General features: G+C 64.3%; 51 protein-coding genes and 1 tRNA gene (1 of these 52 only partly in view). 30 read left to right on the top strand and 22 right to left on the bottom strand.

Annotated features, from left to right (window positions below):
* From IPN92_00260 to IPN92_00235, 6 genes are all read left to right on the top strand, one after another.
* Positions 1 to 2,635 carry the 3' portion of a TIGR02099 family protein gene (locus IPN92_00260; GenBank protein MBK8636767.1) on the top strand. 1,046 nt of this gene lie to the left of the window's left edge, so 2,635 of the gene's 3,681 nt are visible here — the last part of the coding sequence; its start codon lies beyond the left edge, outside the window; it ends in the stop codon at positions 2,633 to 2,635.
* Between the two features lie 261 nt (positions 2,636 to 2,896).
* The gene (locus IPN92_00255) at positions 2,897 to 3,730 is read left to right on the top strand and encodes a carbon-nitrogen hydrolase family protein (protein ID MBK8636766.1); all 834 of its coding nucleotides are present in this window, start codon (positions 2,897 to 2,899) and stop codon (positions 3,728 to 3,730) included.
* A gap of 108 nt (positions 3,731 to 3,838) precedes the next feature.
* Positions 3,839 to 5,281 (top strand): metalloprotease TldD, encoded by a 1,443-nt coding sequence (tldD, locus tag IPN92_00250; protein MBK8636765.1) that lies wholly within the window; start codon positions 3,839 to 3,841, stop codon positions 5,279 to 5,281.
* Between the two features lie 19 nt (positions 5,282 to 5,300).
* Positions 5,301 to 6,650: a metalloprotease PmbA gene (pmbA, locus tag IPN92_00245; protein MBK8636764.1), complete on the top strand. Its 1,350-nt coding sequence runs from the start codon at positions 5,301 to 5,303 to the stop codon at positions 6,648 to 6,650.
* A 4-nt stretch (positions 6,651 to 6,654) separates the two neighbouring features.
* The gene (locus IPN92_00240) at positions 6,655 to 8,097 is read left to right on the top strand and encodes a TldD/PmbA family protein (GenBank protein ID MBK8636763.1); all 1,443 of its coding nucleotides are present in this window, start codon (positions 6,655 to 6,657) and stop codon (positions 8,095 to 8,097) included.
* Positions 8,094 to 9,428, top strand: a complete 1,335-nt coding sequence (locus IPN92_00235; protein MBK8636762.1) for a peptidase — start codon at positions 8,094 to 8,096, stop codon at positions 9,426 to 9,428. The genes IPN92_00240 and IPN92_00235 overlap by 4 nt, the downstream gene beginning before the upstream one ends.
* 32 nt (positions 9,429 to 9,460) lie before the next feature.
* Here the strand turns inward: IPN92_00235 and IPN92_00230 are convergent, their stop codons facing one another.
* The gene (locus tag IPN92_00230; protein MBK8636761.1) at positions 9,461 to 10,033 is read right to left on the bottom strand and encodes a L,D-transpeptidase family protein; all 573 of its coding nucleotides are present in this window, start codon (positions 10,031 to 10,033) and stop codon (positions 9,461 to 9,463) included.
* A 133-nt stretch (positions 10,034 to 10,166) separates the two neighbouring features.
* Positions 10,167 to 10,997 (bottom strand): prolipoprotein diacylglyceryl transferase, encoded by an 831-nt coding sequence (locus IPN92_00225; GenBank protein MBK8636760.1) that lies wholly within the window; start codon positions 10,995 to 10,997, stop codon positions 10,167 to 10,169.
* Positions 10,998 to 11,746: 749 nt separating this feature from the next.
* On the opposite strand from IPN92_00225, the gene IPN92_00220 reads away from it, so the two are divergent.
* A complete protein-coding gene (locus IPN92_00220) occupies positions 11,747 to 11,974 on the top strand; it encodes a heavy-metal-associated domain-containing protein (protein MBK8636759.1) in 228 nt (75 codons plus the stop codon).
* A 327-nt stretch (positions 11,975 to 12,301) separates the two neighbouring features.
* A complete protein-coding gene (locus IPN92_00215) occupies positions 12,302 to 12,616 on the top strand; it encodes a hypothetical protein (protein MBK8636758.1) in 315 nt (104 codons plus the stop codon).
* A gap of 97 nt (positions 12,617 to 12,713) precedes the next feature.
* On the opposite strand, the gene IPN92_00210 is transcribed toward IPN92_00215, so the two are convergent.
* Positions 12,714 to 13,262 carry an NAD(P)H-dependent oxidoreductase gene (locus IPN92_00210; protein ID MBK8636757.1) on the bottom strand — a complete coding sequence of 183 codons (549 nt, stop codon included), beginning with the start codon at positions 13,260 to 13,262 and terminating at the stop codon, positions 12,714 to 12,716.
* 245 nt (positions 13,263 to 13,507) lie between these two features.
* Between IPN92_00210 and IPN92_00205 the strand changes: the two genes are divergently transcribed.
* On the top strand, positions 13,508 to 14,122 hold the full coding sequence (locus tag IPN92_00205; protein ID MBK8636756.1) for a TRIC cation channel family protein: 615 nt from the start codon (positions 13,508 to 13,510) through the stop codon (positions 14,120 to 14,122).
* Positions 14,123 to 14,360: 238 nt separating this feature from the next.
* Here the strand turns inward: IPN92_00205 and IPN92_00200 are convergent, their stop codons facing one another.
* From IPN92_00200 to IPN92_00170, 7 genes are all read right to left on the bottom strand, one after another.
* Positions 14,361 to 15,251: a LysR family transcriptional regulator gene (locus IPN92_00200; GenBank protein ID MBK8636755.1), complete on the bottom strand. Its 891-nt coding sequence runs from the start codon at positions 15,249 to 15,251 to the stop codon at positions 14,361 to 14,363.
* Positions 15,252 to 15,476: 225 nt separating this feature from the next.
* Complete coding sequence (locus tag IPN92_00195) at positions 15,477 to 15,761, bottom strand: hypothetical protein (protein ID MBK8636754.1); 285 nt, start codon at positions 15,759 to 15,761, stop codon at positions 15,477 to 15,479.
* Between the two features lie 184 nt (positions 15,762 to 15,945).
* Positions 15,946 to 16,692, bottom strand: a complete 747-nt coding sequence (locus IPN92_00190) for an ATP-binding protein (protein MBK8636753.1) — start codon at positions 16,690 to 16,692, stop codon at positions 15,946 to 15,948.
* Positions 16,679 to 17,029, bottom strand: a complete 351-nt coding sequence (locus tag IPN92_00185; GenBank protein MBK8636752.1) for a hypothetical protein — start codon at positions 17,027 to 17,029, stop codon at positions 16,679 to 16,681. Before IPN92_00185 ends, IPN92_00190 begins: the two co-directional genes overlap by 14 nt.
* A 256-nt stretch (positions 17,030 to 17,285) precedes the next feature.
* Complete coding sequence (locus tag IPN92_00180; protein ID MBK8636751.1) at positions 17,286 to 17,558, bottom strand: hypothetical protein; 273 nt, start codon at positions 17,556 to 17,558, stop codon at positions 17,286 to 17,288.
* 769 nt (positions 17,559 to 18,327) lie between these two features.
* A complete protein-coding gene (locus tag IPN92_00175; GenBank protein MBK8636750.1) occupies positions 18,328 to 19,134 on the bottom strand; it encodes a class I SAM-dependent methyltransferase in 807 nt (268 codons plus the stop codon).
* Between the two features lie 84 nt (positions 19,135 to 19,218).
* Positions 19,219 to 20,187 (bottom strand): tripartite tricarboxylate transporter substrate binding protein, encoded by a 969-nt coding sequence (locus tag IPN92_00170; GenBank protein MBK8636749.1) that lies wholly within the window; start codon positions 20,185 to 20,187, stop codon positions 19,219 to 19,221.
* A gap of 102 nt (positions 20,188 to 20,289) precedes the next feature.
* Between IPN92_00170 and IPN92_00165 the strand changes: the two genes are divergently transcribed.
* The 3 genes from IPN92_00165 (at position 20,290) to IPN92_00155 (ending at position 23,284) form a co-directional block, all read left to right on the top strand.
* Positions 20,290 to 21,228, top strand: a complete 939-nt coding sequence (locus IPN92_00165; protein ID MBK8636748.1) for a LysR family transcriptional regulator — start codon at positions 20,290 to 20,292, stop codon at positions 21,226 to 21,228.
* 61 nt (positions 21,229 to 21,289) lie between these two features.
* Positions 21,290 to 21,751, top strand: coding sequence for a tripartite tricarboxylate transporter TctB family protein (locus tag IPN92_00160; protein ID MBK8636747.1), 462 nt, complete (start codon positions 21,290 to 21,292; stop codon positions 21,749 to 21,751).
* Positions 21,752 to 21,772: 21 nt separating this feature from the next.
* The gene (locus IPN92_00155; GenBank protein MBK8636746.1) at positions 21,773 to 23,284 is read left to right on the top strand and encodes a tripartite tricarboxylate transporter permease; all 1,512 of its coding nucleotides are present in this window, start codon (positions 21,773 to 21,775) and stop codon (positions 23,282 to 23,284) included.
* A 303-nt stretch (positions 23,285 to 23,587) separates the two neighbouring features.
* Here the strand turns inward: IPN92_00155 and IPN92_00150 are convergent, their stop codons facing one another.
* Entirely contained in the window at positions 23,588 to 23,698 is a 111-nt protein-coding gene (locus IPN92_00150; GenBank protein ID MBK8636745.1) for an IS1 family transposase, read from the bottom strand.
* Positions 23,699 to 23,927: 229 nt separating this feature from the next.
* Here IPN92_00150 and IPN92_00145 point away from each other — a divergent pair, with 229 nt between their 5' ends.
* The 5 genes from IPN92_00145 (at position 23,928) to IPN92_00125 (ending at position 27,389) form a co-directional block, all read left to right on the top strand.
* Positions 23,928 to 24,467 (top strand): cytochrome b, encoded by a 540-nt coding sequence (locus tag IPN92_00145; protein ID MBK8636744.1) that lies wholly within the window; start codon positions 23,928 to 23,930, stop codon positions 24,465 to 24,467.
* A gap of 29 nt (positions 24,468 to 24,496) precedes the next feature.
* Complete coding sequence (locus IPN92_00140) at positions 24,497 to 25,057, top strand: YceI family protein (protein MBK8636743.1); 561 nt, start codon at positions 24,497 to 24,499, stop codon at positions 25,055 to 25,057.
* Positions 25,058 to 25,106: 49 nt separating this feature from the next.
* The gene (locus IPN92_00135) at positions 25,107 to 25,682 is read left to right on the top strand and encodes a polyisoprenoid-binding protein (protein ID MBK8636742.1); all 576 of its coding nucleotides are present in this window, start codon (positions 25,107 to 25,109) and stop codon (positions 25,680 to 25,682) included.
* 74 nt (positions 25,683 to 25,756) lie between these two features.
* The gene (locus IPN92_00130; protein MBK8636741.1) at positions 25,757 to 26,476 is read left to right on the top strand and encodes a pirin family protein; all 720 of its coding nucleotides are present in this window, start codon (positions 25,757 to 25,759) and stop codon (positions 26,474 to 26,476) included.
* A gap of 49 nt (positions 26,477 to 26,525) precedes the next feature.
* Complete coding sequence (locus IPN92_00125) at positions 26,526 to 27,389, top strand: pirin family protein (protein ID MBK8636740.1); 864 nt, start codon at positions 26,526 to 26,528, stop codon at positions 27,387 to 27,389.
* A gap of 152 nt (positions 27,390 to 27,541) precedes the next feature.
* Here the strand turns inward: IPN92_00125 and uvrB are convergent, their stop codons facing one another.
* The gene (gene uvrB, locus IPN92_00120; protein MBK8636739.1) at positions 27,542 to 29,560 is read right to left on the bottom strand and encodes an excinuclease ABC subunit B; all 2,019 of its coding nucleotides are present in this window, start codon (positions 29,558 to 29,560) and stop codon (positions 27,542 to 27,544) included.
* A gap of 159 nt (positions 29,561 to 29,719) precedes the next feature.
* Here uvrB and IPN92_00115 point away from each other — a divergent pair, with 159 nt between their 5' ends.
* The 4 genes from IPN92_00115 to IPN92_00100 all read left to right on the top strand — a co-directional run bounded on the left by IPN92_00115 (position 29,720) and on the right by IPN92_00100 (position 32,422).
* The gene (locus tag IPN92_00115) at positions 29,720 to 30,904 is read left to right on the top strand and encodes a pyridoxal phosphate-dependent aminotransferase (protein MBK8636738.1); all 1,185 of its coding nucleotides are present in this window, start codon (positions 29,720 to 29,722) and stop codon (positions 30,902 to 30,904) included.
* A 114-nt stretch (positions 30,905 to 31,018) separates the two neighbouring features.
* A tRNA-Asn gene (locus IPN92_00110) sits at positions 31,019 to 31,094 on the top strand.
* Positions 31,095 to 31,253: 159 nt separating this feature from the next.
* Complete coding sequence (locus IPN92_00105) at positions 31,254 to 31,775, top strand: SCP-like extracellular (protein ID MBK8636737.1); 522 nt, start codon at positions 31,254 to 31,256, stop codon at positions 31,773 to 31,775.
* Positions 31,776 to 32,056: 281 nt separating this feature from the next.
* Positions 32,057 to 32,422 (top strand): hypothetical protein, encoded by a 366-nt coding sequence (locus IPN92_00100; protein MBK8636736.1) that lies wholly within the window; start codon positions 32,057 to 32,059, stop codon positions 32,420 to 32,422.
* A 15-nt stretch (positions 32,423 to 32,437) separates the two neighbouring features.
* On the opposite strand, the gene IPN92_00095 is transcribed toward IPN92_00100, so the two are convergent.
* Positions 32,438 to 32,695 carry a hypothetical protein gene (locus tag IPN92_00095; GenBank protein MBK8636735.1) on the bottom strand — a complete coding sequence of 86 codons (258 nt, stop codon included), beginning with the start codon at positions 32,693 to 32,695 and terminating at the stop codon, positions 32,438 to 32,440.
* 452 nt (positions 32,696 to 33,147) lie between these two features.
* Between IPN92_00095 and IPN92_00090 the strand changes: the two genes are divergently transcribed.
* Together IPN92_00090 and IPN92_00085 are read left to right on the top strand one after the other, a co-directional pair.
* Positions 33,148 to 33,444, top strand: a complete 297-nt coding sequence (locus tag IPN92_00090) for a putative addiction module antidote protein (GenBank protein ID MBK8636734.1) — start codon at positions 33,148 to 33,150, stop codon at positions 33,442 to 33,444.
* 244 nt (positions 33,445 to 33,688) lie between these two features.
* Positions 33,689 to 34,090, top strand: coding sequence for a hemerythrin family protein (locus tag IPN92_00085; GenBank protein ID MBK8636733.1), 402 nt, complete (start codon positions 33,689 to 33,691; stop codon positions 34,088 to 34,090).
* Between the two features lie 136 nt (positions 34,091 to 34,226).
* On the opposite strand, the gene IPN92_00080 is transcribed toward IPN92_00085, so the two are convergent.
* Entirely contained in the window at positions 34,227 to 35,222 is a 996-nt protein-coding gene (locus IPN92_00080; protein ID MBK8636732.1) for a 2-enoyl thioester reductase domain-containing protein, read from the bottom strand.
* A gap of 253 nt (positions 35,223 to 35,475) precedes the next feature.
* Between IPN92_00080 and gloA the strand changes: the two genes are divergently transcribed.
* Positions 35,476 to 35,862: a lactoylglutathione lyase gene (gene gloA / locus IPN92_00075; protein ID MBK8636731.1), complete on the top strand. Its 387-nt coding sequence runs from the start codon at positions 35,476 to 35,478 to the stop codon at positions 35,860 to 35,862.
* A 102-nt stretch (positions 35,863 to 35,964) separates the two neighbouring features.
* On the opposite strand, the gene IPN92_00070 is transcribed toward gloA, so the two are convergent.
* The 3 genes from IPN92_00070 to IPN92_00060 form a co-directional block, all read right to left on the bottom strand.
* Entirely contained in the window at positions 35,965 to 36,726 is a 762-nt protein-coding gene (locus tag IPN92_00070; protein ID MBK8636730.1) for a DUF2202 domain-containing protein, read from the bottom strand.
* A gap of 141 nt (positions 36,727 to 36,867) precedes the next feature.
* Positions 36,868 to 37,518, bottom strand: coding sequence for a response regulator transcription factor (locus IPN92_00065; protein ID MBK8636729.1), 651 nt, complete (start codon positions 37,516 to 37,518; stop codon positions 36,868 to 36,870).
* Positions 37,493 to 39,286 (bottom strand): hypothetical protein, encoded by a 1,794-nt coding sequence (locus tag IPN92_00060; GenBank protein ID MBK8636728.1) that lies wholly within the window; start codon positions 39,284 to 39,286, stop codon positions 37,493 to 37,495. The genes IPN92_00065 and IPN92_00060 overlap by 26 nt, the downstream gene beginning before the upstream one ends.
* Before the next feature lie 354 nt (positions 39,287 to 39,640).
* Between IPN92_00060 and IPN92_00055 the strand changes: the two genes are divergently transcribed.
* The 3 genes from IPN92_00055 to wecB all read left to right on the top strand — a co-directional run bounded on the left by IPN92_00055 (position 39,641) and on the right by wecB (position 43,757).
* Positions 39,641 to 40,867 (top strand): hypothetical protein, encoded by a 1,227-nt coding sequence (locus tag IPN92_00055; protein MBK8636727.1) that lies wholly within the window; start codon positions 39,641 to 39,643, stop codon positions 40,865 to 40,867.
* 316 nt (positions 40,868 to 41,183) lie between these two features.
* The gene (locus IPN92_00050) at positions 41,184 to 42,536 is read left to right on the top strand and encodes a sodium:alanine symporter family protein (GenBank protein MBK8636726.1); all 1,353 of its coding nucleotides are present in this window, start codon (positions 41,184 to 41,186) and stop codon (positions 42,534 to 42,536) included.
* Positions 42,537 to 42,653: 117 nt separating this feature from the next.
* Positions 42,654 to 43,757 carry a UDP-N-acetylglucosamine 2-epimerase (non-hydrolyzing) gene (gene wecB, locus IPN92_00045; GenBank protein ID MBK8636725.1) on the top strand — a complete coding sequence of 368 codons (1,104 nt, stop codon included), beginning with the start codon at positions 42,654 to 42,656 and terminating at the stop codon, positions 43,755 to 43,757.
* Between the two features lie 144 nt (positions 43,758 to 43,901).
* On the opposite strand, the gene IPN92_00040 is transcribed toward wecB, so the two are convergent.
* The 4 genes from IPN92_00040 to IPN92_00025 form a co-directional block, all read right to left on the bottom strand.
* Positions 43,902 to 44,663 carry an FKBP-type peptidyl-prolyl cis-trans isomerase gene (locus tag IPN92_00040; protein MBK8636724.1) on the bottom strand — a complete coding sequence of 254 codons (762 nt, stop codon included), beginning with the start codon at positions 44,661 to 44,663 and terminating at the stop codon, positions 43,902 to 43,904.
* Between the two features lie 237 nt (positions 44,664 to 44,900).
* A complete protein-coding gene (locus tag IPN92_00035) occupies positions 44,901 to 46,832 on the bottom strand; it encodes an S-layer homology domain-containing protein (protein MBK8636723.1) in 1,932 nt (643 codons plus the stop codon).
* A gap of 233 nt (positions 46,833 to 47,065) precedes the next feature.
* A complete protein-coding gene (locus tag IPN92_00030) occupies positions 47,066 to 48,121 on the bottom strand; it encodes a PKD domain-containing protein (protein MBK8636722.1) in 1,056 nt (351 codons plus the stop codon).
* A 156-nt stretch (positions 48,122 to 48,277) separates the two neighbouring features.
* Positions 48,278 to 51,745 (bottom strand): hypothetical protein, encoded by a 3,468-nt coding sequence (locus IPN92_00025; protein ID MBK8636721.1) that lies wholly within the window; start codon positions 51,743 to 51,745, stop codon positions 48,278 to 48,280.
* Between the two features lie 457 nt (positions 51,746 to 52,202).
* Here IPN92_00025 and IPN92_00020 point away from each other — a divergent pair, with 457 nt between their 5' ends.
* The gene (locus IPN92_00020; protein ID MBK8636720.1) at positions 52,203 to 52,874 is read left to right on the top strand and encodes a hypothetical protein; all 672 of its coding nucleotides are present in this window, start codon (positions 52,203 to 52,205) and stop codon (positions 52,872 to 52,874) included.
* 136 nt (positions 52,875 to 53,010) lie between these two features.
* Here IPN92_00020 and IPN92_00015 read toward each other — a convergent pair whose 3' ends face one another.
* Entirely contained in the window at positions 53,011 to 55,833 is a 2,823-nt protein-coding gene (locus IPN92_00015) for a hypothetical protein (GenBank protein ID MBK8636719.1), read from the bottom strand.
* A gap of 507 nt (positions 55,834 to 56,340) precedes the next feature.
* Here IPN92_00015 and IPN92_00010 point away from each other — a divergent pair.
* Both IPN92_00010 and IPN92_00005 read left to right on the top strand, forming a co-directional pair.
* On the top strand, positions 56,341 to 56,559 hold the full coding sequence (locus IPN92_00010; protein ID MBK8636718.1) for a hypothetical protein: 219 nt from the start codon (positions 56,341 to 56,343) through the stop codon (positions 56,557 to 56,559).
* Between the two features lie 293 nt (positions 56,560 to 56,852).
* Positions 56,853 to 57,294: PAS domain-containing protein (locus tag IPN92_00005; protein ID MBK8636717.1), on the top strand; the 442-nt coding region annotated here is incomplete at its 3' end.

Below are 57,294 nucleotides of genomic sequence, written 5' to 3'. Positions count from 1 at the left end.
GGTGCCCGCCGCCGATGGCGGGCTGCGACTGGCCAGCGACGGCCTGGAGGCCCTCAACCCGGACCTGGGCCTGAAGCTGCGTTTTACCCTCCAGGATCTGGGGACAGCCGCCCCCGGGGGTCCGGTGCTGGACCTTCAGGCCGAGATCCGCGACGCCCAGGCCGAGGTCATCCGCGACTATCTGCCGGACGCCAAGCTCAAGCCCCGGGCGCGCGCCTGGCTGGAGCGGGCCTTCCCCGCCGGCCGGGTACCCCGGGGGCAGGTCCTCTTCCGGGGCCGGCCCGCCGATTTCCCCTTCCGCCAGGATCAGGGCTATTGCCATGTCCTGCTCTGGGTCGAGGAGATGGCGCTGGATTTCCACCCCGACTGGCCGCCCCTGGAGGGGCTGGCGGGCCTGGTCCATTTTCACAACCAGGACATGAGCATCGCCACCACCGGCGGCGAGATCCTGGGCTTTCCGCTCGTCGATGCCCAGGCGGAAATTCTGGATCTGGCGGATGCCCAGCGGGTCAGGGTGCGGGGTTCCGCGCGCGGCGATTTTAATCAGGCCCTGGCCTTTCCCGAGGCGACGCCGCTGCGGGCCTCCCTGGGCGGCATTTCGGATCTCTTCACCGCCGATGGTCTGGTGGCTATCGAACTGAAGATGGACATTCCCCTCGGGCATGATCACCCCGAGGAGCGATTGGGCCTGACGGGGGCCCTGTCCTGGCCGGGCGCGGCCAGCCTGACCCTCGCGGGGGTGGACCTGGTCTTGGCGGATGTGCGGGGTGTCCTGGGTTTCAACCAGGATGGGGTGACGTCCTCCCGCCTCGAGGCCCAAGCCCTGGGCGCGCCCCTGAGCGTGACCCTGGACCGTATCCGGGCTGACAAGTCCCCGGCCAAGCTGACCGAGTTGCAGCTGACGGGCGCGACGGCCGCCAAGGCCCTGGCGGAGCGGCTGCCTCATCCCCTCTGGCGCCATCTGGAGGGCGAGATCCCTTGGGACCTGAATATCAGGATTCCCGATCCGCGATCGCCCGCGGGTATTCGCGCCCTCCAGGCCGATTTCACCCTGATCTCTGATCTTCAGGGTCTTGCGGTCAAGCTGCCCCAGCCATCAGGTAAGGCGCGGGCGGAGGCGCGGCCCTTGAGCCTGAACTGGCAATCCCAGGCGGGTCGGGATACCCAGGTGCGCGGTCGCTACGGCGATCTGGCCCTGAATCTGCTTTTCGCGCGCGATGGCAAGGGTGGGGCGGGGCTCAAACGCGGCGCCTTCGCCTTGGGGGAGGAGCAGGTGGAGCTGCCCGGCGGCGATGGTCTGCGCGTGACCGGCCAGCTGCCGGAACTGGATCTGAACGCCTGGCGGGACTGGGTGGCGGGCCTGACGGGCAATACGGGTGGCGGGGCGGGGCTGGGTAACCTCCGCTGGACGGTCGCCGATCTGGGCATCGACCGGCTGCAAGTCGGCCCCGTGCGACTCCAGGAGGTGCGCCTCGACCTGGAACAGGGCGCTCAGGCCTGGGATGTTCGCGTCAAGGCCCAGGAACTGGCGGGCCGCTTCTCCATCCCCCACAAGGCCCGAGCCCAGCCCCTGCGCGTCGAACTGGAGCGGCTGGACCTCAGGCCCCTGCTGGGCGCGGACCCGCCCAAGACTCCGGCCAGGCCGGCTGAATCCAAGGAGCCGCCCCGGTGGGCCGATCCGCGCCAGGCCTCGGCCCTGGACCTGGCGGTTGATCGGCTTCACTGGGCGGACAACGATCTGGGCCGCCTCACCCTGCGGGCCGCCGCGACGCCGCGGGGGCTCGCCATCGAGGAGCTACGCCTGACCGGCTCCTCCCGTATCAAGCTGACGGGGACGGGCACCTGGTCCCAGGAGGACGCCGAGCCGAGGACGCGCCTGGACCTGGATGCCAGCTCCGCAGATCTCGGGGAACTGCTGCGGCACCTGGATTACGCCAGCTACCTGGAACAGGCCCCCGGCGGGGTTCTGGCCCGGCTGTCCTGGCCCGGCGGTCCCGCCGACCTGAACCTGGCCGCCCTGGAGGGCGAGGTCGAAGTGCAGATCGGCAAGGGCAGCCTGCTGGAGGTGGACCCCGGGGTGGGCCGGGTGCTTGGGGTCCTCAATCTGGGGGCCTTGGGGCGCCGCCTCACCCTGGATTTCACCGACCTGTTTGACCGTGGCTTTGTCTTTGAGGGTATCACCGGTAAGTTGGGTATCCGCGCCGGCGGGGTGGAGTTACGCGAGCCCCTGGTCATCGAGGGGACGGCAGCGGAGGTCCGGATCACGGGGCGCGCCAATCTCATCGACGAGACCCTGGATCAGGTGGCCACCGTCACCCCGAGCCTGGGTGGGGGGGTGGCCCTGGCCAGCGCCATCGTCGCCGGTCCCCTGGTCGGCGCTGCCGTCCTGCTGGCCGACAAGGCCAGTGGGGGCGCCCTCGATGTGATCGGTCGGCATAGCTATGACATCCGGGGTCCCTGGGCCAACCCCGACATCGAACCCCGGGCCCGGCAGGAACCAGCCCCCGGGGACGAGGCCCTCAAGGGCGCGGTCGGCGCCCCGGATGCGCCCCCGAGGCCCAGGGCCAGCGATGGCCCGCCCCCCCAGGCCACCCGCCCGGAGCCGGAGGAGAACGCCTTTCTCCACCAACCCTGAGGGGCGACTCAGCAATCCATGACTCCGGCCCGGCTGGGGGCGCCCGGGGGGGCCGGGCTCCTACGGGTCGCTTGGATCCGTCGGCAGTGGGCAGAGGTGCTGGCCTTTTCCGGGACTCTTGGCCAAGGGTGCGAGTCCCATCGCCGACGCAGGTCAGGGCCGACGGGCCCCGCCAGCCTTTTGGTGTCGGGCCCCCAAGATGGTATCTTTCCTGAACCCGAACGCGGCCCGACCGCTTGAGTTGGAGACCTACCGCCTGCCATGTCGAGAAAACCCCGAGTAGCGGCCATTCAGATGGCCAGCAGTCCGCATGTGAGCGCCAATCTCCTGGAGGCGCGGCGTCTGATTCAGGAGGCCGTGGATGAGTCCGGTGCCAACCTGGTGGTCCTGCCGGAGAACTTTGCCTTCATGGGGGAACAGGATCGTGACCTGCTGGATTTGTGCGAGACCGAGGGCCGGGGGCCCCTGCAGGATTTTCTCGCCGAGATGGCGGTCCGGTACCGCATCTGGCTCGTCGGCGGAACCCTGCCGCTGACCGCTACCCAGCCGGACCGGGTGCGCGCCGCTTGCCTGGTGTTTAACGACCGGGGCGAGCGGGTGGCCCGTTACGATAAGATCCACCTCTTCGACGTCAAGCTGCCGGAAACGGGGGAGCACTACGAGGAATCCGCCACCATCGAGCCCGGCAACACCCCGGTGGTCCTGGATACGCCCTTCGGCCGGCTCGGGCTGTCGGTCTGCTACGACCTGCGGTTTCCCGAGCTGTACCGGGAGATGCTCGACGCGGGCATGGAGATCATGGCCCTGCCGGCCTGCTTCACCGCCATCACCGGCAAGGCCCATTGGGAGGTGCTGGTGCGGGCGCGGGCCATCGAGAATCTCTGCCATGTGGTCGCGGCGGCCCAGGGCGGCTATCACCGGAATGGGCGCGAGACCCACGGCCACAGCATGGTGGTGGACCCCTGGGGAAATGTCCTGGCCCAGGTGCCACGGGGTTCCGGCCATGTCTGCTGCCCCCTTGACGTGGAATTTCTGGGCTCGGTGCGGCGCAACTTCCCCGCCATCCAGCATCGCCGCCTGACCTGCCGCGTCTAGGCTTGAATTTCGCCGCCCCTCCCTCCAAGTCCGGTCTCGGACGACACCCGGCCCCCTTCACGATCAGCCGCCCCCGGGCGGCCTTGCCCAGGTCCTCACACTAAACCTATGACCGACGCCATCGCCATTGCCCGCGACCAGATCCTGAGTCCGGCGGGCCTCGATACGGGACACATCGAGCAGCTCCTCGGCCAGCTCAAGACCACCGCCATCGACGCCGCCGACATCTATTTCCAGTACAGCCGGCTGCAATCCTGGATGCTGGAGGACGGCATCATCAAGGATGGCAACTTCAATATCGAGCGGGGCGCCGGTCTGCGCGCCCAGAGCGGCGAGAAGACCGGCTTCGCCTATGCCGACGAGGTCCAGTTCGAGACCCTGCTGCAAGCCGCCAAGGCGGCGCGCGCCATCGCCCGTAGCGGCGGCGAGGGGCGGGTCAAGCTGGAGGGCATGGGGGCAGGCCGGCGCCTCTACGAGCCCATCGATCCCCTCGGCAGCCTCTCGGACGAGGACAAGGTGGCCTTGCTGCACCGGGTCGATGAAGAGGCGCGGCGCCTGGACCCCCGGGTGCGCCAGGTTATCGCCAGCCTGGTGGCGGTGCGCGACCTGGTCCTGATCGCCAGCGACGATGGCCGCCTGAGCGCCGACGTCCGGCCCCTGGTGCGGCTCAACGTCAGCGTCATCGTCGAGGACGGCGATCGCCGCGAGCAAGGGGCCAGCGGCGGTGGCGCCCGGGCTGATCTGGGCTACTTCCTGGCCGAGGACCGGGCCCTGGGCTATGCCCGGGAGGCCGTCCACCAGGCCCTGATCAATCTGGACGCCGATGCCGCCCCCGCCGGCAACATGACCGTGGTCCTGGGCCCGGGCTGGCCCGGGGTCCTTCTCCACGAGGCCATTGGGCATGGCCTGGAGGGTGACTTCAACCGCAAGGGCACCTCCGCCTTCGCCGGCCGCATCGGCGAGCGCGTTGCCGCCCCAGGCGTCACCGTGGTCGATGACGGCACCCTGGCTGGCCGGCGCGGCTCCCTCAACCTCGACGACGAGGGCACCCCGACCCAGAACACGGTCCTGATCGAGGACGGCATCCTGCGCGGCTATCTCCATGACCGGCTCAACGCCCGCCTCATGGGCGTCGCCAGCACGGGCAACGGCCGCCGCGAGTCCTACGCCCACCTGCCCATGCCGCGCATGACCAACACCTACATGCTGGCGGGGGATCGCGACCCGGCGGAGATCATCGCCTCGGTGGACAAGGGCCTCTACGCCGTCAACTTCGGTGGCGGCCAGGTCGATATCACCTCCGGCAAGTTCGTCTTCTCCGCCAGCGAGGCCTATCTGATCGAAAAGGGTCGCGTCGGCCGCCCCGTCAAGGGCGCCACCCTCATCGGTAACGGCCCGGACGTCCTCACCCGCGTCAGCATGATCGGCAACGACCTGGCCCTGGACCAGGGCGTCGGCACCTGCGGCAAGGAGGGCCAGTCCGTCCCCGTGGGCGTTGGCCAGCCCACCCTGCGCGTCGATGGCCTGACCGTGGGCGGAACTAACGGTTGATATGATGGAAATTCCCGACATGACCCAGACCGACCCCAACGACACCGCCGACCGCCTCGACCGGCTGGAGCGCATCGTGCGCGACCTGCTGGCGGAGGCCACCCGCCAGGGCGCCAGCGCCGCCGAGGCCGCCGCCAGTTCCGAGGCCGGCCTGGAGATCAGCGTCCGCCTGGGCGAGGTGGAGACGGTGGAGCATACCCGTGACAACGGTCTCGGCATAACCGTCTATTTCGGCCAGCGCAAGGGCTCCTCCAGTACCTCCGACCTCAGCCCCGAGGCCGTGCGTGATGCTGTCAGCGCGGCCTGCGCCATCGCCAGCCGGACTCAGGAGGATGCCTACGCCGGCCTCGCCGCCGCCGACCTCATGGCCCGCGACCTGCCGGAGCTGGACCTCTATCACCCCTGGCAGCTGGAACCGGACGTGGCCATCCAGCTCGCCGTCGCCTGCGAGGACGCTGCCCGCGGCTGCGACCCCCGCATCGTCAACTCCGAGGGCGCCAGCGTCTCCACCCAGGCCGGTCTCCATGTCTATGGCAACAGCCATGGCTTCGTCGCCGGCTATCCCAGCACCCGCCACGGCCTAAGCTGTGCCGTGGTGGCCCAGGAGGGGGAGAGCATGCAGCGGGACTACTGGTGGACCACGGCCCGCGCCGCCGCCGATCTGGAATCGCCCCAGGCGGTCGGTCGCCGGGCCGGCGAGCGCACCCTGGCCCGCCTTGGGGCGCGCCAGATTGCCACCCGCAAGGTGCCGGTCCTCTTCAGCCCCCTGACCGCCGCTGGCCTGCTGAGGTCCCTCACCGGGGCCATCAGCGGCTCCAGCCTCTACCGCCGGTCCAGCTTCCTCCTCGATCGTATCGACACCCGCATCTTCCCGGACTTCGTGCGCATCCACGAGCTGCCCCACCTGCGCCGGGGCCTCGGCAGCGCCCCCTTCGATGGCGATGGGGTCGCGACCCGCGCCAAGGATCTGGTCAGCGAAGGCATCCTGCGCACCTATCTGCTCGACGCCTACTCGGCCCGGCGCCTGGGCCTGGCCACCACCGCCAATGCCGGGGGCGTCCACAATCTCCACATCGAGCCCGGCCCCCTGGATCGCGCTGGCCTGCTGCGAGAGATGGGTACCGGTCTCTTTGTCACGGAACTCCTGGGCCATGGCACCAATCCCGTCACCGGCGACTATTCCCGGGGGGCCGCCGGCTTCTGGGTCGAGGGCGGCGAGATCCAGTTCCCGGTGGAGGAGATCACCATCGCAGGCAACCTCAAGGAGATGTTCCTGGGCCTGGTGGCGGTGGGTAACGACTGCGACTTTCCCGGCAGCACCCGCACCGGTTCCTGGCTGATCCGCGAGATGACCCTGGCGGGGGACTAGGGGCATGGAGCACCTGATCGTCCTCGCCGACCGTTGCCGCCGCTCCGCTCCGGCCGCGGACTACTGGTCCGCGCGGCTGGTGAGCGAGGAAACGGACGAACTGGCGGTGCGCCAGGGGGTCACCGAGCCCAGCGTCCTGGGCTCCAGCCTCGGCGTCTTCCTGACCCTGGCGCGGGGGGCTGGTATCGGCTATGGCGCCACCTCCGATCTCAGCGCCGCCGGCCTGGCCGCCGCCTGGGAACGGGCGGCCGGCTCGGCGGAGCTGCACGCCCGACTGGGGCTCTTTGATGGCGGGCTCTACCCCCGTTCCAGCCTGCGGGCGGAGTACGCCAGCCCCGTTGCCGAGCCCTGGGAGTCCATGAGCCTGGCGGACAAGCTCGATCTGTTGCGGGAGGCCTGCGCGGCCCTGGAGATCGACCCTCGCATCGTCGATAGCACCGCCTGGCTCGGCCGGCGGCGGGTCCAGCAGTTGCTGGTTACCAGCGCCGGCGGCGAGATTCGCCAGGTCTTCGACCAAGTCTCCTCCGGCCTGGTGGCGGTGGCCAACGCGGGGAGCCAGACCCAGAGCCGTCACGGCGGTGGTGCCGACTGGGGCGGTCAGGGCGGACTCGAACGCCTGGCCCGGGTAGGTTTCCGCGCGGGTGCCCAGCGGGTCGCCGAGGAGGCCATCGCCCTGCTGGCGGCCCCGGAGTGCCCCCTAGGCGTCCGCGACCTCATCCTGATGCCGAACCAGATGGTCCTGCAGATCCACGAGAGCATCGGCCACCCCCTGGAGTTGGACCGCATCCTGGGCGACGAGCGCAATTACGCCGGCACCAGTTTTGTCACCCTGGACATGTTCGGGTCCTACCGCTACGGCTCGGCGCTGCTCAATATCACCTTCGATCCCAGCGTTCCCGGCGAACTCGCCAGCGCCGTCGCCGATGACGAGGGCACCCTGGCGGAGCGCCAGGTTCTAATCCGCGCCGGTATCCTGGAACGGCCGCTGGGTAGCCGCCTGTCCCAGGCCCGCTCCGGCCTGCCCGGCGTCGCCAACGCCCGCGCCAGCGCCTGGGACCGGCCTCCCATCGATCGCATGGCCAATCTCAACCTGGAGCCCGGCCAGGACAGTCTGGCCAGCCTCATTGGCAAGGTCGAAAGGGGCGTCCTCATGGATACCAACCGCTCCTGGTCCATCGACGACAGCCGCAACAAGTTCCAGTTTGGCTGCGAGTTGGGGCGTCTGATCGAGGACGGGGAGCTCGGCGGCCTGGTGCGGAATCCGGGTTATCGCGGTATCTCCGCCAGCTTCTGGCGCTCCCTGGCCGGCGTCGGTGCTGCCGCCAGCCGGGAGGTCCGGGGCGTCTATACCTGCGGCAAGGGCGAGCCCAACCAGGCGGTCCAGGTAGGCCACGCCTCGCCGCCCGCCCTCTTTCGGGATGTCGCGGTCTTCGGAGGCGGGGAATGAGGGACACGGCCTTTTTCGAGCTCACCCACCGCCTGACTCAATCCTTGCGGGGCGACGAGGTCTTGCTGTGCAACCTGGACGGCGAGGATTCCGACTTCGTGCGCCTCAACGGCAACCGGGTGCGTCAGGCCGGCGGCCTGCGCGCCTGGCGTTTGAGCCTGGATCTGATCGAGGGTCGGCGCCAGGCCCAGGCAAGCTGCGATCTGAGCGGCGATCCGGAGGAGGACCTGGCCCGGGCCCGGGGCCTGATGGAGCGCCTGCGGGAACGCCTGCCCCATGTTCCCGAAGATCCCTATCTCAATTACGCGATCGAGCCCTCCACGAGCCACCAGGTCCTGAACGGGGGCGGCGCCGCTGGGGATGGGGATGGGGCCGCCGGGGCCATCGCCGATCTGCACTCTGCCGCGGAGGGGCTGGACCTGGTCGGCATCTGGGCCAGCGGGGAGCTGAGCGCGGGCTTTACCAGTTCCCTGGGCCACCGTCATTGGCACGCCAGCCGCAGCTTCAATCTGGACTTTAGCTGTTACCTGGAGGGCGATAAGGCGGTCAAGGCCAATCTGAGCGGTGTCGTCTGGGACCCCCAGGCCCTGGCCGCCAAACTGGCGGGGGTGCGCCGCGACCTGGAGATCCTGGCCCGCCCGGCCCGCGCCATCCCGCCGGGTCGCTATCGCGCCTATCTGGCCCCGGCGGCGGTGGCGGAGCTGTTAGACCTCCTGGCCTGGGGTGGTTTTGGCATCAAGGACCACAAGACCGCCCAGACGCCGCTGCTCCGCCTGGCCCGGGGCGAACGCCACCTGGACCCCCGCGTCACCCTGCGCGAGGAACATGCCCGGGGGCTGGCCCCGCGCTTCACCGGTGAAGGTTTCGTCAAGCCCGAGGCCGTCACCCTCATCGCCGGCGGTCGCTACCAGGATTGCCTGGTGGACAGCCGCAGCGCCAAGGAATATGGCCAGGCCGTCAATGCCGCCGGGGAGGGCCCGGAGTCCCTGGCCCTGGACCCAGGCGATATCCCCACCGCCGAAATATCCCGTCGCCTGGACACCGGGTTGGCGATCGGTAACCTCTGGTACCTCAACTACGCCGATCGCAACGACTGCCGCATCACGGGCATGACCCGCTTTGCGACCTTCTGGGTGGAAAACGGCGAAGCCGTCGCCCCCGTCCCGGCGATGCGTTTCGACGACTCCCTCTATCATCTGCTGGGTGATCGCCTCGCGGGCCTGACACGCGAGCGGGAACTCCTGGTCTCCCCCGAGACCTACGAGGGCCGCTCCTCGGCGAGCGCCCTGCTACCGGGTATCCTGGTCAGCGGCATCGATCTGGCCTTGTAAGGGGGTCGGCCGGGTGGCCCCGGCCAGGGGTCCTAGGGGACGATGCGGATCCTGGTACCGTCCCGGACGGCATGCCAGATCTCGTCCATCTCCTTGTTATTGACGGCGATGCAGCCATTGGTCCAGTCGAGACGGTCATATTCGGCGAGCACCGTCGAGGAGTGAATGTAGTTGGGCTTGCCGTGGATCATGATCATGCCCCCCGGCTTGTAACCGGCCTCCTCGGCGCGCAGACGATCATCGAAGTTCGGGTAGGAGACGTGCAGGGCCTTGTAGTAGTTGCTTCTATGGTTGCGCCAGTCGAGGACATACTCCCCTTCCGGTGTGCGCTGGTCACCCTCGCGGAATTTGGGGCCCACCGGGTCCTTGCCCAAGGCGACGCGGTATTCCTTCATCACCTGTCCGCCTTTCATCAACTTCAAGCGGCGATCCGACTTGTCCACCACTACCTCGTCGGCGGTCGTCAACTTGGCCGGCTCGGTATCCTTGGTTGTGGAACAGCCCGCCAGCCAGGTCGTCAGGCATAGGGCCGCGCCGACCAGGGCGCCCGCCCGGGCGAATCCTCTTGCGGAGGATGGTAGGCTAAACAAGGGATTATGGGTCATGCCGCTTCTCGACTCAGTCAGTTCATCACAATATTTAAAGTAAACGACGAGCGGTCTCCGGCGTCAAGAGGTTGGAGCTTTCTCGCTACCTCCCCCGTTCACGACAGAGACCAATAGGCGGTGCCAGGGCGAGTCAAGCCAGAGCCTGGCGCCGATAGGCCAGGACGAGCAGGAGGATACCCGCCAGGATCATGGGCAGACTCAGGAGCTGGCCCATGGTGAGCCAGTCGAAGGCCAGATAGCCAATGTGGTTGTCCGGCACCCGCACCAGCTCCACCAAGCCCCGGAAAAGGCCGTAGCCGAGGAGAAAAAGGCCCGACACGGCCATGGTCGGACGGGGGCGGCTGGAATAGATCCATAGGATGAGGAAGAGTACCAGACCCTCCAGGGCCGCCTCGTAGAGTTGGGAGGGGTGCAGGGCCAGACTCCATTCGGTCCCGAGGGGCAGGTCGCGGCACTGCTCCGGAAAGCGGGAGCAGGGCAGGCGCAGACCCCAGGCGGCCTCCGTGGCTCTGCCCCAGAGTTCGCCATTGATGAAGTTGCCGATGCGCCCGGCCAGCAGGCCCAGGGGCACCAGGGGGGCGATGAAGTCCGTGACCTGAAAGAAGCCGAGTCGGCGCCGGTTGCCGAAGAGCGTCATGGCGATCAGGACGCCGATGAGACCGCCATGAAAGGACATGCCGCCCTGCCAGACCTTCAACAGATTGAGGGGATTGGCGAGGATCTGGTCGAAGCCATAAAAGAGCATGTAGCCCAGGCGGCCACCGACGATGACGCCGATCACGCCATAAAAGAGCAGGTCGTCCACCATCGGCGCGGTCCAGCCCGAATTCGGCCGCCGGGCTCGGTACCGGCCCAGGGCCCAAAAGGCGCCAAAGCCGATCAGGTACATGAGGCCGTACCAGTGGATCTTGAGGGGGCCTAGGGCCAGGGCGACGGGGTCGATATCAGGATAAGTCAACATGGGGGCATTTTAGCGCAACCTGGCGTTCGGGGGGGTGGATTGACGCCTCGGGCCGCGACTTATTCATCAAGCCCGGCAGCGCCCTGTTCTGGGCCCTGCACGAGGGGAGGGTCGTTTATGGCGGCGGAGCGGACCTTGGCGGAGACCTTCCTGTTGGCCGCGGAGCGTGACGGGCAGGCGTTCCGGAAGCTTGAGCAGGTCGTCTATTGCGCCGTTCGCTGCCGTACCCGACGGGGACGCCCTGGCGGAACCGCCACCCGAGTACGTCCGTGACCAGCGCGTACCGTGGTAACCCCCGTCACCCGGTTCATCCCGGGGATCCACCCCCCGTGCGCACCCGCGCCCGCGACCCGCGGTCCCATGCCCGCCGCACGCCACTCCCCGCCCCTCGAACGCGGGGACAGCTGTTTCCTCCCGGCCGGTCCACCGGGTGGCTGGTCTCGAGCCGCTTGCCTGCGCCTCCCGTCGTTGGTAAAGCTACCCACCCACCCACCCACCCACCCACCCACCCACCCACCCACCCATCCGACCGTCGTGCGGTTGAAGTTCCTATCCCTTGAAGTTCCTATACCTTGGACTATATAGAAAGTGAGCGGTTGGTCGTTGCTGGACAATGTAATGCAAGCATCTGTCGTCAACATAAATAGCGGCCCCGGAAAATGGAGCATCCTGGTGCCTTGGGCAGAGATAACGCAGTCGGCCGTCCGCTACGCTAGTTCAGTCCATCACAGCCAGAGGAGCAGACAACCATGTATAACGGCGACATCGTGATCCATATCGATGAAGATCTGGACGACCACAACATCCACTATTTGGAGCGCGAACTTGCAGGCATCGACGGGATTTTGAGCGCCTGCGTACACGAACGGACGCGCCACCTCATGGTCGTGGACTTCGATGCGACGGCCATCAAACCGAGTACGATCGTTGACTCGTTCCGAGGGCGCGGACTCCATGCGGAAATGATCGGCTTATAGTCGCCGGGCAGCCCCGATTCCCGCCCACCGTCCGGGGAGGCTGCAGGGTTACAGCGATTGGCGGCGAGCACTGATTTTCTCCGAATTCTGCGGAGATCCCTGATTCGCGGGTACTTGCAGTACGGCTTTTTCGTTGCATGTGCTGACATCAAGACCCGATCACTGCCGATTTCACCATAAGCCCGAGCAAAAAACGCTGCCTCGGGACCGCGTCGACGCCCCACCCACCCCATCACCACCTCGTCCAAGCCGAGCCGGTGCTTGCGCCCTTGTTGCTTCCACTGGCGGCGATGTTGGTGTTATGGGCCGCCGGCCGCAGAAGCACTGTTGCTGGAGTTACATCGGAGCCAACCGACCGGGAAGCTGCTGGCCCGCTGGATCATCGCGATACACTATAGGCATGCGGCGGGCGCCGCGGACAAGGCCGCGAGCCAGCATCCGTCGTCCCACAAGCTGAACGCCAAAATGACCTGCGAGGAGTTTCTCGGTCTGGAAGTGAGCTTCCAGCCCGAAGCGGTGTCCTGGGCAGTCGCCTACGGAGAGAACGGGGAGCCAGAGGTCGAGGTCGTGGACGTCGAGGGTGTCGAGACGGTGGTCCCCTTCGTCGTCGAGGGATGCGCTGACCGAGGCGAAGGTGTTTGATTCCCTTCGCGGAACCTCATGTTCATCCGACGACGGATGCACCGATCGAGATCAGGCTCCAGCGCGGCCGAGCCTGACCTACCTCCGCCCATCCCGATCAGCGCCGCGCCGCGACGACCTCGGCGACCAGCATCTGCATCTGCTCACCGATCAGCTTGGTGAGTTTTTCGTCGATCAAGTTGCCATCGGCATCAAACCCACCCGCAAAGGCGTTGGCGAAAATTTCCGGCTTGTTCAGGGGACGCAGGTCAAGAAAGACGCAGACCTGACGCAGGTGGTATTGAGCCCGCGAGGTGCCCATGCCGCCACCGGCGCCCATGATAGCCACCGGCTTGCCGGCCAGAAGGGCGTTGCCGGGTTCGCGCGAGGCCCAGTCCAGGATATTCTTCAAAGCAGGTGCCAGTGAGTAGTTGTATTCGGTGCTAGCCAGCACCAAAGCATCGGCTGATCCGATCTGGGCCAGCACATGGCCGACGGCCGCGGGTTTTGCGGCGATGTCCTGGTTATAAAAAGGAATATCGGTCAGGTCGGCAATTTCCAGGATGGCCTCGGCCGGCAGATTCGCCTGTGCCGCACGCAGCAGACCCCGGTTGGTCGATGCCTGACGCAGGCTGCCAGCAATGCCGAGTAGTTTTATGGAAGCCATGAAATCTCCTCGCTGAAGCGGTTGATGGGATGTTGTGAAACACAAGGGCATAGTCACGGATGATACGTTGCCATGCGACTGAAGTTTCCCAGAATTATCCCTAAAAGATAGTCAGTTTTGTTCCGACGTCAACAGCCTGGCGTCACGCTACTATTGCTGGGGCCATCTGCAACTGCACGACCACGGCAAGCGGGGTTGGACGCCTTAAACAATTATATCTTACCCAATCACCTAGGCTTAAAACCGTGCTAGCCATCATCGAAATTGCCGCCATCTGTGCCTTTGCCGTCTCCGGCTTGATCGAGGCTGTTCGCAAGCGGATGGATGTTGTCGGGGTCTTCACGGTAGCCTTCGTGACTGCCTTCGGCGGCGGGACCCTGCGGGATCTGTTGCTGGATCGCCGCCCCCTCTCCTGGGTGCAGCATCAGGAATATGTCTGGCTGGTCTTGGGACTGACCCTGGCCGGGCCGCCCTTACTTGGTTTAATGCGTCATCGTTGGGCCGACCGCCTCATGCAGGCTACGGATGCTATAGGACTCGGTCTCTTTGCCGCCTCGGGCGCGGCATTTGCCCTGGCCGCCGAGATGCCTATTATTGTTGTGGTGTTGTTGGGCGTGGTGACGGGGGTGTTTGGCGGCGTGCTGCGCGATGTTCTGTGTAACGAAATCCCAGTGGTCTTTCACGATCACCGGCCTTATGCTCTCTGCGCTTTCCTCGGTTGCTGGGTACTGGTGGGTCTGGATTCCGCCGGCGCGGCATCCTGGTTCTCCCTCCTGGCAGGCGCGGGAACCTCGACCGGATTAAGGCTCTTGGCGCTGGCAATGGACTGGAAGATTCCATCCTGGCCTAAAGAGAATTAAGCATTTAACTTTATGGCGTTTTCCTTATATGAATACTGTTAAAGCATTTGGTGCGTAAAACGCTGACGTTCCCATGGCTCCCCTGGAGATTGAGCGTCGGCAACCGGGTCCAGACGATGTCAAATCGAGATCCTTTATGGCGGCGTTTGCCATTCCGACCTGTCAATTGTCAGGAAAATAATTGCCCGCCAAGCCGGCGGGCATTTTTTTGCGCTCGACTGACAGCCACCGCGCCGCATTAGCCAGGACACTTCATCCGCCCCGCAAGAAACTCGATCAAGGCCCGCACCCGGTGGGGCATGTAGCGATTGCTCGGGAGCAGGGCATAGATGCCCAGATCGGGCGGCGCGAAGTCTTCGAGCAGGGTCACCATGCCGCGGTCCCGGAGATAGTCCTCCGCGACGAAGTCCGGGACCATGGTGATCCCCAGGTCCCGCACCGCCGCCTCGGCCAGGGCCTCGCCGTTGTTAGCCTGGAGCTTGAACGGCAGGTAGAAGGTTTCCACCTCGCCCTCGACCCGGAAGGGCCAGGGCTGCACGACCCCGCGGTGGGTGTAGCCGATCAGGGCATGGCCAGCGAGTTCGGCGGGATGCCGTGGCTGGCCATGGCGGGCCAGATAGGCCGGGGTAGCGATGACCTGGAGCCGGGAAGCCCCCAGCTTGCGGGCGATGTCTCCCGGCTCCAGACGGGCGGTGATGCGCACCAGCAGGTCCTTGCCTTCCTCCACCAGATTCTGTTGGCTGTCGGTGAAATCCGTCGCCAGGGTAATGGCCGGATAGGTCTGGGAAAACTCCAGCAGTAACGGCACCAGCTTCTTCAGCCCAAAGCTCAGGGGCACGCCGATGTGCAAGTGGCCGCGCGGGGTCAGGCTGTCCGCCATCACGTCCGCCTCGGCCGATTCGACCAGGTCGAGGATCTCCCGGCACTTCTCCAGGTAGGCGGCCCCGCCCGCCGTCAGGGTCAGGCGCCGCGTCGTGCGCACCATCAGCTTGATGCCCAGATGCTCCTCCAGGGCGGCGATCTGGCGCGTGATCACGGAACGCGCCACCCCCAGCCGGCTGGCGGCGGCCGCGAAACTGCCCAATTCCGCGACTCGCACAAAGGTGGTCATGGCGTCGAGACGGTTCATTGTTGCCCTTTCTGCAATGGCGAAGGGCTGATTCTGAGCTATTAGGTGCTCAGTCGGAAGTCCGGAGTATTTCCAGGTCCGATTTAACCGATCCATGACCAGCCTCCAGTACCTGTTCGGGCCATAGGGAGAGCTGACGCAGACGAAAAAAAGGCGGCACAGGTGCCGCCTAAAGGTTGGTCCATCGGCTGCCGTCCCGGGCAGCTTGTTGCGTGGCTTAGACGCTCATTTCTGACGGTGATACATGCCGCAACCTACGGGGGTACCCTTCGGGATGACCGCCGTCGTCTGACCCGCCTTGCACTCGGGCAGACTGCCTTGGGTAGTCTTGCAGCGCACGGTACGGTCATCGGCGGTGCGCGACAGCACGGTGCCCGTCAGGTTGGTGCCATGGCAGGCCTCGCAGAAGAGGCCGCCGTGGCCAGTGCTGACCCGGTAGAGTTTCGGGTTGCCGTCGGCGGCGCCGCCCTCGGCCACCACGTTCTCCGCAAAGGCCTTATTGTTGGGCACGATGGGCGTGGCCTTGGCATCGCCTGTCGGCGCCGCCGCGAAAGTGGCGCAATACAGCCGAGAGAAAAGAGGACCGCGGGATAGCTTGTGGGTGTCAGTGTTTGTGGGCAAAGACTGAGATGGGCACCTTCGCTCACCTAGGGGACGGGCATTGCTTCAGGGTGAGGGCGGGCTCGGTTGCACCTCAGCTTCCGCTGTGGTCGCGCATACGATAGCTGCGCCCCTTGATGACCACTGACTCAGCATGGTGGAGCAAGCGGTCGAGCAAGGCGGAAGTCAGGGTGCTGTCGTTGTTGAAAATCTCCGGCCACTGTTTGAAGGCGCGATGGGTGGTGATGACCGTGGAGCCGCGCTCGTAGCGTTGGCTGATCACCTGGAACAGGGCGTCGGCGCGGAATTTGTCGATCGGCAGATAGCCGAGCTCGTCGACGACGAGCAAGGCGGGCTTGAGCAGCCGCGCCAGTTCGCGCTTGAGCCCGCCGGTGGCCTGGGCGGCAGCGAGCGTATTGACAATATCAACGGCGCTGGTAAAGAGCGCCATCTGACCGTGGAGGCGGGCGGTGTGCGCCAGGGCGATGGCCAGATGGGTCTTGGCCACGCCGACATCACCGAGCAGGACGACGTTGCCGTGCTGGGGGAGGAAGTCCAAGCGGAACAGTTGCTGGACTTGGGCACGGTTGATTTTCTTCGGCCAGCTCCAGTCGAAGTCGTCCAGGGTCTTGAGACTGGGCAAGCGGGCCGCCTTCACCCGCCGGCGCACCAGCGCCTCGTCGCGGCGTGCCACCTTCCCAGCGATCAGCGCTTCGAGAAAGCGCACAGCGGTCCAGGCCTCGCGAGCAGCCTGTTCCGCCAGGGCGGGATAGTGTTCGAGGATCCAATGCAACTGCAACCGTCGCAGCTCTTGCACCAGCACCTGCTCAGCCGCGGTCATAGTCGTCGCCCTCCGCCTCGGGGATCGCGTAAGGCGACCAATCCGCCGGTAGCAACTCCCGCTCCAGCACATCCTGATAGGGCATCAAGACCAGCGCACTGGGTTGCGGCCATTGCCGGGCGCGGGCCCGGATCAGGTGGGCGATGTACTCGTGGCTGTTGCGCCTCGAAAGCCAGGGCATCCGCCATTGCCCGGTTGACCGCCTCGGCCCCGTGGATATCGGCCAGGGCGAGGATCTTGCGCACGTGCGCGAGGGCATTGCCCCGTCGCTTTGGCGCGCGCCGAGGTGTTGGGCGAAGCCGTCGCGGATGGCACGCCAGGTGGCGTAGTCGATCATGGCCGTCTCTCCAGGGCCGAGCGCAGCCGCTGTAGCTGGACTGCACCCGGCACTGCGCCTGGCAGGCTCAGCACCTGATAGAGCGGTGGGTCATCAGCGATCAGATCCCGCGCGAGCAGGTCGCGGCGTGCCTGCGCCAGCCGCTCGGGTGTGATGCGCAGGCGTTGCGCGAGGGTGCGATAACGGTGCTCTCGCGCGTGCCGGTAACGACCCCGGCGGGGCCGAAGCGGTCGTTGGCAGGTCCGCCGGGAGCGGATCAGGGGAAACGGGGAGCACGGCGAGGGCGGCGATGGGTACCGCGGATGTAGCCGGGATGCGCCTGCCGCCAGGCCTGTACGCGTGCCACTGCCGCCGCTCCCCGGTGGTAGTCGCGATTCTCCACCTTAGCCAACCATTTGGCCTGGCTGGTGCGCTTACTCGCCGCCCGACAGGCGGGCTGGGTGCAGTAGCGCTGATGATGGGCATTGCGAGGGTCAGGGACGAAGCGCTCGCCGCAGTTCACACAGGTCCGCCGTTGTTCGTGTCCCATGTCGCGTCCCCCGCCAGATGGCCAATCTGGCTATAAGACACGGCAGGAAGAACACCGAAGAACACCGAAGAACACCTTAGAGGGAAGAAAACTCCAGGACAGCATCGTTCACACGAGGAAGAAGACGGGTAAGAAGAGCCAGGTTCACCCCGGCAGAATTAGACCCGTTTCAGATCGGCCGCGACAAGGGGGCGGCGGGCCAGCGGCGGGTGCCGGCGACGGAAGAGGACGGAAGGCGACCACCACTGCACTTTCTGGTCGAAGACATACTCGGGTGACGGTCGCGCCAAGGCCTCGCAGTCCGGTACGGCAGGGACCGGCGGGTCGTCCCAGGCGGTGGGCCCGCGCGCGCGGGCAGTCCGGGGCAGCTCGGCGGGCTCGCCGACGTGGGAGAGGATCCGCCGCACGGGGGGCGGTCTCGGTGCTGAAGGCGACGATGCGCAGACCGTCCTCTATCGGTTGGATTGCCGCCGTCTTGGTTCACAGGGCCAGCGTTCGTTCGGGGCCGCTGACCGCCCCTTCGTGCACTCCTTGGGCCGAGCGTCCAGTCGATGGTCGCTGACCGGCCAGGAGCCGTCGCCGAGCATGGTTCTGATCGCGGCGGCGAAGGGACGTTAAGCGGCCGCCCGACAGATCGAAAAACTTGAGCCTGGCCCCTTATCCCAGGGGCTTCTCCGAGGTCGGCGGCAGGTCGGCCCTGCCAACACTACGATGGGGATCTGACGCCGAACAGGTTCGGTGCCGGCCCAAGCCACAGGGGTTCCAGCAACTATGGCACTTTGCCTTTCACGACCCAGGCCGTTGCGGCGTAGGACCGTGGACCATCGACCTCTCCATCTAGATACGCCAGCTTGACCATGTCTCGAAGCTTTTCCCGCGCTTGCATGCCAAGGGTGCCGACGTAGTCCGCGATCGGTCCATCCTTGCCTTCTGTGGGTGCCCAGAAGTCGGCAAAAGATGCGAAATCCATGCGGATCGTCAGCATGCCGTCCACGACATCAACCAGACCGGCCTCACGCCACGCGCGCGCCAAGTCTCCGGGGCGACTCATGGGCTTGGTGTACGCTCTCGCTCTGCACTCATTTCCGTGCCCATCGAGCATGGCTGCCGCATCGAAGATCAGACGAACGCAGACGAGCCCTCCGCGTGTGTCCCACGTCGCGGCGGCGACAGTTCCGCCCGGACGCGTGACACGCCGCATCTCGCGCACTGCGAGATCGGCCTGCGGAATGAATTGCAGGACCAGCAGCGAGAGGGTGTGGTCAAACGAGGCGTCCGGAAATGGCAGAGTACAAGCGTCTCCCACTTCGAAGTCGACGCGCGCATCGCGATTCCGTCGCTTGGCGTGCTCGACGTAAGCGGCCGAAAAATCAATGCCACGCACGCTGCCGATGGCTGGGTTCTGGGCAATGCTGAAACTCAGATTGCCCGTGCCGCACCCGACATCCAGGACGCGCTCCGCTGCCGCAATCCCCGCGAAGTCAATGAACAGGGGCGCGAGACGACGGCTCCATCGGCCCATCTGTACCTCGTAACCGTCTCCGTCCGAGGCAACGAATGTTGATGAAATCGCCATGTGTTCTTCGTTATATGCATCGGGCGACAGCTCCCATCGGGTTTGGCCGCTAACCGAGCGGTCGGCCTCAGGCTTGGTCGTCTGTCACTGCGGCTTCAAGCCAATCGCATTGACAAGCGCTGCGTTGACGGCAATCTCCTTCTCGACATGCGCGTCGAACTCGGTCGGGGTCATGACCATCGGATCGATGCCTAGTGTCGCCAGCTTGTTCTTCACCTTGGGCTCTTGCAGCGCTTTGAGCGTCTCGCGGTGAAGCTTCTCGACGATATCGCGCGGCGTCTTCGCCGGCAGAAACACGCCCAACCAGAGCGGATACTCGGCATTGGCGAAGCCAGCCTCCAGTGTAGTCGGCACGTCCGGCAGCAAGGAAGAGCGTTGGGCGCCATTCACCACGAGCGCAGTGAGCTTGCCCTCCCGCACCCGAGGCGCCACGACGCCGACGGGCCCGAAGAAGAAGTCGACCCGTCCGGTCATCACCTCGGTGAGGACTTCCGACCCGCCCTTGAGTGGAATATGCACGGCCTCGATTCCCGCGCTCGACCGGAAACGTTCCGCGCTGAGATGAGTCGCAGTCCCGACACCGGCTGAGGCGTAATTCATCGCGCCAGGCGTCGCCTTGGCTGCGGCGATGAGGTCGCCCACTGTCTTCCACCCTTTGGCTGGCGGGACGACCAGGACATTGGGCAGGATGCCGAGTGGGATGACTGCAGCGAAGTCCCGCGCCGGGTGGTAGTTCAGGTTCAGATAAAGCGACGGCGCTATGGCGTGTGCGGACGAGTTGACCAGCAGGGTGTAGCCATCGGGTTCCGACTTGGCAACGACGCTTGCACCGATCGTTTGCCCTGCGCCGGGACGGTTCTCGACGATGACGGGCTGCCCGAGTTGCGTCGACACCTGTTCGAACACGACACGCGCGGCAATGTCGGCCATGCTGCCGGGCGCGATCGGCACGATCGCCCTCAGCGGTTTCGAGGGCCAGGTCTGTGCTTCGGCGGTGAATGTCGCGACGGTCAGGCCGAGTGTAAGTATGCGCATCAAGAGCATCGATTTCACGGCTTTCTCCTTATAAAGAAACGCAATTTGCACATCAACTATGGCACCCTGCTGTTTAGCAGTCCAATATAGAATTCCTCTCGTTACTTATGCCGATCAGGCATGATCACTGGTATGGACCTTCGACACGCGCGAACCTTCGTCACCGTTGCAGATCTGGGCACCGTCTCCAAGGCGGCGGTACGTCTGCACATTGCCCAGCCTGCCCTGTCCCGGCAGATCAGCGATCTTGAGCAGGAGCTCGGTCTCAAACTCTTCGATCGTTTAGGACGCCGTCTCGTGCTGACTGGCGAGGGCGAGCAGTTGCTTGGCGACTGTCGTGGTTTGTTGAACTGCGCCAGCTCGATCGGCGAGCGCGCGCAACAGCTTCGGCGCGGCGACGCGGGCATACTGAAGGTAGCGGCCTCCCCTCAGTTCATCGAAGGCACCCTTTCCGGGTTCCTGGACCGATTCACGCAGCGTTACCCCAACGTGCAGGTCAAGGTGATCGAGGCAATTGCGTGGTCCGACACCCTCGGAATGCTCGAGCGCGGCGAGATTCACCTTGGCCAGAATCTGCTTCGCGTGGTTCAGCCCGACGATCCGCGCTTTGCGAGCCACCCGCTAGAGGCGGTAGACCTGCTTGCCGCTTCGCATGCACCGTTGATGCTCGGAAAGAGCGGAGCGATCGAGATCGCCCACCTCGCCGCCCAGCCGCTCCTTGTTCTGGATACCAGCTTCGTAACCCGCCGCACCTTCGACGCCACCTGCCGTCTGGCAGGCATCGAGGCTAATATCGTTTTCGAGAGCCGAACACCGCATACGCTGCTGGCAATGGCTGAGAGAGGGCACGGTATAGCCATCGTTCCTTCTGCAGTACGCATCGATCGGTATCCCTTGCGCATCGTCCGGGTCACCTACGGGGGCAAACCGTTGCGCGAGTACTTGGCCGTCTTCTGGGACAAGCGGCGCTCCCTGCCGTCCTACGCAACGGCCTTTTGCGATATGCTGGCGGAGTACGCGCGCGAAGTGTTCCCCATTTCCAGGCCGTCCGAACCATAGACTGACCACGAAGACGTCCCAACAGGCTTGCCAAACGCGCAGCAACCGCGAGGAGATGAAAGTGAAAATCAGAAACGAAACCGACTTCTGGTCAGGCGTGATGTTCATCGCGTTCGGGCTGTTTTTCGGGGCGTTCGCGACCCGCTATGACTTTGGTACCGCAAGGGTCATGGGGCCGGCGTATTTCCCGACCGTTCTGGGCGGGCTGCTCGCGCTTGTCGGCGTGCTGGTGGCCTTGGCCGGACTCGGGCGCGCGGGAGAAGGCGGTAAGCTCGAGAGGTTCCATTTCGCCGAGCTGGCATGGGTGCTCGGTGCGGTGGTCATCTATGCAGCAATACTGCGCTGGGCAGGCCTGCTGGTGTCCATGCTCGCGCTGATCGTGATCTCCAGCTTCGCGAGCCACGAGTTCCGCTGGAAGGATGCGATCATCCTGTCAATCGTGATGGTCGTGATCACGTACCTCGTCTTCATCAGAGGGCTAAAGCTCACGATCCCGGTACTGCCTGCGTTCCTCAAGAATTAGACGGACTCAGCGGAGACGGCTATGGAACTATTGGGAAACCTCGCGATCGGCTTCGGCACTGCGCTGACGCTGCAGAACCTATTTTATTCCTTTGCTGGCTGCCTGATCGGCACGCTGATCGGCGTGCTGCCGGGCGTCGGCCCGGTCGCCACCCTGGCGATGCTGCTGCCGACGACCTACGCGCTGGAACCGACCTCGGCGCTGATCATGCTGGCTGGCATCTACTACGGTGCGCAGTACGGCGGCTCGACGACGGCGATTCTGGTCAATCTGCCCGGTGAATCGTCGTCCGTCGTGACCTGTCTCGACGGCTACCAGATGGCGCGCCAGGGTCGCGCGGGGGCGGCGCTCGGTATAGCGGCAATCGGCTCATTCATTGCCGGAACCTTCGCAACGGTTCTGGTCGCGGCGTTTGCCCCGCCGCTGACCGAACTCGCGTTCCAGTTCGGTCCTGCCGAATACTTCTCGCTGATGCTGCTGGGCCTGATCGGCGCCGTCGTACTCGCGTCGGGTTCGCTGGTCAAGGCGATCGGGATGATCATGCTCGGGCTGCTGCTCGGATTGGTCGGCACCGACGTGAACTCAGGCGTGGCACGTTTCAGCTTCGGGATTCCAGAACTGACCGACGGCATCGGCTTCGTCGCGGTGGCGATGGGCGTGTTCGGCTTTGCCGAGATCATCGCCAATGTGGAGAAGAAAGGCCAGCGCGAGGTGTTGACCAACAACGTCGGCTCGGTCATGCCGAACGTCAAGGAGATGAAGGAGGCGGCGCCGGCGATCGCGCGCGGCACGCTCCTGGGTTCGATTCTTGGCATACTGCCTGGCGGCGGCGCGCTGCTCGCGTCCTTTGCGGCGTACGCGGTCGAAAAGAAACTCGCGGGTCCGAATGCCGATCCGCCATTCGGCAAGGGCAACATCCGCGGCGTTGCCGGCCCGGAGTCGGCCAATAACGCGGGCGCGCAGACCTCGTTCATCCCGATGCTGACGCTCGGCATACCGCCCAACGCAGTGATGGCGTTGATGATCGGCGCGATGACGATCCACAACATCCAGCCCGGCCCGCAGGTGATGACGAGCAATCCGACGCTCTTCTGGGGCCTGATTGCATCGATGTGGATCGGCAACCTGATGCTGGTGATCCTCAATCTGCCGCTGATCGGGCTGTGGATCCAGTTGCTGAAGGTGCCGTACCGGCTGCTGTATCCGGCAATCCTGGTGTTCTGCTGTATCGGCGTGTACTCGATCAATAACACGACCTTCGACGTGTTCATGACCGTCTTCTTCGGCGCGCTGGGTTATCTGTTCTACAAGCTGCGCTGCGAGCCCGCACCGCTGATCCTGGGCTTCATCCTCGGCCCGATGATGGAGGAGAACCTGCGGCGGGCGATGCTGCTGTCACGCGGCGACCCGACCACGTTCGTCACCAGCCCGCTCTCGCTCGGCCTCCTGCTTGCGGCCCTGGTATTGTTGGGCATCGCGACGTTGCCGGCGATCAAGTCCAAACGCCGGGAAACGTTCCAGGAAGCGGACTGAGCCGAAGAGGCCAAGCTCGAGAAAGCACTTCGCTTGGCCAAGCCGGGCCTTGGTTTCTTGAGATGCGTGCGCGGGGGGTAGTGTCCTGATTAGCAGGGCGACAACCCTTCCAAAGCTTGGTTCTGATTGACTGGACGTGTCGCATTGTAATGGTGAATAAAATACCATATTGCCCCAATATGGTTTTCGAGTTTTTTTGAGAATGAAAGCGCTTTTCGGTAGTGCCCTAATCGGTAGGATGGCGGCAAAATTATACCTTTTTTGACAGTCTGTTAGGCAAAATGCGCCCTACACATTGGGGCACTACCCTCGTACGAACTGACGTCCGCATTCCTGGCAACGGTAAATTTGCTTGTGGAGTGGGTTGAATCCGTTTTTGACAAGGTGATCAGAATTGCAAGCGGGGCAGTGCATGTGGGAATTAACATAATGCCGAAAATATCATAATAGCAAATTTTGCCAAGCAATCCTATTGATAAGGGCGCTACCGTCTGCCCGCCGTCCAGACATGGCCTTGCCAGGGGATTGTTGCTGATTCAGCAATACAGAATTGCTTTTTGCCTGCTATTTCGCGCCCCTCGGGGCCGGTACAGTAGCCCCATCGCCGACAGCCGCGGCAGGGGCCGCCACGAGGAAGACGCTCATGAATCATCACTACACCGGTACCGCCAAGGGCCTGCACTGGCTGATCGCTGTCCTGATGCTGGGTCTGCTGGGACTGGGCTTTTACATGCACGACCTGCCCCTGTCGCCGCAGAAGCTGCAACTCTACGCCTGGCACAAATGGGCCGGCGTCACCGTCTTCCTGTTGGTGATCCTGCGCCTGGCCTGGCGTGTCACCCATCAGCCGCCGGCCCTGCCAGCAGGAATGCCCAGGTGGCAGCAGTGGGCCGCCCAGGCCACCCACCTCTTGCTCTATGTGTTGATGCTGGCCATCCCGCTCTCGGGCTGGCTGATGAGTTCGGCCAAGGGTTTCCAGACGGTGTGGTTCGGGGTCCTGCCTCTGCCGGATCTGCTCGCCAAGGACAAGGCCCTCGGTGACCTGCTGGCAACGCTGCATATGAGCCTGAACCTACTGCTGGTGGCCCTGCTGATCGCCCATGTCGGTGCCAGCCTGAAGCACCACTTCATCGACAGGGACGACATCCTCCTGCGCATGTTGCCGAAGTTCGGCAAGGCCTGAACCCTGACCCAAGCCCCGGAGAAATGACGATGCAACGCCTTGCCCTCTTTCTTGCCCTGAACGCCCTGGTGGCCCCCGCCACCCATGCCGTGGAATTCACCCAGGTCCAGGCCGACCAGAGCCGCATCACCTTTGGTTACTCCCAGATGGGGGTCGGCATGGACGGCGGTTTCAAGACCTTTAACGGCCAGGTGCGCTTTGATCCGGCCCAGCCGGCCAACGCCAAGGCCGTGATCGAGGTTGACTTAGCCAGCATCGATACCGGCACCCCGGAGGCCGATGAAGAGGTGGCGACCAAGACCTGGTTCAACACCCCGGCCTTTCCGACCGCCCGCTTCGCCTCGACTAGCGTCAAGGCCGTCGGCGATAACCGCTATGAGGTTGCCGGCCACTTGACTATCAAGGGCCAGACCCGGGAGGTCCTGGTGCCCGCCACCTTCACGGCACAGGGGAACGCCGGGGTCTTCGCCGGTAGCTTCACCCTGCGCCGGGGGGACTTCGCGATCGGCGAAGGACCCTGGTCCGCCTTTGACATCGTCGCCAACGAGGTCGAGGTCGGGTTTCAACTCGCTGCCACACCGGGCCACTAATCCCATCCCTTCGCTCAACCACCCCCTGAACCACAATCGGAGATTACCCATGAACAAACTCAGCCGACTTTCCGCCGCCGTCATCCTCGCCGCCGCCTCGGCCTCCGCCCTGGCCGCGACGGAGACCTATCAGGTGGACGGTTCCCACACCTTCCCGAGTTTCTCCTACAGCCACTTAGGCCTCTCCACGCAGGTCAGCCAGTTCAATAAGACCACGGGCACGGTGATGCTTGACCAGAAGGCCAAGACCGGGGCCGTGGATATCACCATCGACACCCGCTCGGTGGATACCGGCTATGCCACCTTCAACGAGCATATCCAGGGCGAGGACTTTCTGGACACCGCCAAGTACCCGACCGCCACCTTCAAGTCCACGAAAGTGGTCTTCGAGGGTGACAAGCCCAAGACCATCGAGGGCGACCTGACCATCAAGGGCGTCACCAAGCCGGTGACCCTGAAGGTGAACCACTTCACCACCATGAAGCACCCCATGCTGAAGAAAGATGCCATTGGTGCCAACGCCAGCACCCTCATCAAGCGCAGTGAATTCAATGCTGGCAAGCATGTCCCTAACGTCGGCGATGAAGTGACCATCACGGTCGCCATCGAGGCAATCAAGGGCTAAGGCCGGGACCAACCCGGTGACGGGCACTCCCTGTCGAGTGCCCCGTCGCCCCGGCTTACAGCGAGGAATTTGACATGCTCGAACTCAGACCTGCCGCCGACCGTGGTCTCGCCAAGCTGGGTTGGTTGCATTCCCGGCACAGCTTTTCCTTCGGCAGCTACTACGATCCGGAACAGGGCGGCTTCTCGGACCTGCTGGTGATCAACGATGACCGCGTCCAGCCGGGCCGGGGCTTCGACACTCACGGCCACCGCGACATGGAGATCTTCACCTATGTCCTGGAGGGGGCCCTGGAGCACAAGGATTCGATGGGTACGGGCTCCGTCATCCGCCCCGGGGATGTGCAGATGATGAGCGCCGGCTCGGGCATCCGCCACAGCGAATTCAATGCCTCGCGCCAGGAGTTGGTGCACTTTCTGCAAATCTGGATCATCCCGAACCGCAAGGGCGTTACCCCACGTTACCAGCAGCAGCGGTTCGAGGCGGCGGAAAAGCGGGGCAAGCTGCGCCTCATCATCTCCCCGGAGGGTGCCGAGGGGTCCCTGGCGGTTTATCAGGACGCCCGGGTCTATGCCGGCCTGTTCGACGGCCAGGAACAGCAGATCTTGACCTTGCCGGAGAACCGCTATGCCTACATCCAGGTGGCCCGCGGATCGCTGGCGGTCAATGGCCAACGCCTGATGGCGGGAGACGGCGCCCGCCTGCGCAACGTCGAAGAGATCCGCTTCGGCAAAGGCGAGAACGCCGAGGTGCTGGTCTTCGACCTGCGCCCGGTCGAATTACCCAGTTACTGAGGGAGGTTTGGCCATGGGCGCAGAGGGTGTCGAAAAGAGGAGCAACATCATGAAAGAAATCGCCTTTATCAAACGCAGCAGCGGCCGTCACTGGGTCGGCAATGGCTTCCCGGTCCAGAGCATTTTTTCCTACAACGACATTGCCGAGGAAATGTCGCCCTTCCTGCTGATGGACTATGCCGGCCCGGCCGATTTCGCACCCACGACCGAGCGCCGGGGGGTCGGCCAGCATCCGCATCGGGGCTTCGAGACGGTGACCCTGGTCTATGCGGGTGGGGTCTCGCATCGGGATTCATCGGGTGGTGGCGGTACCATTGGCCCGGGCGACGTCCAGTGGATGACGGCGGCCTCTGGCTTGATCCACGAGGAATACCACAGCGACGACTTCGCCCGCCAGGGCGGGCCCTTCGAGATGGTCCAGCTCTGGGTCAACCTGCCCGCCAAGGATAAGATGGCGGGACCCGGCTACCAGGGCCTCACCGCCCCTCAGATCCCCAGTGTTGAACTGCCCGGTGACGCCGGTACGGCCCGGATCATCGCCGGTCGCTACGGCGATACGCAGGGGGCGGCACGCACCTTTACCCCCATGAATGTCTGGGACCTGCGCCTCAAGGCCGGCCATGCGCTAGCGATCGACCTGCCTGCCGGACACACCACCGCCCTGTTTGTCCTGCATGGGTCAATCCAGATGGGCGCCCACACCATCCGCGCGGCCGAGCTGGCGGTCATGGAGCGCGAGGGCACGCAGCTCGCCTTCGATATCGCGGAGGATGCCATCCTGCTGCTGCTAAACGGTGAGCCGCTCAACGAACCTATCGTGGGTCACGGTCCCTTCGTCATGAACAGCCAGGAGGAGATCATCCAGGCGATGCACGACTACAACAGCGGCAAATTCGGGCAGATCGTCCATTAACAGAGACCAGACGCCAACAAGGGCTGGCAGGAATACCTGGTGTACGCCAAGGCCGAGTTGTGGCGCGGGGAAACCAGTTGGGCAGCCCCTGGTTCATGACTCGGCCTTTCTGGCGTTACGTTCCCTCGTGCCCAAGCAGCCCCGCGGGTTCTTCAGGCCGCCAGCCCCTTCATCTGCAGCTCCTTGAGCCGATCGCGGACCGCCGCCGCCTTCTCGAACTCCAGGTCCTTGGCGTAGCCGTACATCTCCTTCTCCAGGGCCTTGATCTTGCGGGCCATCTGCGCCGGGGTCAGGCTGGCGTACTCGGCTGTCTCCTCCGCTACCTTGGCGTATTCCCGGGCCGACCTGGGCCCGCCGGGGGTGGAGCCCTCCAGGATGTCGGCGACGGACTTCTGAATGGTCTGGGGGGTGATGCCGTGGGTTTGATTGAAGGCCGTCTGCCTGGCGCGGCGGCGTTCGGTCTCGCCGATGGCCCGCTCCATGGAGCCGGTGATGCGGTCGGCGTAGAGGATGGCCTTGCCATTGATGTTGCGGGCGGCCCGGCCGATGGTCTGGATCAGCGAGCCCTCGGAACGCAGGAAGCCCTCCTTATCCGCATCCAGGATAGCCACCAGCGAGACCTCGGGCATGTCCAGGCCCTCGCGCAGCAGGTTGATGCCCACCAGCACATCAAACTGCCCCAGGCGCAGGTCGCGGATGATCTCCACCCGCTCCACGGTGTCGATATCCGAGTGCAGATAGCGCACCCGCACGCCGTGGTCGTTCAGATAATCGGTGAGATCCTCCGCCATGCGCTTGGTGAGGGTGGTGACCAGGACCCGCTCGTCGTGGCTGACCCGGGCCCGGATCTCCGACAGGAGATTATCGACCTGGCTCAGGGCGGGCCGGACCTCCAGACCCGGGTCCACCAGCCCCGTGGGCCGCACCACCTGCTCGACGATGGCCCCGGAGTGCTGGATCTCGTAGTCGCGCGGGGTGGCGGAGACATAGATGGTCTGGGGCTGGCGCTCCTGGAATTCCTCGAAGCGCAGGGGGCGGTTGTCCAGGGCCGAGGGCAGGCGGAAGCCGTACGCCACCAGGTTCTCCTTGCGCGAGCGGTCGCCCTTGTACATGCCGCCGAGCTGGGGCACGGTGACGTGGCTCTCGTCGATGATGAGAAGGGCGTTGTCCGGCAGATAGTCGTAGAGGGTCGGCGGTGGCTCGCCCGGCCCGCGCCCGGACAGGTAGCGGGAGTAGTTCTCGACCCCGGAGCAGTAGCCCACCTCCACCATCATCTCCAGGTCGAAGAGGGTGCGCTGCTCCAGGCGCTGGGCCTCTACCAGCTTGTCGTGTTCCCGCAGCCAGGCCAGGCGCTCCCGGAGCTCCACCTTGATCTGGTCCACCGCCCCCAGGACCGTCTCCCGGGGCGTGGCATAGTGGGTCTTGGGGAAGACGGTATAGCGGGCGACCTTGCGCAGCACCTCGCCGGTGAGGGGGTCGAAGACCGCCAGGGTCTCGATCTCCTCATCGAAGAGGGTGACGCGCAGGGCCTCCTCGTCCGACTCCGCCGGGTGAATGTCGATGACGTCGCCCCGCACCCGGAAGGTGCCGCGGTGCAACTCCACCTCGTTGCGCTTGTACTGCAGATCCGCCAGCCGGCGCAGGAGGGCGCGCTGGTCCACCCGGTCGCCGCGGCTCAGGTGCAGCACCATGCGCAGATAGGCATCCGGGTCCCCTAGGCCGTAGATGGAGGAGACGGTGGCGACAATGATGACGTCCGGCCGCTCCAGGATGGCCTTGGTGGCCGAGAGGCGCATCTGCTCGATGTGCTCGTTGATGGAAGCGTCCTTCTCGATATAGGTGTCCGAGGAGGGGACATAGGCCTCCGGTTGGTAATAGTCATAGTAGGAGACGAAATACTCCACGGCGTTGTGGGGAAAGAAGTCGCGCATCTCGCCATAGAGCTGGGCCGCCAGGGTCTTGTTGGGCGCCAGCACCAGGGCCGGGCGCTGGAGTTCCTGGATGACATTCGCGACGGTGAAGGTCTTGCCCGACCCCGTGACCCCGAGCAGGGTCAGTCCCGCCTCGCCATCCCGCAGCCCCGCCACCAGGCGGCGGATGGCCTCCGGCTGATCGCCGGCGGGATTGAATTTCGAGACCAGTGCGAAGGGTTTGTCGGGGAGCTTGCTCATGAGGGGCGGCGGTGTTTCCGAGGGAGGGCGCTGGGTATCGCCGTCAAGGTGGTGAATCCCCGTGCCTGTGATGGCGCGTTTCGCTATTATTGGGAGCCACGCCCACGATTGCCAGGGCGCTAAACCCACCCCACCGGCAAAGAGTCGAGAACAGGACCGATGAGCAGCAAACTTTCCGCCCGCGTACAATCCGTCAAGCCTTCGGCGACCCTCGCCATCACCGCCCGCGCCAAGGCCCTGCGCGCCGCGGGCAAGGACGTCGTCGGCCTGGGTGCCGGTGAACCGGACTTCGATACCCCGGACCACATCAAGGAGGCGGCCATCAAGGCCATCCGCGACGGCTTCACCAAATACACCCCGGTGGAAGGCACCGTCGAACTGCGGCGGGCCATTGTCAATAAGTTCAAGCGCGAGAATGGCTTCGACTACCAGCTCGAAGAGATCCTGGTCTCCTGCGGCGGCAAACAGAGCTTCTACAATCTGGCCCAGGCCATCCTGGACCCGGGCGACGAGGTCATCATCCCCGCTCCCTACTGGGTCTCCTATCCCGACATGTCGCTCCTGGCCGGCGGCGTGCCCGTCATCGTGGACGCGGGCGCGGATCAGAACTTCAAGATCACCCCGGCCCAACTCGAGGCGGCCATCACCGAGCGTACCGCCCTGGTCGTCATCAACAGCCCCTCCAACCCTACCGGCATGTCCTACAGCCACGCCGAGCTGGCGGGTCTGGGCGAGGTCCTGCGTCGTCACCCCCAGGCGGTCATCGCCACCGACGATATGTACGAGCACATCCGCTGGAGCAGCGAGCCCTTCGTCAACATCCTCAACGCCTGCCCCGACCTGGCCCCGCGCACCCTGGTCCTCAACGGCGTTTCCAAGGCCTACTCCATGACCGGCTGGCGCATCGGCTACGCCGGCGGCCCCGCCGACATCATCAAGGCCATGAAGAAGATCCAGGGCCAGAGCACCTCCAACCCGACCTCCATCTCCCAGGTCGCCGCCCAGGCCGCCCTGGAAGGCCCCCAGGACTGCATCGCCACCATGGGCGCCGCCTTCAAGGAACGTCACGACTACGTGGTCGCGCGTCTCAACGGCATGGCCGGCATTGAGTGCCTGCCCACTGACGGCACCTTCTATGTCTTCCCCAAGGTGCAGGGCATGATCGACGCCATCGACGGCGTCAAGGATGACCTGGAACTGGCCGAGTACCTCATCGAGAAGGCGGGCGTCGCCCTTGTCCCCGGCTCCGCCTTCGGTCTCGGCGGCCACGCGCGCATCTCCATCGCCACCAGCCGCGCCAACCTGGAAAAGGCCCTCGACCGCATCGCCAGCGTCATCGGCTGATAGGGTAACGCCTAACGGCGGCGTGGCCGGTCGGGACCCCCGTTGCCCTGGCGTGGCCGCGCGCGGTCCTTGACTCCGGTAAGAATGGCCAATAGAATGCCGGGCTTAAACCATTCCTCGGTAGCTCAGTCGGTAGAGCGGATGACTGTTAATCATTAGGTCCGTGGTTCGAGTCCACGCCGGGGAGCCAAATAAGACAGAGGCTTAGAACCGAAAGGCTCTAAGCCTTTTTATTTTTGTGGATAACATCACAAGACCGCCTACCCGTCGCCGACCCACCTCAAAGCCCGGAAACACCAGAACATAAGGGGGATCAACTTAATGCTGGTCTATGCTAACTACCTGTGAAATGTTAAAGCGACTCCTGCTCATCTGCTGTCTCGTCCCTGCCCTGTCGGCGCAGGCGTTAGACGTGGATGCGGACCGAATGGTTGCCGCGCACAATCGCTGGCGCGAAACAGTTGGCGCTCCACCCCTCGCTTATTCGCCTGAACTTGCCGCTTCTGCCCAGAAATGGGCGAACCATCTGAAGCAATCCAACCAGTGTCGCATGCAGCACAGCAAGCCTAATGGGCGATACGGTGAGAATCTGTATTGGGCGGGTGCAATCAAATGGTCGGATGGCAAGCGCGAACTGCAGAGAATCAGCCCGAAGAAGGTTGTGGACGACTGGGGCAGCGAGGGTGCCAACTATGACTACAAGAACAACAGCTGTGCCACTGGCAAAATGTGCGGGCATTACACGCAAGTCGTTTGGAAAAGCACCACCAGGGTGGGCTGTGGCGTCGCGGTGTGCGATGACTCACGTGAGCAGGTGTGGGTCTGTCAGTACCAGCCGCCGGGCAATTGGGTTGGGAGAAAACCCTATTGATTCAATACAGGTCGGTTAGAGGTTAGAGGCGGGTAGGTGCGGATTCATTCGCACGGCGTAGTCTAGAATCAAGTGCAACACCACTACACATCCAACCGGTCGAAGTCCTCGTGTCGGCAGCCGAGGCGCCGCTTGCGAATTCTCATGGCCCCGCCCCATCGCGGAAGGTAAGTTTTGTAGGCGACCCGAGGCAGGATGTCTCACGCGTCATGACTGCATCGCCAGGGACGCGCGTCGCGCAGGAAAGTCCTCAACCAACTTCGCCTTCAGGAGAGTTTGACATGAGAAAGCATCTTGCATTGATCGCCACCCTGATTCCATTCTTCGTCGCTGCCCCTGTAGCCGCCCATCACATGGCGGAAGGCATAGTCGCCGACGACATCTATGCCATGATCGATGAGAACCTTGCGGACAGCCCGCATCTGCTCCTGGACCTGAGCACCACCCCCACCATGACCATCGTCTCGGTGACTGTGGAAGCTGATGATGTGGCGATGGTTGTCGACAGCATCTCCGATGCTCTCGAAGGACAGGGCACGCAGGTCGAGTCGTCGCTCGACGTGGAGATCTCCGCGCCCGATGCCGACGGCCTGGTCACGATAACGATCGAAGAGCGTCTGGGGCAAGGTCAGAGCCAACTACCGTAATCCACACCGTCATACTCAGGAAGGTCGGGACTCGCATCTTGCCGTGCCAGGATGCGGGACTGGCCTGGAAGGTGAATCCGCGAGGCGCTCGCGCCACACCATCCCGTGGCCGCCCGCGCCGCGGCCAGGCTTTCTTAATTCATCCAATTCCTTGCGATACGCCTCGGCATCACCGAAATCACGGAAATCGGCCTGTCGCTGACTAATTTCCGCTTCCAGTTCCGCCTCCAGGACTTTGATGCGACCCAGCAATTCGTCGGTGTCAATGGCCACCTAATCTGAGCCACTAACAGATCGATTTGCCCAGCCAGAGCCACAGGTGTGCTGACATCGCCTTATCTATTGGTATGGGCTGCGCCATTCTAGTTTGGCCAGGGCGACCGTCACCTAGTTGACAGGTGCGCGACTGTTAACTAGGGTTAACACATGTTCGAGATATTCAAATCCGACACCTTTGAGAAACGGCTGACCGGCCTGCAGGATGTACGGTCGCGGGTAGCCATCCAGGCGCGTATCGATCGCATGGCGACCGGCAACCTGGGCGATTGCAAGACGCTGGCGGGATCCTTGTACGAGGCGCGCGTCTTTGCCGGTCCCGGCTACCGACTCTATGTTCATCCGCCAGGGGCAGGTGCTCATTGTCCTGCTCAGTGGTGGCGACAAAGGCTCGCAGCAACGCGACATCAAAGCCGCCCGGCAGTTGGCGGCGGAGTGGAGGGCGCACCATGGCTGAACACTTTTCCCGCTGGGATAGTGCTGACTATCTGGGGACATCGGAGGAGATGCAACTGTACCTGGATGCGTGCATTGCCGAGGACACCGGGGATGGACGGCTGATCGCTCAAGCCCTGGGCACCCTGGCACGGGCGCGCAATATGGCGCAACTGGCGCGGGAGACCGGCATCAGCCGTGAAGGGCTCTACAAGGCGCTGTCCGGTCATGGTCAGCCGAACTTCAGCACGATCGTCAAGGTCGCGCGTGGACTGGGACTGGAAGTGGCGTTTAAGCCAAGGCCAGTGTGAGAGAGATAGAGGTGATGCCCGCTGCGTCCCAGGGCTCCCGCGAGGGTATTGGGCATCCGGCTGGTACCGGCCTTGCGCAGTCAGGCGTCGCCCATAGGATAGGGAACCTGGTCGGGGCCGACAAGCTTGCGGGGGGATGATGAGTCGCCAGTGATCATGAGGTACCCTGCGCTGATGGCGTTGGGGTAAATCGACGGGACTTATGATCGAGTTCCCATTTTTTCAACCATCAGGACAGAAGCTTATGAAAGAATTGGTATGGGACAAGACGCTGAGTGTCGGTGTTCCTGAAATCGATGAAGATCACCGCAAACTGGTGGACCTGTTTAATCTTCTCAATCGTTCCGTCGCGGAAGGGGCGTCCAGAGACTACACCGAAGCGCTGGTTGATGAGCTAATTAGCTGTACGGTATGGCATTTTAAGCATGAGGAGCGACTGATGCTCAAGTATGGCTACCCGGGTCTGGCGGAGCACCGGTCCGAACATACGGAGCTGATCGACAGTGCCCAGGCACTCCAGTGGAAGTTCCAGAGCGGGGAGAGTCCGGCTTCGAGTGAGGACATCGAATTTGTTGAGCATTGGCTGACCGGGCATATCTACGGGGCCGATATGGATCTGGGCGCCTATCTCGGTGAGGTGATGTGAGGGCGGTTCGAGCCAGCGGGCATGCGGCCCTATCAGCTCGCCGAGGCCCTGGAACAGTGACGGCTAAAGCAGCTAGAGTTGTTCGGTTCAGAAGTTAATCATCTCCCGGGTTTTGATGGCGTCCGCGGAGCGCTGGTTATTGATCAAGCCGAAGAATGACCTTGCCGTTGCGGTGTTCCTCCTGGGCCCGGGTAACAGCCGCTTTCACCTGCGCAAGTGAATAATTCGAATCAATCGCTTGGTGTAATCCGCCGTTCGCCATCCACCCGGCCAGCCGGTCATAAAGCTGCGCAATGTCCGCCGGCGGTTGTTGTTTCAGCCATGCAGTGATCCACAAGCCTTTCAGTTCAAGCCCCTTGAAAATAAAAAAACTGTTGGGCACCTTCACGCTCTGTTTACTCATGGCCCCGTAGGTCACCAGCGTGCCGCCAGAACCCAGCACCTGCATCAATCGCGTGGCACTCTCGCCACCCACCGCATTCAACCCCAGCAGGGGCCTTTCATCTTTCAGTTCCTCCAAGACCCGCTTGACCCCCTGTGGATCATCCTCCCCCACGACCACATCCGCCCCCAGGGTCCTTAATTCCTCAGCCCACCGACCCGCTCCGCGGACAAAGTTAATGGTTTTGAATCCCAGAAGCCGGGCAATCTGAATCACGCAGCGTCCAACTCCAGAGTTAGCCGCGTTTTGAACGATCCAATGACCTCTTTGCAGTTCCCGGTAACCCGTCAGCAACCGATAGGCGGTAGGGGGATTGATTTTCAGCATCGCCGCCTGTGCCGGGTCGAGGGTGACCTTCAGTTTCAGGAACTGATCTGCCGAGGCGGTCAGATACCTGGCCCAGGTACCGACGCCATGCAGCAGGATCACACTATCGCCGGGCAGGAAAGCAGGCGAACGGGATACTTCGACCACGCCACAGCCTTCCAAGCCGACGCGAGCGTCAGGAAACTCCGGCTTGAGGCCATAGACACCCTGGACGAAGTTGATATCGGCCGGGTTGATGGGGGCCGCCAGCATCCGTACCTGGATTTCACCGGCCAGGGGTTCACGAACAGGGGCAGGGTTCAGCTCAAGGACCTGTTCCGGCTGACCGCATTGTGGAAAGATAACGACGGTGTTTTCAAGCATAGCGTTCAAGCCTCGGGAGATTATTACTTTTGAAACGAACGAGTCTGGTTGCTGTTGATGCCAGGACGGGCATACCTCCCCCGAGGGCTGAGGTGACCCGATGGCCCGCTGGGGAATATAACCATTGTAGACGCTGACATGGCGTTGGAGAGCATCCGCCAGGGGATGAAATAGCCGGGCACAAAGGGGTCGGGATCGACCAGCAAGAGGCGTGTCGTAACATCCAAAACCACCATCAAGGGAAGACAGACCGATGAGAATCCTGCACACCATGCTCCGCGTCGGGGACCTGGACCGGTCCATCGACTTCTATACCAAGGTCCTGGAAATGCGGCTGCTGCGCCGCAAGGACTACCCCGACGGTCAGTTCACCCTGGCATTTGTGGGCTACGGGGAGGAGTCGGCGCAGGCGGTCATCGAGCTGACCTACAACTGGGGCGTGAGCGCCTATGAAGTGGGTACCGGCTTCGGCCACCTTGCCCTGGAAGTCGAGGATGTCCATCGCGCCTGCGAGAAGATCCGGGAGCGGGGCGGGAACATCATGCGCGAGGCCGGACCCATGAACGCCGGCACCACCATCATCGCCTTCGTGGCGGACCCGGATGGCTATCCCATCGAGTTGATTGGACGGAGGAATTGAGTGGACCTGATGGTGACCATGGTCGAGGTCTCTCTGGAATAAGCACTGACACCCCGGCCTGGGGCCGGGGTGTCAGTGCCCCATGGGGCGCTCTGACTGGAACTAACGGCCGCCGCGGAACGGCCCTCCCTGCGGAGGTAAGCCCCTGGGTTGGGGGCGCGCCGCGCCGCTATCACAATGCTCCATGGGCGCGGCCAGGATTGCATTGAGGGAAGCCACATAGGCGTCATAAGCCTCTGTCCCCGCATCGGGCCGGATTCCAAAGTCATCCACATAAACCGCGCTCGCGTCAATGTAGGAATCACCCGTGGCCAACTCGATGTTGTGGGCGAAGGCCCTCAGATGGTTGCCGGAGCCGCACAGCAGGTTGTCGTAAACGCCCTGGATATCCGCGTAACCCTCCGCGGTGGCGATCGCCTCGGCCAGATCGATCATATCGACCTCCTCGATCAGGCCACCGACCAGGAGGGCGCCCAAACCCGAGACCTTGCCGTCCGCCACCAGCTTCACATAGAGGTCGGCGAGGTCGGTGTTATTGAACTTGCACGCATCGTCTCGACAGCTCTCTGGGTAGGTTCCCTGTCCCCCCTCGACCGCCGAATCCGCGATGCCGTAGTTGTCGAGCAGTTGCTTCATGGCCTCCATATGCCGCTGCTCCGAGTAGGCGATGTTGTCGCATACGGTGAGTGTCAGGCCCTTAGCCAAATGGAAGTCGTAGAGCGTGGCGTAGACGTCCCGCGCCAGCTTTTCCTCCTCGCGCATGAACTTCATGTCATCCTGGACCAGACTCCAGTCGGCAGCCGTTGCCGCGCCGACAGCGAGGATCGCCAGGGTCCCGCCGATCACACCCAGTTTCTTGAACATCTGATTTACCTCGCTGTCGTGGTTCCCGCAATCCCTGGCGACTGGGGCTGCCGGTCCGGCGCCCCTCCCGCCTTCTTAATTCATAGCGCGGACCACACCCTCTGCCCATCAGGTAGATAACCTATTGACTCGGTGGAGCGGCTAGGGCTGGACGAGACCCTCACGGATGGCAAACCGGGCAAGCTCCACCCGGTCGTGAATGTCGAGCTTTTGCATCAGGTGGGTGCAGTGCTGCTCCACGGTCTTGACGCTCAGGTCGGCGATGCGGGCGATCTCCTTTTTCGCCAGTCCCTTGGCCAGATAGGAGAGGATCTCCAGCTCCCGCGGCGTCAGAAGCTGGGCGCGCGTGCGCACGCACGCCGCCAGGCGCGGCCCGTCGGCGGTGATCTCCAGGCGGCTGCGTACCTCGGGACAGAAGCAGGTGCCCCCCTTCAGGACCTTGCGGATGCAGGTGAGCAGACTATCCGGCGTCCCGCCCTTGGTGGCATAACCGCGTGCCCGTGCCTGGAGCGCTTGGGCGATATAGCCGTCCTGCACATATCCGCTCAGAAAGAACAGGCGCGTGCCTGGCAACTCGGTGCCGATACGTTGCGCCGCATCGAACACCGAAAGACCGGGCATATCGATGTCCAGTACCACCATGTCGGGTCGTAGTCGAAGCGTCAGATCGAGCGCCTGACTGGCGTCCTGCGCCAAGCCCACCACCTCCAGGTCGGGCTCCTGCGCCAGACGCTGGCTTAGCATGTCGCGCACCAGCGCGTGGTCATCAACGATCAGAATGCGTGATTTCAAGGGTGCCATGGTCGCTCGTTAGATTATGGATCAGCCGGATGAGCTCGCTCATCAGGAAGGGTCTATCCAAGGTCAACACATCCGCCCCGGTCTCTTCCGTAAGCTCGCCCTGACCGGGACCCAGGACCATGATCGGCACCGCCCGACCGTCTCCCCGCGCCGCCCGCAGACACTCCCCGAGGCTGCGCGTGGCCAGGCTGGCATCGAGCAGCACCACATCCGGCGGTAGTTCGGTGATGGCATCCCTGAGCGCTTGGGATGACTCGGCGGCGCGCACCCGATAGCCGTCCGCTTCCAGGGCCGAGAGCACCAGCCCCTGAGTATAGGCATCCGCCAGCCCGACCAGGACACGCTTGCCTGCCCCGTCCTCGCGGACCTCCGCCTCCGCCGGGACCGGCCCCAGCCCTTGCAGCTCGAGGGTGAAACGGGTTCCCCTGCCGGGCTCGGAGTCCACCCGGATCCGACCCCGATGCTCTTCCACCACGGCGGCAACCACCGCCAGTCCCAGTCCCGTGCCCCGGCCCCGTGGCTTGGTGGTGAAGAAGGGCTCGAATACCCGGTCCTTCAACTCTTCCGGAATCCCCATGCCGGTATCCTCCACCTCTAGTCGGACCCAGCCGACCCCTGTCTCACCCTCTTCATCGACCACCGGCGCCAGACCGATCCGCAGGCGCCCGCCCTCGGGCATCGCGTCCCGGGCGTTGAGCACCAGGTTCAGCAATACCTGCCGAAGCTGGGAGCGGTTTGCCCAAACCCAGCAGCCGTCTCGCTGGTCAGGGACATCGACCTCAAGGGACACTATCGCCGGCAGCGTCTCGCGGAACAACCGAACCGCCTCCGCCACCAGTCCCCCGAGTTCCACCGGCCCCATCTCGGCCCCCGTGCGGCCACTGAAGGTGAGCAATGATCGAATCAGCTCGGTGCCCTGGCGGGCGGCCGCGCCGATCTTTCCCAGCGCCTCGGCGGCGGGATGATCCTGGGCGAGCCGGTTGAGGCCCACGTCCACGAAACCCTGAACGACGCTCAGGATGTTGTTGAAGTCATGCGAAATCCCTGCCGCCAGCCGCCCCAGGGCCTCCATCTGCTGGGCCCGGCGCAACCGCGCCTCCGCCTCGCGGCGTTGGGCCATCTCCGCCTCCAAGGCGCGACCCCAGGCCCGTAACCGCTGCAGCAGGACCACCCAGACCAGGGTGGAGAGCCCGAAGATGGCAAAGGCGAGGACTAGGGCGGTCAGCTCCCGGTGACCCTCCACGCGCAGCCGCTCGCTGAAGGAACGGTTGAGCCGGGTGATGGAGTCGGCCACGCGGGCTTCGAATGCCCAGCCGAGGCTGCGGTAATCGGGGCTGTGCAGCATGGCCTCGGCGGTGGCAGGGTCATGGTTGGCGAGGGCGTCAAGGGCGGCATTCTCCCGCTGCCGCAACCCCAGGCTCACCCTCCCCAGCGAGGCGAGGGAGGCGAACGCCGGGTCCGCCTCGCCGAGTTCGCGCGCCTCCTCCAGATGGGATTGAAGCTCCGTCTCCCAACCGCGATACGAACTTGCCTTGGCGTGGTCACCATCAAGGACCACCAGATGGGCATCGTACATCAGGTTGAGGTGGCTGGAGAGGATCTGGCTACCCAACGCAAGCCCGCTGGCGTAGTCGTTGGTGAGCATCCGACTCACCCGAAAGGTGTTGTAGACATGCCAGTACAGCAACAGAAACATGCCCAGGGTGACCGTGATCACCGCGGCGAACCCCATCAGTGGGAACTGCTTGAGCTTGGTCACAACGCCTTGCCAATCCCTCCGGTCAACCCCCGTCACAAACCCACCACCGCCCCTCGGCCACCCGGGCGGGATCATTGATAGCCTAGCCCATCCGCGGGGAATCACAACCCCGATGGCCTCCCGAGCCCTAGCCTGGCTAGGTAATCCCGGCTTGGGGCCACGACTGGGGTATCTGCCCCATACCACACCCCGCCCCGTTTACCAGACTTAAGGCAGATAGGTTTTCTGGCCCGCTTCTCCGGGTCGTGCGCGTGAGGAGGCGGCGGAAAGGGACCGACCGAGGGAGCGGTCGCGCAAGCGTGACGGCCTGCGGTCAAGCTGGACTGGCTAGCAGCGTCAATGGGGGAACAGGCAATGAAGCTTATATTGAAACACAAGGTACTGGCGCTCGTGGTGGCATCCGCCATTCTCGTGGTGGCGCCAATGGCCATGGGCAAGGGAAAACCGATCACCGGCGAGAGCGGCGTCAACAACCTGTCGTTCCCGGTAATCCTGTCGGACAACGTGGGGCCAGCAGCCTTCCCGGCGGACGGCATCTGGAGGTGGGCGCCGATCACCGACCCGGTGGCGCAGTGCGTTGACGAGGCGGGGGTGGCGGACGGCACCGCGGTCGCCCCCTCCATCCTGTGCTACTACGGGCGTAAGGTCACCGTCGTCTCGGAGACTGGAGAGATCTTGTTCACCGGCGACCCGAAGGTTTGGTGGCTCCAGAAGCGCACGCAAAACTTCTGGAAAGCGCTGAGCGTTGGACATGACATTACAACACCGCTAGTGGTGAGCGCGGTGGATATCGGAGACCTGCTCGAATCGAGCCCGTCGATCGCGACCCGGCAGATCCGCGTCGAGTTCAACCTGCTGCAGAGTGTGCCGGCGGTGGGCGACGAGCTGAGTACATACCTGGTGCCTGACTGGACATCCGGTGTTCCGGCGCCCTGCGTGGTGCCCGATACGGCAGGTGAGGGCATCGGCTGCTTTGCGGCCTTCGGGATGAGCGGGGCGGTGCCCGGCACCGAGCAGTCCGGCAATGAGATGCAGGGCAATGACTTTGGTCCTGGCGACACGGTCACTAATCCCGGCACCCAGACCCTGCTCGATCCTACGACAGTCAGGATCGCGACGGCCGCGACTGGCCCGATTCCGATCCATGCGCTCGTGTACTCCCGCTGTGCGCGTATGCTCATCCAGAAGATCGGCACGGATCCGTACTGGGATGAAACCACGGGTCTGTGGGCCGGCACGGGCGTGGCCGCCCCCTCGGTCAACGTCCCCGTCTACACCAACGCCCTCTCGGTGGAGATCACCTCGGGCGGCAGCATCGTTTATGGCTACAACTGGAACGCCAAGACCGCCTCCACGGGCACTTACCGCCTGACCTTTGTCCTGGATGGCAACGACGCCGAGGGGCCTCAGTGCAACACGCCGCTCGCTACCAAGTTCGAGGCGGGTGGCACCCAGCTCGTCAACCTGGGCGAGAACAACACCTCGACGAGCATCGTCTACGCGGGTGACACCGACCTCGGCGACGAGGGCGGCATCGCCTACCTCGACCTGACCCTCACCGCCAAGGGCGGCAACAGATAGAAAATTACTTTGTCTTAATTTAATAGGAGAAATGTTTTGCGAGCATGGGGTGATTAGGCGGTAGCATTGCCCCCACGGTGCCATCGGGTACTCCCCCCCTCGAGTGGCACCCTTACGGGCCGGGCGGCCTCCTTCCGCCCGGCCCTTTCTGTTTTTCGCCACACCCATCGCATTCGCAATCACCCCTTGCCGGATCTGATTGGTATCATGCGCGACGTGCTCTGCCCGGCCAACCTCCACGACCGCTATCCGCGTTAGGCCTGGCTCGGGCGCCACACCCATTACCTTCGCCAATCTTGGCTAACAGGGGCTGAATATGCAGAGTATCGAATCGTTGGTTTCCATCCTCTCGGGTTGGGTCTGGGGGCCGCCCATGTTGATCCTCCTGGTCGGTACGGGCGTCTATTTGACCTTCTTACTGAGGGGGATGCAGTTCCGTGCCCTGGGACATGCCTTCCGGCTGATTCTCCACAAGGATCACGGGCACGAGGGCGATATCAGTCACTTTGGCGCCCTGATGACCGCCCTGGCGGCCACGGTGGGCATCGGTAACATCGTCGGCGTGGCGACCGCCATCACCCTGGGTGGCCCCGGCGCGGTCTTCTGGATGTGGATGACCGGCCTGGTCGGCATGGCCACCAAGTACGCCGAGGCCTTGCTGGCGCTGAAATACCGGGAACGCGGCGACTTCGGGATGCGCGGTGGCCCCATGTATTACCTGGCCAAGGGCGCCAACCAGCCGGTGTTGGCCTGGCTCTTCGCCCTCTTCACCGCCATCGCCACCTTCGGCATCGGCAACATGACCCAAGCCAACGCCGTTGCGGGGATCTTCCAGTCCAGCTTCCATATCGAGCCCTGGATGACGGGCGCGATCCTGACCCTGCTGACCGGCGTGGTTATCCTGGGCGGCATCCATTCCATCGCCCGCTTCACCTCCTTCCTGGTGCCCTTCATGATCCTGGTCTATGGGGTGGCGTCCCTGGTGGTGCTGGCCTTCAACGCCAGCGAGATCCCGGCGGCCCTGTCGCTCATCTTCTATCACGCCTTCAATCCCATCGCCGCCGGCGGTGGCTTCGCCGGGGCGGCGGTGGCGGCGGCCATCCGCTATGGCGTGGCCCGCGGCGTCTTCTCCAACGAATCCGGGCTTGGTTCGGCGCCCATCGCCGCCGCCGCCGCCCGCACCAATGACCCCGTCAAGCAGGCCCTGGTCAGCATGACCCAGACCTTCATCGACACCCTGGTGGTGTGCAGCATGACGGCCCTGGTCATCCTCACCGCCAGTCCCTGGACCCAAGGGGTGGGCGCGGCAAGCCTCACCAGCCAGAGCTTCGCCGAGACCCTGGGTGGCACGGGTGAGATCATCGTCGCCATCGCCACCGCCCTTTTCGCCTATTCAACCATCCTGGGCTGGAGCTATTACGGTGAAAAGGCCATCGAATACCTGGCCAACTCCCTGGGCGGCGCGCGCGCCGTGCGTCACGCCATCCATGGCTACCGGCTAGTCTTCACCTCGGCCGTCATCGTCGGCACCCTGATGCAACTGGACTTCGTTTGGAACTTCTCCGACCTGGCCAACGGCCTCATGGCCATCCCCAACCTCATCGCCCTCCTGCTCCTGTCCAAGGTCATCAAGCAGGAAACGGATCGGTATTTTCAGGGCCTCAAATAATGTCAGCCGCTTTCACACGGGTCCTGGATGTGCCCTGACCCCTCGGCAAGCAGCGCTGGGCACGGGTATCGGATATCCTCAAGTTCCATAGATTGATCACTGGAACTAATTGCAGATATGAAAGGCGTCAAGCTACTCTGTATCGCCGGTACCCGGCCCGAGGCCATCAAGATGGCGCCCGTGATCCAGGCCCTGCATGAGGAGCCTTGGGCGGATTGCCGGGTGCTGGCCACGGCCCAGCATCGCCAGATGCTTGACCAGGTCCTGCGCCTTTTCGATATAGCGGCGGATATCGATCTCGATATCATGCGTCCCAACCAGGCCCTTAACGCCCTCACGGCCCGTCTGCTACTCGACCTGGATGCCGCGCTGGAGGTCGAGTCACCGGACGCGGTCCTGGCCCAGGGTGATACCACCACGGTCATGTCGGCCGCCCTGGCCTGTTTCCATCGGCGCATCCCTTTCGGTCACGTGGAGGCGGGGCTGCGCACCGGGGATCTGGGCAATCCCTTTCCCGAGGAGATGAACCGGGTCATCGCCAGCCGGTTGGCGCGATGGCATTTCGCGCCCACGGAGCGCTCCCGCGCCAATCTGCTGCGGGAGGGGTGCGAGGCCAGTCACATCTGGGTGACGGGTAACACGGTCATCGATGCCCTGTTGCGCGTGGCCGCGACCCACCCCGATCCCGGTGTCCCCATCGATCCCTCCCGGCGGCTCATCCTGGTGACGGCCCATCGGCGGGAAAATTTTGGCGCCCCCTTCGAGACGATATGCCGAGCCATCCGTCATCTGGCGGATAGCTACGCGGACGTTCAGGTCCTCTACCCGGTGCATCCCAATCCCAATGTGCGGGAGTTGGCCCATGCGCTCCTGGGGGGGCATGAGCGCATTACCCTGGGGGAGCCCCTCGATTATGCCGCCTTCGTCGGGGCCATGCAGCGGGCCTATCTCATCCTGAGCGATTCGGGCGGTGTCCAGGAGGAGGCCCCGGCCCTCGGTAAGCCCGTCCTGGTGCTGCGCCAGGAGACGGAGCGGCCCGAGGCCGTGGCCGCCGGCGTGGTCGAATTGGTTGGCACGGATTTCGATGCCATCGTCGGCGCGGCCCGGCGACTACTGGATGACGCCGCGGCCTACCGGGACATGGCCAAGGGGGCATCCCCCTACGGCGATGGCCAGGCGGCGGGGCGCATTGTCGGGGTCCTTCGCGAACATTTCGCTTGAACGGGAAGCTGCCCGTGAAGGACTTTTCATTTACCCCCCGGCGGCGGGGTCGCAAGCCTGACGCGGGTCATGCCATTTGAGCGTCAGCACGCCGGTCAACTCGCAGGTTCCCGCCCCGTCGTCAATCCCCTTGGCCGCCCTCACCTAACCGCCATCATCCTCGGCGGGGGGGATACTGGGTCGGACCTTCCGCGGCGGGGGCGGTGGCGCTAGTTCAACCGACAGCAGTTCCAACTCAAAGATCAGGGCGCTGTTGGGCGGGATGCGATTGTCGCGACCCCTCTTGCCGTAGGCCAAATCCGGCGGGACAAAAATCTCCCACTTGGCACCTTCCTTCATCAGTTGCAGGGCCTCGCGCCAACCCTTGATGACCTTTCTGACTTCCAATGTCGCCGGCTTTTCATCCTTGTATGAGCTGTCGAACACACTGCCATCGATCAGGGTCCCCCGATAATTCACGGTGACCCGGCTGTTGGGCGCTGGGGTCTTGCCTTCACCGGCGCTTATTACCTTGTACTGGAGCCCGCTCGGCAAGGTCGTCACCCCTTCCTTCGCCCCATTGGCGGCGAGAAATTCCTGGGAGCGCTCCAGGTTCTCCTGAGTCCGCTTTGCGATGATCTGGGCCAGGGCCGCCCGGCGCTCGCTGGACTTCACCATTGGTTGGCTGCCGGAGATACCGTCCTCGACGCCTTTCAGCAGGACCTCGGGCACCACTGACAGCTCCTCACGCTTGAGGTCCTGACCCAGCTCGTAGCCCAGGCTGTAATTGACCTTGTCGAGATCGGATCCGATCTCGACAACCGCCGCAGGCTTGACCATCTCCGTTTTGGACTCTTGCGGTTCGTCCGCGAGGCCGGCGCCGTGCAGGAGTCCCAGCACTGATAAGGTGATAATCGATCTTCTCATTCCCATCTCGTTTCCTCTCTGTGAGTCATTCCGGTCCACTGACAGGTCCGGGATGATGCCTACGGTTGAGCCGTCGGACCCAGCGCCGTGGATGGGGCGACCCGGTCGTCTCCGCTGCACCGCGCCCTCGCGTTGGTGGCGACAAATGCCAGCTTGATGGGAGCCGCTCGGTCCCTGGGCCCTCGCCATCGTCAGGTAGGCGACGGCAAGGGGCAAGCCGCACGTCACAAGGTCCGCTTAATCCATATCCAGGAAGGCCCTCGCCAGGAAGGCCGCCATCTGCTCCCGCGTGACGCTGTCGTCGGGGCAGTAGTTGCCATCGCCACAACCTTGGGTGACACCGAGTTCAACGAGCCTCTTGATGTAGCGGCAGGACCAGTCAGTCGGCGCAACATCATCGAAAGGCGCGACGCCCTCGCAGTAATCCAGCGGCGGTTCGCCCTCCAGCGCCCTGACGATGAAGGCTGCCACTTGCTCGCGGGTGACGATACCCTGGGGACAGTAATAAGTTCCGCCGCAGCCACCCGTAATGCTCAGCTCAACGAGCCGCTTGATATGCGGGCAGGACCAGGTGCCGGGGGAAACGTCGCTGAAAGGCGCCACGCCACCACAGTAGTCAGTGGCCGGATCGCCCTCCAAGGCTCTGATCACGAAAGCCGCCATCTGCTCACGGGTGACAAGGCCCTGTGGACAGAAGTTGCCGTTACCACATCCGCCGGTGATCCCCGCCGCGTAGATGGCATTGATGTAGTCTTCGGCCCAGCTTCCCGGGGGAACATCCGCAAAGGGGGTGGGCGGATCCTCGCAGTCATTCTCGGTGAGCTGCGTCACGAAGATGTCGGAATCCCCCGCGTGGGGCAGCAGAGGGCTGCCCCAACTGGTGCCGCTCCCGCCGGTGAGGTGGATGCGGCAGTCCGAGCCGAGGGCGATCGCGTAGCCGTCGTCTATTTCCACCGAGCCAAGGAAGCCGTGCCAGCGCACTACACCGTCCTCGCCCAGCTTCGCCGCCACGATGTCCTTGTCGCCGGAGAAAGGAAACACCGGATCGGTGCCCCAGGAGGCATTGCTCGTCCCGGTGACGAACACCCCCCCCGCGCCATCGGCGGCGATGCCGTAGCCCCAGTCCCCTTGTCCGGAGCCGAGGAAGCTGTGCCAGGCCAGGACTCCGTTGAGGTCGAGCCGGGCGACCAGGATGTCGGCGTCGCCGGCGTAGGGGTCGATGGGGCTACCCCAGCCCGAGCCGCTGTAGCCGGTAAGAAATAGGTTACCGCCGGTGACCGCGATGCCATAGCCCTCGTCCCCGACCCCGGAACCGAGGAAGGTGTTCCACTGGAGCGCCCCCTCCGGGTTGAGCTTGGCCACCGCGATGTCCTTGCCGCCGGCGAAGCCGCGTACCGGAGTGCCCCAGGGCGACCCGCTGGCGCCGGTCACATAGGCGTTGCCGCTGGCATCGACGGCGATGGCCTCGCCCTCGTCATTGTCCATGGAGCCCAGGAAGGTGTTCCACAGCAGGCCGCCGGAAGCGCCGAGCTTGGCGACGACGATGTCAGGCTGCTTATTGGCGGCGTGGGGCCGAAGGGCATCCCCCCAGTCGGCGTCGCTCTTGCCGGTCACCAGGAGGTTGCCCTGGCTGTCGATGGCGACGCCGGAGCCCGCGCTCATGCCCTCCGAGGTGCCCAGAAAGCTGTGCCAGAGGAGTTGGCCCGCGCCGCTCAGCTTGGCCACCAGAATATCGCTGAGGCCCGAGTGCGCCCGCAGCGGGCCGCCCCAGTCGGAGTCGCTGTAGCCCACGACCGCTATATTGCCAGAGGCATCGAGGGCGATCCCATAGCCCTGGTCCGCCCCTTGGGAGCCCAGGAAGGTGTTCCACAAGAGGTTGCCGCTGCTATCGAGCTTGGCCACCACCAGGTCCGGTCCGCCGGAGTGGGCGCGGAGCGGATTGCCCCAGGTGGCCAAGCTGGTGCCTACCAGGTAGAGGTTACCGGCGGCGTCCACGGCGACGCCGTAGCCGTCGTCGTTCTTCGCCGAGCCGAGGAAGTTGGTCCAGGTCAGGGTCGGGTCGAGCGCCAGGTCGCTGGCCTCATCGGCAGCGGAGGCGTTCGGATTGGCGCTTGCCGCGCCGATCAAGCCCGCCATAACAAAGGTCTTCCACCATCTTGAGTGTTGCATGTGTCTTCTCTCCCGACCAGCAAGGCGTCAGCGTCACCGGTCCACTAGGTAGGGTCAAGTTCATGGCGAGGGGACGCCCCCCAGGGAGCCACCGGGCAGGTAGGAGGGGAGGGGGGAGGGGTGATCTCATGGCGGTCTTCGCCGGGGAAACGCCGACCGATCGGCGTTTCCCCACTCTTTGCGATGGGCCAGCGGGGTGGGCGAGGCGGACCCCACCCACCCGCATGCCTGCCTTATTGCACGGTCGTGGTGGCGGTGGCCCGGTCCTGATCCGGGTTGACGTCCGCGATGGTCACGACCCATTTGATGGTGCCCGCGATTTTCGATCTGTAGGAGGGGAAGGTAAAGCTCGTGGTGCCCGTGATATTGGAGTCGTAGACGTTCAGACTCCACTTATAGACTTGGACCCCACCCTGCGTGCCCGTCACGGTCGCCTTCGCCTGCCCCAGGACGGTGCCGGGGTTCTCGACAAACAGCTTGATCGCGATAAGTTTGCCCACCAGCCGTGTCGTGGTGACCTTGAACGCGGCGATGTCCAGGTCGAGGACGGAGGCCCCCGAGATGGTAGCGATGGTCGAGTTGGTGTTGGTATCGCCCTCGCCGTCGGTCACCGTCAGGTTGACGATGTAGGTATCCGGCAAGGTGTAGGTGTGTTGGACGGTTGGTTCGGTGGTGACCTCATCCGGCGAACCGTCACCGAAGTTCCAGGTGTAGCTGACGATACCGGCGCCCTCGACGTCACTGTCATAGGACCCGCTGCCGTCGAAGGTGATGGGCACGTTCACGTAGCCCGCATAGGGGCCGCTCGGGTCGGCCACCGGCTCGCCATCGACAGGCGGGTCGTAGGGCACGGGGACACCGGCGACCACGCTGATCGGGGCGCCGGTGGGCACGCAACGCCCGCCCACGTCGGCGACGTAGATTTGGTTCACTGGCCCCTCGGTCCAGCCCGGCTGGGCGTTGACGGTGATCTCCTCCAAGTTGGTCGATGCAGTGGGGTCCGAATCCGAATCCAGGGATTCGATGGCTTCCAGGGCCGGAACGATATTCAATGGCAGGTTGCCGTCGAAGGCATCGCACAGGGCCTTGCCGTAGGTATTGAGGTTCTGGTCCTGGGTGCCGTGGCAGAGGGCACAATTGGCATTGTCGGTGGTCGAGCCGGGATAAGTGGCCTGCCAGGTCCCCATAAAACTCTTCAAGGCCTGGGCGGGCGTGATGGCCGTCAGCAAGCCGGCCGTTAGGAGCGCGGATGCAAGGGTCCGCAGCAGGGGTGAGGGGGGGTGTGACATGGTGGGGTTCCTCCAGGGAATCGCTGTTCGGTGGATGGCCGCCCCGGGCAGTGCTCTGACCCTTTCGGCGGGGCGGCGGATCTTCTGGTGAGTGGTTGAGGTTCGGTGCCGGGACCCCTGCCCGGGGTTCGAAGCCGGGCAGGCGGCGCTGGGTGGTTACTGAGTTGACCCCTGGCCGAAGTCCCAGGCCCAGTCCGTGGAGATGTAGCCGTCGCGCCACCAGACCCGGCGGGCCATGGCGTCGGACGAAATGACCTCGTCCCACAGCGTTTCGTTGTTGTCCGTCACCGGATGCTCCAACTGCGCCCAGACGCCGTAGAGGAACTGCCCGCCCGGGTTGGCCGTCAGGCTGGCCTCGCTGGCCTCGAGTCCGGGTTTGCCCTGGTCGAGTTGGTCGAACTCGTTGCAGAAGCCCGAGTCGATCAGTTCCTCGGGAACACCCGTGTCCGGATCGGTGTCGCCATGAGGATCCGACGGATAGCAGACGCTCAGGTCGGTCTCTTCCGCCCACACCTGGTAGTCGTCGCCGAAGTCCACCGCGCGGCTGTAATGGAGGTCCAGCGGTTCGGGTTCGCCGACGGCGGTGGTGGTGTTGTCACCGGTCTCGTACACCACGAAGTAGCGCGACGGATTCCGGACGTCTTCATCATACGGGTTGGTTCCGTAGCCGAACGTATCCAGCGTGTTGCTCACGCCCTGGGGCGAGCCGGTGATGGCGAAACGCGGGTCGAGGGTGGTGATGCGCATGGACTGGAGTTGCGTCACGTTGCGGGCCTGCTCGGGGGCGCCGGCCTTGTACTGGTTGCACACCCGGGGCTCGACCAGGTCGCCAGTCCCGGTCTCTGTACTGCGGAAGGTCTCGCAGGTGACCGTGCCGTCGCCGCCGTAATGGGTCCCGTCCCAGTAAGTGTAGTCCCCGGGCAGGGTCTTCCAGGTCGTGGCGCCGGTGAAGGACCGGCGGATGTACAGCTCGTAGCGATCGCTGCCCTTCGCGTTGAGACGCCAGTTCGGCGACCAGGCGTACAGCATCATGACCATGTCGCCGTCCAGGAAGCCGCGATGGCCCTTCGCCACGTCCAGCGGGTTGTACCAGGACTGATCCTTCAGGGTGGTGGCGTCGGTCCGCATGTCGTTATCGCACGTGTATGGTATGGCATCCGGATCAGTCTGGCTCACCGTGGTGAATTTGGCCGGGCACTGGTGCCAGGACAGGACCTTGGTCGTGTTGGGCTCGACCAGGCTGCCCTGCAGAACCGGGTTGGTGTCGCCGACGCCAAACGTCGTTGGTTCGCCAGATTCCGATACTCTTGTCAGGTCGACCTGCGGGCAATCAACCTCTAAGCCGGTGCTCGAATCCTGGCAGGTGTCCGGGATGGTAGCCGAGAGGTTCAGGGCCGAATCCAGGCAGAGACCGCCGGGGTAGTAGGGGTTGGGGGTCTGACCTTTCGCGGGGTTGTAGGCCCAGTTGGAGCAGGCCATGTAGCGGAAGGCATAGGGGTTGCCGCGCTGCGTCAGGGTCCAGTTGCCGTTCTTCATAAGGATGCGACGCGACATGACGTCCGCCGGGCCGCCCTGGTTCATGATGCCTTGCTTCCAGGTTGGCAGGGCGAGCAGGTCGTAGGCCGCCTCCGAAGTGTCCTGGTGCACCTTGTAGATGTCCTGCCCCAGCCAACTGCCGCGCCGGGCGATCTCGGTGTTGTAGATGTCGAAGTTGTATTCACCGAAATCCCAGAAATCGCTGGTGTTCCTCACCGGGTAAAATTCGCCGTTCGTCCAATCCACCTCGGGCTGGTTGAGTTGGTGGCCGGGCTGGGTCAGGTTGGCCAGCAGGGTGTCCTTCGTTTTTCCGCCGACGGTGTCCTTGATCGACATGCCGAAGGTGAAGTAGCGGATGTTCTTGCCATCGTCGAAGGTGAAGCAGTCGGGGTCGCTGTTGTCCTCCTGCACGCAGGCGTTGCCGTCCGCGTCGAAGGTGAAGGCACCGAGGCCCTTGTCCTCCTCGGCCACCACCGCGACAAAGGCGTTGTTGATGACGGCGTTCTTCACCTTGCCGGTGGAGTCGTAGCCGTACACCGCCAGACGCGGGCGGGTGGCGGCGGTGTTGCCGACGTTCGGCATGCCGTTCTCGGCGACGCAGATATCGGTCGGGGTGTTATCCGGTCCGGTCGGGATCTGGATGGTGTCCTGGCACAGGTCCTTCAGGCCGTAGTCCATCGGGGTTGTCGCGTTCTCATCCGGGAAGACCGGTGCCACGGCAGCGGTACCTTCGAGGGCCGAGCCGTAGCAGTAGGGTTTGGGATTGGTGACGTTGCATTTGGCGTTGTCGGTCAGCCGCATGGGCATGGCGAAGGGCACGAAGGGCTTCGGCTTCTGAGTTACGTCCGTAGTAGCTGCCAATTTTTCATATTCCGCCAGAGTGAGGTATGCGGGGACAGTATTGGTGCTGTCTACCCACTCCGGATTCTGCACTACATCGAAATGTTCCGCATCGATATAGGTATACCAAACATCGGTTTGGCTGTTGCCAACCGCGCCGCTCCAGCCCTCGCCGGGACCCTCGCCCTGGCCGCCGCGCAGGCCTTCGGGGTCCTCCTGCCAGGTAATGGCGCAGCCGGCGCCGCCGACGCAGACGGTCTCGATGCGGTTGAGGTCGCGCACGCCGGAGGTGAGGCGCTCGGCCTTGAACCAGCGCATGTAGCTCGACTCAGTGACATCGGCGGTGCGCGGGTCGTTGCCCTCGTTCAGGACACCGCGGGCCGTCCAGAGGCAGTTGAAGGGGACCGCGCCGACGGCCTGGTTCGGCTCGTAGTCGTCACTCGCGAGGTAATCGACAAAGCCCTGCGAGCCACCGACGCCGTACATGTCGATCAGGTAGATGTCGTCCTTTGAGGCCGTGGTCAGGTCGATGCCCAAGTAGGTCGCGATGGCCGCGCGCCGGGCGATCTGCTCGGGCGTGGCTTCAGGATTGTCGAGGGAATAACTGGGCTGGCCACTCGCGCAGTAGCGGCTCTGCCAGGCCACCAGGACCTTGTTGCCCATGATGCTGTGGAACAGGTTGGTCACGTCGCCGGGGTATTGGTAGTCAGTGTCCGCGAAGAGCGGCACATCCGTGCGAATGACATTGCAGTTGGCGCTGTCGCAGGACGTCAGGTCTGCGGACTGGGAGAGGTTGGTCTTCTTCCAGGTGTCGCCGTCGTCCAGGCTCACGGCGGCGTAGGCGTCGCGCTTGCCGTGGCCAACGAAGCCGACGCCCTCCACACTGATCAGGGGCCCCAAGAGGTTGACGCCGATCAGGGGTTTGGCCAGGTCGCGCTCCGGTTCGACCAGGTTCCCGTCGACGTTGTAGTACAAGGGGTCTCCGAGACCCCCACTCGCGGCCTGGCTGGGCACGTAGAACTTCATCTGGTGGATATAGGCGTGCTCGGCCTCGTCCACATAGCCGGCGACCGTCGGGGTCTTCAGCTTGGACATGCTCTTCAGGATCGGCTTGCCGGCTTCACCGTTGCCGCCGTCATCGGCCACCACCGCCACCGCCATGCCGGCGAGCAAGGCCGCGACGGCGCGCGCGAGTGCGCGCCGGCGCCATTTCGGATTGGGTCTGTGTTTCGGTTCTTGCGTGTTCATGGTGCCCCCATGTGGTCAATGTGGAGAGCGCTTTGGCATGGCACCCGCCACGCCCGCATCTTGAGGACTGCTCCTACCTCAAGTGCAAGCTTAGGAGTCCCGGACGAGGGGTGATATAGGAGGGGCTCTGATGCGGGTATCGGTGTTTGTCCTATCCGCGTGTCCTTTCCCGAGGGGTGAGTCGCCATCCCGAAGTGGGCTGCGGTACCGAGCGTGGCCCCCAACAACTGCCTTGACACTTACCGGGGCCGCCGAGGTTGAGCTACACTGGGCTCTTCGGGCCGGTTGATTGGTTCAGGATGAGGGGGGCATGGCCCGTCCACGACCGGGCCCAATCCCCGACAGGAGCGGTTTCGCTGCCAGTTATCCGCGGCGCTGTTGTAGGGGGCGCCTTGGCGGTTTGAGCCGCCGCGCTGGATTCAAGGCCCGCAGGGGCATGACTGCATCGAGGGAAGCAATGAATAAAGAAGTTGTCACCATTCTGATGGCGTCCTTGCTGATCGCGGCCTCGGGTGTCGCCCCCGGCCCGTCGGCCGCCGATGACCAGGTTAAGCCGGACGAGGCCGTCCAGGCCGTGGGGCAGGCGGTCGAGCCTCGGGTTGCGGTGCCGGACACCCCGCCCGCGGCCGAACAGGCGCCGCAAACCATCACCGGGGCCTTCGGCATACCCCTCGGCGAGCGCTTCGATCCCTGCATGGTGGCGAAGGTCATCAGCCAGGAAGAGAAGAGCTACCGCGGGCCGAACAAGGTGGAGGCGCAAGGGACCCTTTACCGGGTGGAGCCCAAGGTGCCCAACACCCTGTTTGCCACCTATGCGGTCGCCACCACGGCGGATGGTCTCATCTATGCCATTCGCGGGGATCAGGAGCCCGCGGAGCCGAAGCCGGCCTGCGAGGCGCCCAAGGCCCTGGCCGCATTCCTGGCGACTCAGTACGGCAAACCCAGCGCGATGGGCCCCGCTGGGGACTGGTACGGCTTCCGCGACCGGTTGCGCCCCAACTCCCGGAGTGTGCGGTTGCACGCAACCCGCTGCGGGCGGGGCATCTATTCGATCGTCTACAGTGACGATGGGGTGCGTCTGGGGGCGCCGGCCCCCAAGCCCGAGCCCAGCGCTACCTCGGGGCTGTGACTCGGGTGGACCCCGGGCGGGCATCTCGCTCGCCACTCCCGATACAGCCTACCGGTCAAGCGCCGGCCTGCAAAAAAAAGCGCCGGCCCAAGGCCGGCGCAAAAAGGGTCAAAGGATGGGTTAGGCGCGACTGGCGTTAGGGATTAGCGAGCGCCTTGGTCAGTTGGCTGACATCATCGACGATGACCTCATCGCGGGTGTAACCCAGCACGGCGTAGTTTGGTACCGACTTCGTCACCGGCTCCAGCACCGGCATCCAAGGCCCACCGTTCCAGGTCAGGTCTTGTGCGGTCAAGTTGGTGCCGGCCAGTGCCGAGTCGCTATCCGCGCGCGTGAAGCGGCGGTAGCCCGTGAGCTCGTCACCGTTCAGCGTGAGTTTCGCCCTCGGATCGAACCAGTTCAACACCATCAGACCGCGGCTCGGGCGCAGGTACACTCGATCACCCGCGATGTCGATGTCCGCTGTCCCCGCTGCGATATCTTCGTCTGCTGTTTTGAGACCCAGATTGATGATCCGCTTTGCGTGGTAGTAGACCCAGCGCCAGACAGGCATCTCCGCCTGGCCCAACCCTTTAACATCGACCAATACCTTGTCGGTGACCGGGACCGGGCTATCGAGCAGGCCCCCCGCGCCGTGGCAATCGGCACAGCCGTTGCCCTGGCCGGAGCCCTCGGCCCCGAGGGCGTTCTCTTCGGGGTTTGGCGCGACGCCGTGCCCTCCCAGGGTGATGCCGTTGGAGAAGGCCGGGTAGTTGCCGACCAACTGCTGGATCTCCTCCGGCGTGGCGCCTTGTGCCTGGAGCTGCATGGCCAGGAACAGCTTCATGTCACTGCCGTCGGGCAGTTTCATCGTCGCGACATTGCTCACGTCCGTGAACTTTTTATACCAGTCATAGTCCGCTGGCAGGAACATGGGGACGTTAAAGCCCTTGAATTGATCCAGACCCGCATTGACCGCACCGAACATGTCGAATAGGAAGGATGTATTGGGATCGATGAAGCCGTCGCTGTTTGCATCCGGCGGCGACCCGGCCAGGGCGCTGCTGACGAGATAGTGCTCATAGCCATAGGCCGCCTTGCTGAAGTTCATCAGATTGGGGAAGCCCATCATCATGGCCATTGCCTGTTTGTTTGCGTTCGTCATGTCCATCATGTCGGCAAGTGTCAGCTTGCGCGTTGCCTCGGGCGTCAGCCCCTGGACGATAACATTCCCGTCCTTGTCCTTGACCTCACCGAGCAGACCCAGCGCCGTAAAGACCTCTGCATTGCCGTAGAGCCCGTCATCGCCGCAGGTGAAGGGCCCCGTCCCAGGCAAATTGAGCGTGTCGCAATCCGCCGCCTTGGCGAAGAAGCCGTACATCGAAAACTTGTTATATGGGAATCCCGCCTCGTTCAGCGCGGTCTTGCCCGCGAAGAAGCGGCCATCCATCACCATGCCGTTGGCCATGGGCTTGAAGGGCGCGATCTTGGCGTTTTCAGCGCCCCGCACGGCGAGTGACTGGGCGAGGAAGGAGGTGGATCCGTTGAACCACATCAAGACCGGCGTCAATCGGTAGGCCGCGAAATCGGCGTCGATATCTCCTCCCACGTCCTCGTTCGCGATCATGTGGTCCGCGGTGATGACCTTGGTGTCGAGTCCGGCGGCGTTGCGCCCGAACGACAGGTGGCCACCGTGGCCGTACATGGAATAGGTGATGCCGCCGCTCTGGATGATGTGGCAGGTCTCACAGGCAATCTTGTCCAAATGCCCCTCGGAGTGCACCTCACCCGAGAGCCCGACCGCTGGGTGGCACTGCACGCAGGTCAGGTGAGTCGGGTCGTCCGGGTTGGGGGCTACACCGGGAGCCGGTGGCGGATAATCGGCCGCCGCCAGGTCGCCGCCCACCAGGTGGCCGCGCACGAATTTGTGCACATCGAGCAAGCCATCGCCGTCCAGGTCGGCGTCCAGGGTGACATGGCAGGCCGTGCAGGTGTTCTTTGCGCACCCGTCCCCGACGTCGAAGCAGTCGGCGCTGGCGTGAACGTCATAGCCCTCCCGGAACAGGGTGCCGCGCTTGTAGCCCGTGCGCGCGTGCTCATGGCAGCGCAGGCAGGCGTGCTCATCCGTCGCCCCGACGGACAGGATCGCGGCAACCGACCGATCTTGCGCGACGGTGGGCCAGGGCGTTTCCGGCACCCCATTGCCATCCGTGTCCATCATCAGCGGTACATCGGCATCGCCGTCACCGTCCGTATCGATCAGCTTGTCCGGCACGCCGTCGTGATCGAAGTCGGTGTTGTCGCGGGAGAGGTTTGCGTAGCCCTCGGGGGAGGGGGAAGCCTCCCCTGGGGCCGCATAACCGGCAATCCGAAGCGTATCGAGCTCGGTTTCGCTCAGATCATCGCGTACGGACAGATAGGTCTCGGCGTGGCAGATCAGACAGTTGAGTCCACCATCGACGAGGCTCTGGGCGTTGGCTGCCGCCAGCTCTTGCGGCATCCCCTGTTGCATGAAGGTGCTCAGGAAGGCGTTCTGCATTGGCGGCATGAAGCGCCCCGTATGACACTTGCCGCATTCGCCCAGGTTGATGTCGCTGTTGTAGTTGATCAGCGCGGTGGTCCCGGGAAGCCCGCAGGCCCGATCGACCTGGCCGTGAGCGCCGCCGCCCGGGAACAGAATGCGCGGGTTGGGACCCTGGCCGGTGAAATGCACCGAGTTCTTGAGCTGAGCGATGGCGTCCTCGTGGCATTTCGCACAGAGGACGGTGGCCATGCTGCGCTCCACCTCCGCCGCCGGAATGAGAGTGTTGTCCCCCTTGACGTGGTACGCCTTCTCGTCCAAGTTGTAGATGATTTGATATGCGCCGTCGACAAAGTGCCCTTTCTCGACTTTGGCGGCCCAAGCCCCGGCCGAAAGGCCAAAAAGGCTGGCCGCCGCCAGCGGCAGCAACCCTTGATACAGTAACGCGCGTGTGGACATCTTTACATCCTCCCAGAATGTTCCGCGAACCCCCGAACATGGCGCCGGCAGGGAATCGACCCGGGATCAAAGTGCAGCGCTGACGGGGAGCCTCGCCTCAAGCCCGTGTGACCCCTCATTAAAAATACTACCCATCGGCCTTCCCCGGTGTCGGCCAAACACGGACGCTCTTATCCGCGTTTGTCCTACAAGGGCGCTCCGCGGGGGCTAGGGGCCTTGACCTGGGGCTCTGGGTCGCGTCGCCGCGGACACGCGCGCGCTCTCGTTTCCGCTACGGCAGCAGCCGGGTCCCATTTAAGCCTAGGCCCCGCCAGAGCCGGCTGGTATCGGAGAAGTTCTGATTGCCCTATGAGTGATGGTCCTGCTCTGGCGCCGGGGAGGGATAAAATCAGACAAACACCGGTAGCCGCCGCCGGCCGCGGTGGGCTATTCATATGTAAGCACGCGGAGCTCTTCGACCCGCGCCGTTCGGCGGCGGGCCCGGGGCGCGCCAGGAGCCCGATGACGATGCCATTCGACCTGTTTGCCACTCCCGCTACCTGGGACTTGCTGTCCAAGACCGGGCAGGCCTACTTTGATGCCCTGATGGAGTACCTGGTGACGGTGCTCGGGGTAAGCCTGGCCTTTACGGTGGAATCGGTCGCCCCTTCCGGCCAGCGCGTCTGCCCGGTGGCGAGCTGGGGGGGGGGTAGGCTTTCGCGGCGGCCTCTGCTACGACACCCGTGACACGCCCTGCGAGCGGCTGGGGCAGGGCCAGAACGGCATCTACCCCGACCGCCTGGCAGAGCGCTTTCCGGCCGACCCCTGGGTGGCGAAGTCGGGGATGCGGAGCTATGTGGGAGTACCCTTGCTCGGCGCCGAGGGGATGCCCCTCGGGCACCTCGGCGTACTCGATCACCGCCCGATGACGGACCCCCAGGCCGTCGCCGCCACCCTTGCGGCCTTTGCCCCCCGCTGCGCGGCGGAGCTGCGGCGCGCCCACCAGGACCGGGGGCTGGAGCGGCTGCGGCGCGCCCGCCATGACCAAGGATTGGAGCGGCGCGTCGGCCATCACGCCTGGGTGCTGTATCGGGCCGCCGCGGTTCGCGGCGGTCATAACCACTCCCGATGGCCAGGATTTCCTTGGCTTCTCCGCGGCGGACCTGAGGGAGTCCGAGGACCTGCGCGGTCGTCAGATCCATGAGCCGGATCGCGAGCGGGTCCTTGCAGCCTTCGCCGGTGCCTACGAGTCGGGGGAGGATTTCGTCATCCAGTACCGGCTGTGGGACAGGGAGCGCGAGGTGCTGCGTGACTTCCAGGACTACGGGCACATCGAGCGTGACTCCCTGGGGCGGCCGACGGCGATCACCGGAGTGCTGGTGGACATCACCGCCCGCGTCGCCAGCGATGGGGCGGTGGATGGCTTCATCCGTGGCCTCACCGAACAGGAGGAGGCGCGGCGCGCGCTGGCCGAAAGTGAGC

Source organism: Chromatiaceae bacterium (assembly GCA_016714645.1).
GTDB lineage: Bacteria > Pseudomonadota > Gammaproteobacteria > Chromatiales > Chromatiaceae > M0108.
Note: the sequence above shows the minus strand (reverse complement) of the source record. Positions and strands in the feature narration are given on the sequence as shown.

Bases quoted from the DNA above. Each gene is read 5' to 3' on its own strand.
- IPN92_00255 (MBK8636766.1), top strand. From the start codon at position 2,897: ATGTCGAGAAAACCCCGAGTAGCGGCCATTCAGATGGCCAGCAGTCCG.
- tldD (MBK8636765.1), top strand. From the start codon at position 3,839: ATGACCGACGCCATCGCCATTGCCCGCGACCAGATCCTGAGTCCGGCG.
- pmbA (MBK8636764.1), top strand. From the start codon at position 5,301: ATGACCCAGACCGACCCCAACGACACCGCCGACCGCCTCGACCGGCTG.
- IPN92_00240 (MBK8636763.1), top strand. From the start codon at position 6,655: ATGGAGCACCTGATCGTCCTCGCCGACCGTTGCCGCCGCTCCGCTCCG.
- IPN92_00235 (MBK8636762.1), top strand. From the start codon at position 8,094: ATGAGGGACACGGCCTTTTTCGAGCTCACCCACCGCCTGACTCAATCC.
- IPN92_00230 (MBK8636761.1), bottom strand. From the start codon at position 10,033: ATGACCCATAATCCCTTGTTTAGCCTACCATCCTCCGCAAGAGGATTC.
- IPN92_00225 (MBK8636760.1), bottom strand. From the start codon at position 10,997: ATGTTGACTTATCCTGATATCGACCCCGTCGCCCTGGCCCTAGGCCCC.
- IPN92_00220 (MBK8636759.1), top strand. From the start codon at position 11,747: ATGTATAACGGCGACATCGTGATCCATATCGATGAAGATCTGGACGAC.
- IPN92_00210 (MBK8636757.1), bottom strand. From the start codon at position 13,262: ATGGCTTCCATAAAACTACTCGGCATTGCTGGCAGCCTGCGTCAGGCA.
- IPN92_00200 (MBK8636755.1), bottom strand. From the start codon at position 15,251: ATGAACCGTCTCGACGCCATGACCACCTTTGTGCGAGTCGCGGAATTG.
- IPN92_00190 (MBK8636753.1), bottom strand. From the start codon at position 16,692: ATGACCGCGGCTGAGCAGGTGCTGGTGCAAGAGCTGCGACGGTTGCAG.
- IPN92_00185 (MBK8636752.1), bottom strand. From the start codon at position 17,029: ATGATCGACTACGCCACCTGGCGTGCCATCCGCGACGGCTTCGCCCAA.
- IPN92_00180 (MBK8636751.1), bottom strand. From the start codon at position 17,558: ATGGGACACGAACAACGGCGGACCTGTGTGAACTGCGGCGAGCGCTTC.
- IPN92_00175 (MBK8636750.1), bottom strand. From the start codon at position 19,134: ATGGCGATTTCATCAACATTCGTTGCCTCGGACGGAGACGGTTACGAG.
- IPN92_00165 (MBK8636748.1), top strand. From the start codon at position 20,290: ATGATCACTGGTATGGACCTTCGACACGCGCGAACCTTCGTCACCGTT.
- IPN92_00155 (MBK8636746.1), top strand. From the start codon at position 21,773: ATGGAACTATTGGGAAACCTCGCGATCGGCTTCGGCACTGCGCTGACG.
- IPN92_00150 (MBK8636745.1), bottom strand. From the start codon at position 23,698: ATGCACTGCCCCGCTTGCAATTCTGATCACCTTGTCAAAAACGGATTC.
- IPN92_00145 (MBK8636744.1), top strand. From the start codon at position 23,928: ATGAATCATCACTACACCGGTACCGCCAAGGGCCTGCACTGGCTGATC.
- IPN92_00140 (MBK8636743.1), top strand. From the start codon at position 24,497: ATGCAACGCCTTGCCCTCTTTCTTGCCCTGAACGCCCTGGTGGCCCCC.
- IPN92_00135 (MBK8636742.1), top strand. From the start codon at position 25,107: ATGAACAAACTCAGCCGACTTTCCGCCGCCGTCATCCTCGCCGCCGCC.
- IPN92_00130 (MBK8636741.1), top strand. From the start codon at position 25,757: ATGCTCGAACTCAGACCTGCCGCCGACCGTGGTCTCGCCAAGCTGGGT.
- IPN92_00125 (MBK8636740.1), top strand. From the start codon at position 26,526: ATGAAAGAAATCGCCTTTATCAAACGCAGCAGCGGCCGTCACTGGGTC.
- uvrB (MBK8636739.1), bottom strand. From the start codon at position 29,560: ATGAGCAAGCTCCCCGACAAACCCTTCGCACTGGTCTCGAAATTCAAT.
- IPN92_00115 (MBK8636738.1), top strand. From the start codon at position 29,720: ATGAGCAGCAAACTTTCCGCCCGCGTACAATCCGTCAAGCCTTCGGCG.
- IPN92_00105 (MBK8636737.1), top strand. From the start codon at position 31,254: ATGTTAAAGCGACTCCTGCTCATCTGCTGTCTCGTCCCTGCCCTGTCG.
- IPN92_00100 (MBK8636736.1), top strand. From the start codon at position 32,057: ATGAGAAAGCATCTTGCATTGATCGCCACCCTGATTCCATTCTTCGTC.
- IPN92_00090 (MBK8636734.1), top strand. From the start codon at position 33,148: ATGGCTGAACACTTTTCCCGCTGGGATAGTGCTGACTATCTGGGGACA.
- IPN92_00085 (MBK8636733.1), top strand. From the start codon at position 33,689: ATGAAAGAATTGGTATGGGACAAGACGCTGAGTGTCGGTGTTCCTGAA.
- IPN92_00080 (MBK8636732.1), bottom strand. From the start codon at position 35,222: ATGCTTGAAAACACCGTCGTTATCTTTCCACAATGCGGTCAGCCGGAA.
- gloA (MBK8636731.1), top strand. From the start codon at position 35,476: ATGAGAATCCTGCACACCATGCTCCGCGTCGGGGACCTGGACCGGTCC.
- IPN92_00070 (MBK8636730.1), bottom strand. From the start codon at position 36,726: ATGTTCAAGAAACTGGGTGTGATCGGCGGGACCCTGGCGATCCTCGCT.
- IPN92_00055 (MBK8636727.1), top strand. From the start codon at position 39,641: ATGAAGCTTATATTGAAACACAAGGTACTGGCGCTCGTGGTGGCATCC.
- IPN92_00050 (MBK8636726.1), top strand. From the start codon at position 41,184: ATGCAGAGTATCGAATCGTTGGTTTCCATCCTCTCGGGTTGGGTCTGG.
- wecB (MBK8636725.1), top strand. From the start codon at position 42,654: ATGAAAGGCGTCAAGCTACTCTGTATCGCCGGTACCCGGCCCGAGGCC.
- IPN92_00040 (MBK8636724.1), bottom strand. From the start codon at position 44,663: ATGAGAAGATCGATTATCACCTTATCAGTGCTGGGACTCCTGCACGGC.
- IPN92_00035 (MBK8636723.1), bottom strand. From the start codon at position 46,832: ATGCAACACTCAAGATGGTGGAAGACCTTTGTTATGGCGGGCTTGATC.
- IPN92_00030 (MBK8636722.1), bottom strand. From the start codon at position 48,121: ATGTCACACCCCCCCTCACCCCTGCTGCGGACCCTTGCATCCGCGCTC.
- IPN92_00025 (MBK8636721.1), bottom strand. From the start codon at position 51,745: ATGAACACGCAAGAACCGAAACACAGACCCAATCCGAAATGGCGCCGG.
- IPN92_00020 (MBK8636720.1), top strand. From the start codon at position 52,203: ATGAATAAAGAAGTTGTCACCATTCTGATGGCGTCCTTGCTGATCGCG.
- IPN92_00015 (MBK8636719.1), bottom strand. From the start codon at position 55,833: ATGTCCACACGCGCGTTACTGTATCAAGGGTTGCTGCCGCTGGCGGCG.
- IPN92_00010 (MBK8636718.1), top strand. From the start codon at position 56,341: ATGCCATTCGACCTGTTTGCCACTCCCGCTACCTGGGACTTGCTGTCC.